At 67.6% G+C, this 45,878-nt stretch carries 44 protein-coding genes; 22 read left to right on the plus strand and 22 right to left on the minus strand.

The genetic code is table 11. The annotated features are described in order from the left end of the window. Positions 1-381: 381 nt before the first annotated feature. Positions 382-804, minus strand: coding sequence for a PPOX class F420-dependent oxidoreductase (locus NBRGI_RS34705; protein ID WP_029901401.1), 423 nt, complete (start codon positions 802-804; stop codon positions 382-384). 59 nt (positions 805-863) lie between these two features. Between NBRGI_RS34705 and NBRGI_RS34710 the strand changes: the two genes are divergently transcribed. Together NBRGI_RS34710 and NBRGI_RS48310 are read left to right on the plus strand one after the other, a co-directional pair. After that, on the plus strand, positions 864-1,703 hold the full coding sequence (locus NBRGI_RS34710; protein ID WP_036561983.1) for a DUF72 domain-containing protein: 840 nt from the start codon (positions 864-866) through the stop codon (positions 1,701-1,703). Positions 1,704-1,836: 133 nt separating this feature from the next. Further along, entirely contained in the window at positions 1,837-1,992 is a 156-nt protein-coding gene (locus NBRGI_RS48310; RefSeq protein ID WP_158439976.1) for a hypothetical protein, read from the plus strand. A 44-nt stretch (positions 1,993-2,036) separates the two neighbouring features. Here the strand turns inward: NBRGI_RS48310 and NBRGI_RS34720 are convergent, their stop codons facing one another. Together NBRGI_RS34720 and NBRGI_RS34725 are read right to left on the minus strand one after the other, a co-directional pair. Next, the gene (locus NBRGI_RS34720) at positions 2,037-2,534 is read right to left on the minus strand and encodes a DUF4254 domain-containing protein (RefSeq protein ID WP_370627898.1); all 498 of its coding nucleotides are present in this window, start codon (positions 2,532-2,534) and stop codon (positions 2,037-2,039) included. Between the two features lie 413 nt (positions 2,535-2,947). After that, entirely contained in the window at positions 2,948-3,901 is a 954-nt protein-coding gene (locus NBRGI_RS34725; RefSeq protein WP_370627899.1) for a glycoside hydrolase, read from the minus strand. Between the two features lie 1,016 nt (positions 3,902-4,917). Between NBRGI_RS34725 and NBRGI_RS45670 the strand changes: the two genes are divergently transcribed. Then, positions 4,918-5,406 carry a hypothetical protein gene (locus NBRGI_RS45670; protein WP_051728254.1) on the plus strand — a complete coding sequence of 163 codons (489 nt, stop codon included), beginning with the start codon at positions 4,918-4,920 and terminating at the stop codon, positions 5,404-5,406. Between the two features lie 81 nt (positions 5,407-5,487). Further along, positions 5,488-6,819, plus strand: coding sequence for a family 1 glycosylhydrolase (locus tag NBRGI_RS34735; protein WP_029901405.1), 1,332 nt, complete (start codon positions 5,488-5,490; stop codon positions 6,817-6,819). A 6-nt stretch (positions 6,820-6,825) separates the two neighbouring features. Here NBRGI_RS34735 and NBRGI_RS34740 read toward each other — a convergent pair whose 3' ends face one another. From NBRGI_RS34740 to NBRGI_RS34750, 3 genes are all read right to left on the minus strand, one after another. Further along, positions 6,826-7,197 (minus strand): DUF1304 domain-containing protein, encoded by a 372-nt coding sequence (locus NBRGI_RS34740; protein WP_029901406.1) that lies wholly within the window; start codon positions 7,195-7,197, stop codon positions 6,826-6,828. 102 nt (positions 7,198-7,299) lie between these two features. Next, positions 7,300-7,818: a L,D-transpeptidase gene (locus tag NBRGI_RS34745; RefSeq protein WP_235211201.1), complete on the minus strand. Its 519-nt coding sequence runs from the start codon at positions 7,816-7,818 to the stop codon at positions 7,300-7,302. A gap of 168 nt (positions 7,819-7,986) precedes the next feature. Beyond that, a complete protein-coding gene (locus NBRGI_RS34750) occupies positions 7,987-9,318 on the minus strand; it encodes an AIM24 family protein (RefSeq protein ID WP_029901408.1) in 1,332 nt (443 codons plus the stop codon). A 146-nt stretch (positions 9,319-9,464) separates the two neighbouring features. Between NBRGI_RS34750 and NBRGI_RS34755 the strand changes: the two genes are divergently transcribed. The 5 genes from NBRGI_RS34755 to NBRGI_RS34775 all read left to right on the plus strand — a co-directional run bounded on the left by NBRGI_RS34755 (position 9,465) and on the right by NBRGI_RS34775 (position 14,678). After that, positions 9,465-11,210 carry an N-acyl-D-amino-acid deacylase family protein gene (locus tag NBRGI_RS34755; protein WP_029901409.1) on the plus strand — a complete coding sequence of 582 codons (1,746 nt, stop codon included), beginning with the start codon at positions 9,465-9,467 and terminating at the stop codon, positions 11,208-11,210. Next, positions 11,207-11,854, plus strand: coding sequence for a TetR/AcrR family transcriptional regulator (locus tag NBRGI_RS34760; protein WP_029901410.1), 648 nt, complete (start codon positions 11,207-11,209; stop codon positions 11,852-11,854). Before NBRGI_RS34755 ends, NBRGI_RS34760 begins: the two co-directional genes overlap by 4 nt. 227 nt (positions 11,855-12,081) lie before the next feature. Then, the gene (locus tag NBRGI_RS34765; RefSeq protein ID WP_158439978.1) at positions 12,082-13,566 is read left to right on the plus strand and encodes a carboxylesterase/lipase family protein; all 1,485 of its coding nucleotides are present in this window, start codon (positions 12,082-12,084) and stop codon (positions 13,564-13,566) included. 9 nt (positions 13,567-13,575) lie between these two features. Next, positions 13,576-13,812 (plus strand): hypothetical protein, encoded by a 237-nt coding sequence (locus NBRGI_RS34770; RefSeq protein ID WP_029901412.1) that lies wholly within the window; start codon positions 13,576-13,578, stop codon positions 13,810-13,812. 83 nt (positions 13,813-13,895) lie between these two features. Beyond that, positions 13,896-14,678, plus strand: a complete 783-nt coding sequence (locus NBRGI_RS34775; protein ID WP_029901413.1) for a crotonase/enoyl-CoA hydratase family protein — start codon at positions 13,896-13,898, stop codon at positions 14,676-14,678. Here NBRGI_RS34775 and NBRGI_RS34780 read toward each other — a convergent pair. The 3 genes from NBRGI_RS34780 to NBRGI_RS45675 form a co-directional block, all read right to left on the minus strand. Further along, positions 14,665-15,630 carry a sensor histidine kinase gene (locus NBRGI_RS34780; RefSeq protein ID WP_029901414.1) on the minus strand — a complete coding sequence of 322 codons (966 nt, stop codon included), beginning with the start codon at positions 15,628-15,630 and terminating at the stop codon, positions 14,665-14,667. The two genes, NBRGI_RS34775 and NBRGI_RS34780, sit on opposite strands and share 14 nt — an antisense overlap. A gap of 104 nt (positions 15,631-15,734) precedes the next feature. Next, complete coding sequence (locus NBRGI_RS34785; protein ID WP_029901415.1) at positions 15,735-16,379, minus strand: TetR/AcrR family transcriptional regulator; 645 nt, start codon at positions 16,377-16,379, stop codon at positions 15,735-15,737. Between the two features lie 52 nt (positions 16,380-16,431). Continuing rightward, entirely contained in the window at positions 16,432-16,905 is a 474-nt protein-coding gene (locus NBRGI_RS45675) for a hypothetical protein (RefSeq protein WP_051728255.1), read from the minus strand. 138 nt (positions 16,906-17,043) lie between these two features. Here NBRGI_RS45675 and NBRGI_RS34795 point away from each other — a divergent pair, with 138 nt between their 5' ends. Next, entirely contained in the window at positions 17,044-18,459 is a 1,416-nt protein-coding gene (locus NBRGI_RS34795) for a cytochrome P450 (protein WP_029901417.1), read from the plus strand. A 2-nt stretch (positions 18,460-18,461) separates the two neighbouring features. Here the strand turns inward: NBRGI_RS34795 and NBRGI_RS34800 are convergent, their stop codons facing one another. After that, positions 18,462-18,755, minus strand: a complete 294-nt coding sequence (locus NBRGI_RS34800) for a transglycosylase SLT domain-containing protein (RefSeq protein ID WP_226887045.1) — start codon at positions 18,753-18,755, stop codon at positions 18,462-18,464. A 442-nt stretch (positions 18,756-19,197) separates the two neighbouring features. On the opposite strand from NBRGI_RS34800, the gene NBRGI_RS34805 reads away from it, so the two are divergent. Further along, the gene (locus NBRGI_RS34805; protein ID WP_148311070.1) at positions 19,198-20,169 is read left to right on the plus strand and encodes a G1 family glutamic endopeptidase; all 972 of its coding nucleotides are present in this window, start codon (positions 19,198-19,200) and stop codon (positions 20,167-20,169) included. A gap of 49 nt (positions 20,170-20,218) precedes the next feature. On the opposite strand, the gene NBRGI_RS34810 is transcribed toward NBRGI_RS34805, so the two are convergent. After that, a complete protein-coding gene (locus NBRGI_RS34810; protein ID WP_029901420.1) occupies positions 20,219-20,692 on the minus strand; it encodes an NUDIX hydrolase in 474 nt (157 codons plus the stop codon). Between the two features lie 236 nt (positions 20,693-20,928). On the opposite strand from NBRGI_RS34810, the gene NBRGI_RS34815 reads away from it, so the two are divergent. The 3 genes from NBRGI_RS34815 to NBRGI_RS34825 all read left to right on the plus strand — a co-directional run bounded on the left by NBRGI_RS34815 (position 20,929) and on the right by NBRGI_RS34825 (position 23,222). Beyond that, positions 20,929-21,468 carry a C40 family peptidase gene (locus NBRGI_RS34815; RefSeq protein WP_051728256.1) on the plus strand — a complete coding sequence of 180 codons (540 nt, stop codon included), beginning with the start codon at positions 20,929-20,931 and terminating at the stop codon, positions 21,466-21,468. 242 nt (positions 21,469-21,710) lie between these two features. Then, a complete protein-coding gene (locus NBRGI_RS34820; RefSeq protein ID WP_029901422.1) occupies positions 21,711-22,268 on the plus strand; it encodes a TerD family protein in 558 nt (185 codons plus the stop codon). A 27-nt stretch (positions 22,269-22,295) separates the two neighbouring features. Further along, the gene (locus tag NBRGI_RS34825) at positions 22,296-23,222 is read left to right on the plus strand and encodes a carbon-nitrogen hydrolase family protein (RefSeq protein ID WP_029901423.1); all 927 of its coding nucleotides are present in this window, start codon (positions 22,296-22,298) and stop codon (positions 23,220-23,222) included. A 27-nt stretch (positions 23,223-23,249) separates the two neighbouring features. Here NBRGI_RS34825 and NBRGI_RS34830 read toward each other — a convergent pair whose 3' ends face one another. The 5 genes from NBRGI_RS34830 to NBRGI_RS34850 form a co-directional block, all read right to left on the minus strand. After that, positions 23,250-24,017, minus strand: a complete 768-nt coding sequence (locus NBRGI_RS34830) for a S1 family peptidase (RefSeq protein WP_148311072.1) — start codon at positions 24,015-24,017, stop codon at positions 23,250-23,252. A gap of 56 nt (positions 24,018-24,073) precedes the next feature. Further along, positions 24,074-24,970 (minus strand): alpha/beta fold hydrolase, encoded by an 897-nt coding sequence (locus tag NBRGI_RS34835; RefSeq protein ID WP_029901425.1) that lies wholly within the window; start codon positions 24,968-24,970, stop codon positions 24,074-24,076. Between the two features lie 70 nt (positions 24,971-25,040). Next, on the minus strand, positions 25,041-25,913 hold the full coding sequence (locus tag NBRGI_RS34840) for a GNAT family N-acetyltransferase (RefSeq protein ID WP_029901426.1): 873 nt from the start codon (positions 25,911-25,913) through the stop codon (positions 25,041-25,043). Positions 25,914-25,965: 52 nt separating this feature from the next. Beyond that, positions 25,966-28,017 carry a M3 family metallopeptidase gene (locus NBRGI_RS34845; RefSeq protein ID WP_029901427.1) on the minus strand — a complete coding sequence of 684 codons (2,052 nt, stop codon included), beginning with the start codon at positions 28,015-28,017 and terminating at the stop codon, positions 25,966-25,968. Positions 28,018-28,043: 26 nt separating this feature from the next. Then, entirely contained in the window at positions 28,044-28,655 is a 612-nt protein-coding gene (locus NBRGI_RS34850; RefSeq protein WP_200882269.1) for a TetR/AcrR family transcriptional regulator, read from the minus strand. An 80-nt stretch (positions 28,656-28,735) separates the two neighbouring features. On the opposite strand from NBRGI_RS34850, the gene NBRGI_RS49390 reads away from it, so the two are divergent. Together NBRGI_RS49390 and NBRGI_RS44550 are read left to right on the plus strand one after the other, a co-directional pair. Beyond that, on the plus strand, positions 28,736-28,891 hold the full coding sequence (locus NBRGI_RS49390; protein ID WP_235211202.1) for a hypothetical protein: 156 nt from the start codon (positions 28,736-28,738) through the stop codon (positions 28,889-28,891). After that, positions 28,884-29,696 carry an alpha/beta fold hydrolase gene (locus tag NBRGI_RS44550; RefSeq protein ID WP_235211203.1) on the plus strand — a complete coding sequence of 271 codons (813 nt, stop codon included), beginning with the start codon at positions 28,884-28,886 and terminating at the stop codon, positions 29,694-29,696. Before NBRGI_RS49390 ends, NBRGI_RS44550 begins: the two co-directional genes overlap by 8 nt. Before the next feature lie 11 nt (positions 29,697-29,707). Here NBRGI_RS44550 and NBRGI_RS34860 read toward each other — a convergent pair whose 3' ends face one another. The 5 genes from NBRGI_RS34860 to NBRGI_RS45960 form a co-directional block, all read right to left on the minus strand. Then, complete coding sequence (locus tag NBRGI_RS34860) at positions 29,708-30,907, minus strand: cation:proton antiporter (RefSeq protein ID WP_029901429.1); 1,200 nt, start codon at positions 30,905-30,907, stop codon at positions 29,708-29,710. Positions 30,908-30,911: 4 nt separating this feature from the next. Then, on the minus strand, positions 30,912-31,394 hold the full coding sequence (locus tag NBRGI_RS34865; RefSeq protein ID WP_029901430.1) for a cation:proton antiporter regulatory subunit: 483 nt from the start codon (positions 31,392-31,394) through the stop codon (positions 30,912-30,914). A gap of 90 nt (positions 31,395-31,484) precedes the next feature. Further along, complete coding sequence (locus NBRGI_RS34870; protein ID WP_051728258.1) at positions 31,485-31,883, minus strand: hypothetical protein; 399 nt, start codon at positions 31,881-31,883, stop codon at positions 31,485-31,487. Between the two features lie 81 nt (positions 31,884-31,964). Next, on the minus strand, positions 31,965-34,130 hold the full coding sequence (locus tag NBRGI_RS34875) for a hypothetical protein (protein ID WP_029901432.1): 2,166 nt from the start codon (positions 34,128-34,130) through the stop codon (positions 31,965-31,967). A 129-nt stretch (positions 34,131-34,259) separates the two neighbouring features. Beyond that, positions 34,260-35,912, minus strand: a complete 1,653-nt coding sequence (locus NBRGI_RS45960) for a lytic transglycosylase domain-containing protein (RefSeq protein WP_063726352.1) — start codon at positions 35,910-35,912, stop codon at positions 34,260-34,262. A gap of 464 nt (positions 35,913-36,376) precedes the next feature. Between NBRGI_RS45960 and NBRGI_RS34885 the strand changes: the two genes are divergently transcribed. From NBRGI_RS34885 to NBRGI_RS34905, 5 genes are all read left to right on the plus strand, one after another. Beyond that, positions 36,377-37,963 carry a beta-N-acetylhexosaminidase gene (locus NBRGI_RS34885; protein WP_029901434.1) on the plus strand — a complete coding sequence of 529 codons (1,587 nt, stop codon included), beginning with the start codon at positions 36,377-36,379 and terminating at the stop codon, positions 37,961-37,963. A 24-nt stretch (positions 37,964-37,987) separates the two neighbouring features. Further along, a complete protein-coding gene (locus NBRGI_RS34890; protein ID WP_029901435.1) occupies positions 37,988-39,133 on the plus strand; it encodes a hypothetical protein in 1,146 nt (381 codons plus the stop codon). Positions 39,134-39,302: 169 nt separating this feature from the next. Beyond that, positions 39,303-39,761, plus strand: a complete 459-nt coding sequence (locus NBRGI_RS34895) for a helix-turn-helix transcriptional regulator (RefSeq protein ID WP_029901436.1) — start codon at positions 39,303-39,305, stop codon at positions 39,759-39,761. A gap of 5 nt (positions 39,762-39,766) precedes the next feature. Then, positions 39,767-40,177, plus strand: a complete 411-nt coding sequence (locus tag NBRGI_RS34900) for a VOC family protein (protein WP_029901437.1) — start codon at positions 39,767-39,769, stop codon at positions 40,175-40,177. A 78-nt stretch (positions 40,178-40,255) separates the two neighbouring features. Then, entirely contained in the window at positions 40,256-42,649 is a 2,394-nt protein-coding gene (locus tag NBRGI_RS34905; protein ID WP_029901438.1) for an ATP-binding cassette domain-containing protein, read from the plus strand. Between the two features lie 112 nt (positions 42,650-42,761). Here NBRGI_RS34905 and NBRGI_RS34910 read toward each other — a convergent pair whose 3' ends face one another. Further along, positions 42,762-43,793 carry an alpha/beta hydrolase gene (locus NBRGI_RS34910; protein ID WP_200882270.1) on the minus strand — a complete coding sequence of 344 codons (1,032 nt, stop codon included), beginning with the start codon at positions 43,791-43,793 and terminating at the stop codon, positions 42,762-42,764. 798 nt (positions 43,794-44,591) lie between these two features. Between NBRGI_RS34910 and NBRGI_RS34915 the strand changes: the two genes are divergently transcribed. Continuing rightward, positions 44,592-45,878 (plus strand): AMP-binding protein (locus NBRGI_RS34915; RefSeq protein ID WP_029901440.1); only part of this gene is annotated, 1,287 nt, incomplete at its 3' end.

Raw genomic sequence — 45,878 nt, forward strand, 5'->3', positions numbered from 1 at the left:
TGCATGACCTGTGCCCACCAGGAAGCCAGTGGGCTCGGATCCGGCCATACGACAGTGGAATCGGTGTCGTCGGCGATATCGACGGATACTTGGTTGGCGCGTGTCGAGTTGTCTTGGCGGAACACGGTCGACGATCTCCTTGGAGTCGGTACGTGCACGGGCGACCCCGCGAACGCGGGGTGCCCGTAACGGCGTTGTCGAAACGCCGGGGGACCCAAGGTTGACGTTCCGTCCGAGCAGCTACCGGACCGCTGAGTGCCCGGGCATCCGCGATCCACTACTCACGACACGAAACCCTCTGCCACACTGCATAATTCGAGGGGTCGGCGAGTTAATTGCCACTATAGCAATATTTTGCCGGTGCGGTGGCGTAAGTGCTCGTCAGGATGCCCAGGGGCCGATACCGCCGACCTTCTCGATGCGGATCCGGGTGAGCAGGCCGGGCGGCGCGTCGGCGGGCGGGAAGTCGACGCCGGGATCGGCCAACGTCGCCGCCAGCTCCTTCAGCAGTTCCGGTGCGCCGCCCTCGACGATCCGGGCGGTGCCGGTGATCGACAGGTAGGGCCGCATCAGCTCGCCGCGTTCGGCGGCCTGAATGGTCACCGCGACGCGGCCGTCGCGGCGGACATTGCGCACCTTCTTGTATTCGCCGAGATGGGCGGTGACCAGTTCGTCGCCGTCCGGAGTCGACTGCAGAGCCACCCAGACGAGACTGACCTGCGGGCTGCCGTCGGGGTTGAGGGTGACCAGGGTGGCATCGGCGCCGGCACCGATGAGCGCGCGAGCGGATTCGTCGAGTTTCATGTGTTGTCCTACCTCGGGGCAGTCTCTTTCATTCCCGGCGCTGTACTACCGTCGCTGGCATGCGGCTTCACGTGGGATGTGCGATGTGGACGCACGCGAATTGGCAGGACTGGCAGCCCGCCTCGGGGGACCGGCTCGCGGCGTACGCGCAGCGATGCAACGCGGTGGAGGGCAATACGACCTTCTATGCCATACCGGCGATGCGCACCGTGGAGTCCTGGGCCAGGCAGACCGCGCCGGATTTCCGGTTCGTGGTGAAGGTGCACAAATCGATCACCCACGAGCGCAGGCTGACCGAGGCCGACGCCGAACTGCGCACCTTCCTCGCGGCGATCGAACCGCTGGGCTCGCGCGTCCACGCGCTGTGGATCCAGTTGCCCGCCTCGTTCGCTCCGACCGACCTCGGCACACTGGCCGGGTTCCTGCGTGAGCTGCCGGGCGGATATCGCCCGGCAGTGGAGGTCCGCCACCGCGCCTTCTTCGAGAACGAGCACGCCGCGACACACCTGGAGCGCGTCCTCGGCCGCTTCGGCGCCGAATGGGTGACCTTCGACACCACGACCCTGTTCGACGGGCAACCGATCGGCCCCACCGAGCAGGAGGCCTGGTCGAAGAAGCCGCGGGTGCCGCGCCGGACCCGCGCGCTCACCGAGCATCCGATCGTCCGGTATCACGGTCGTGCCGCGACCGAACGCACCGTCGAGGGGTGGCAGCCCTGGCTCGGCACGGTGGTGCAGTGGCTGCGCGAAGGTCGTTCACCCACCGTGTTCATCCACACCCCGGACAATGCCGATGCCGTGTCGCTGGCCCGCCGCTTCCACGACGAGGTCGCGGCGCGGGTGCCGGAATTGGCCCCGCTGCCGCAGCCCATACCGGTTGAACCGATGACCCTGTTCTGACGGGCCACCGGCGGAAGACGAATTCCGCACTGATGCCGATGGTTTGCCGGTCGGCGGCAGGTGCACCAGGGGGCCGGCCATATCCAGTGGTGGGGACGTGTTTGTCCGGTCCGTTGCCGGGCATAACCGGCTCATGAAACCGGAGGAAAGCGCGCGCCGCCTACTGGAGGAGATTTTGGCGCGGTACGAGTCTGTCGAAGAATTCATCGGATTACTCCGGGTCGATCCGCTCGTCGACACCGCAGAACTGCCCGCGTTGTCCGAATATTTCTGGACCCTCCCGACCTGATCTGCCGAGACTTCCCCGGCAGCAGCACAATTCGTGGTGCGCACCTATCGGCGTTCGATCGGGCGAGTTCTGCGCACGTCGACCTCGCGAACCAGATCGGTCCACTCGTTCGCCAGCGCGGCCAGCCGCGACCAGGCCACGTGCACGCGCTGCTCGCCGACGTTCTCGGCGGTCATCAGCAGGTGGTCGGCGAGAATTTGGGCGGCGGCCATCCGGTCGACCGCGCCGCCGAGCGAGGCGGGCGCCCGGTCTCGTGGCTGCCGGGGCGCGAGTTGCTTGGCCACCCAACCGTCGATCACCGTGACGATGTCACTGCGGCGACGGTCGACTTCGGCGGTCCGCTCCGGTTGGGCGCGACGGGTGTGGTGCAACTGTGCCAAGGCGCGGGCCAGTTGGGTGACCAGATGGTCGCCCGGCCGGTCGCCGATCTGCAGCCGCAGTGCGGCCGACAGCTCGTGCCAGTCCGGCAGGATCGGGCGGAGTCCGCTGCCCTCGATCGGCAGGAGGCGCGATCGCGGTCCGTCGGCGGTCTGCACGGTCAACGGAGGGGGTCGCGCCGGCGCCGGGCGTGCCGGTGGCAAACGCAACCCGCTCGAGCCTCGCCGCGTAGTGGTTGCCGCGACGAACGGGTGCGGCGGTACATGTCGGGCAGCGCTCGGATGTCCGATGGCGTGGGCAAGGTGGGCCTTCCCTGGCGACGGTCGAGGTGCACCCGACGCCGGCGACCAGCCATGTCCTCGAAGCTCGGCCGGTCGTTCTGCGCGTACCCGAGATAAGGGAGCAGAGCGCCCGGCATCGGATGCGAGTACCAGTTTCGTCCGCCGCGCGGCTCGCCGGAAGTCTGATTCGGGTCAGAATGTACCCGGTTTGGCCGCTTCGGTTATGCCTCCGCAATCGGTCGGGTGGCCGGCATCGAGAGGGGGTCCGCGTCGAAAGACGGTGCGCGGCAGGTTCTTCAGCCGGACTCCGTGCCGTACTCCGGCAGCACCGTGAAATGCCGGACGGTGCCGGACAGGCCCGGCAGCTCCCGGGGCTCGGTCCAGGTGGTGAAGTCGTCGCGGCAGTCGCTGTAGAAGTATTTGCCTTCGTCGTAGGAGTCGAGGAAGATCCGCCAGCCGCCGTCTGGGAGCGGAACCACGCATTGGCCTTCGCGCGGGCTGCCCCAACCGGCCCAATCGCTGGTCTTGGTCAGGGTGTACGGCCCGTGCGGTTCGGTGGCGACGGCCAGTTCGACGTATTTGGTGGTCTCGTTCTTGGTGAACGCGTAATAGCGGTGGTCGCGCCGCACGACGGTGGTGTCGATGTAGCCGTAGAGCGAACAGGGTTTTCCGTCCGGTCCCGGCGTATCGACGGGGGCCGGTTCGTCCGGTGGCGGCAGGACGGACACCGGGGTGAGGTCGGTCCAGGAGCGCAGGGACCGGTCGGTGGCGGTCATCAGGTGCGGGGTGAACGAGCAGCCATCGGACAGCGAGACGAGGACGTGCACCCGCCGCTGCGCATCGATCAGCCATTCCGGCGCCCAAGTGGAGGTTACGCCCGGTATCGGAACAGTGAAGTCGTACAGGTGATTCCAGGTACGCCGATCGGTGCTGCGCGCGAAGCCGATGGTCTGGCCCTCCCACGCGGTGGTGTAGGCGAGGTAGTAGGCGCGGTCGGCGTGCCGGAAGACGGACGGGTCGCGCAGGAGCCCGGTGGGCGGTCGATAGGCGGGTCCGCGCAGCAATTCGAAGTTCAGCGCGTCGGCGGATTCGTAGACATACAAATCGGATTCGCTCGTGTCGGTGAACGCGGTCATCGTGTACCGCACGATCGGTCCGGCCGCTGCGGCTCGATGCGGCGCGCACAGCGCGATCGGTACCGCCGCCGCCAAGGCCAGCGCGGATCTGCGACTCATCGGCACGTCTGCCACCAGAGGAATTATCCAGCGCCGAGTGCGTCGCACGTGCCGACACGCCGCAGGCGGCGCAGTGCACCGGCTCTGCACCGACGTCGCGGAAATCGGTGGAGACCAGCGGATATATGAATTGCACAAGTGACCAGTAATGGCCCGATGCGCATTTCGACGATGGGTTCATACCACAATGCGTGGTCTATTCCGAATGCAATAGTGCGTTTTCCGGCATATGCAGGGTCAGGGGATCATTCCATCCGGAATCGCCCCATAACGTCGAGAATGTGGGTAATCTGGTCGAGTCCCACGCAGTTCGGGACAGCTCCGCAGAGTGAGTCGTGGTCGCCCCTGCGGCTCACTATCGCTGTACACAGTCCGATGAGGCCCGGGTAATCCCCGGGCCTCATTGGTGTGTATTCGGCGGTGGACATTTGCCGTGCGACTCTCGCGCAAGCCGGTGAATTATCTGACCCAGGGCTATTTGCTGCGGAATTCTTCCTATCCGGGTCGCGTCCGGGTTCGAATGCTCGTGGTCTCGGGTGGTCCTGTGTATCGAATTCGCAACAATAGGGCGATTGCTTGTGTTTCGCGGACCGCGGCCGGCTCTCGGGTCGGATCGAACGCGGATCTGCCCGGGGCGCGGCCCCGAGCGGCACGCGGCACGCGGCGTCTTCGTAGCCCAACTACGTTCGGATGGAAAGAATTTCAGTTGGGTGCGAGGTGGCTGACGTGGGTCGATGCGGTCCGTGGCGGTCGGCCGGAGCGATGCGTCCGGCGCGTCGGCTCAGGCGTTTTGTCCCGAGTGGGACTGGTGCGCTAGCCTTTCTTCCGGTCCCTCATGTTGTTCGCGTTCGGCAAATGACATCGATATGTTTCCGTCACATTCAAGACGGAATATCCCTATTTCACGTTGTTTCCTTGCGGCTGGTCCGCAGGTGGCGCTGGTGGCCATCGGCGGACCGGCGTCCGACTGTCGACCGAGGAGGTTCGTTGATGACGGAGTGGTCCGTGGCGCCGGAGCTGGGCGGGTCCCGTTGGTAGGCAAGGTCATTCCACTGCTTTCCGGCAGTGCCGGCGCGACCGCGCTGCTGGAACCGGACATCACCCGTGACCTGCTCGCGCAGGCCAAGGCCCGGGCGGACAGCGCGGCGAACCGGGCCGGCGCCGCGAGCGGGCGGGCGGTGAACCGGGAGAAGGTACTCGAACACGTCGGGTCCGCGCACGGTTCTGCGCGGGCGGTGGCCACGGCGGACAACGCTCGCGACGCCGCCTGGCACGCCTACGTCACGGCGAACCACGCCCTGAAGGTCAGTTGCTACGCAGTGGCCGCTGCCGAGGCCGTGACCAGGGTGCAACTGGCGGCGGCGCGGGCGCTCGAGGCGGCGAAGGCGGCCGCCTTCGCCCCGGACGATGTGGCGATCGCAGATCGGGCCGCGGCCGCCGAGGAAGCCGCGGCGGCGGCCAGCAACGGCGCATACGGCGCCCCGCACATCGTGTCGATCCCACGCATCGATCGCGGCTAGCCGCGCCGCGGGGGCCGCGAACTCGCCGTGCGAAGCGGACCTGCGCCGAGTTCAGCTATCTTCCGGTTATATTCACGGTTTATGCGTACTTGGACTCGGCGGGCGGCGAACGCGGTCGCGGCCTCGCTGGTTGCGCTGCTGGTGCCCGGCGTGGCGGTGGCCGTGCCGCCGGGACCCGCGGCAGGCGTGCCCGCGCTCGGACCGGATTTCCTGTGGGGCGTCGCTGCGTCCGGTTTTCAATCCGAAGGTCATGTACCGACGAGCAACTGGACCAACTACATCGAAGACGAAGGCCTGGATCCGTACGGGAACTCGATCGACTTCTTCGACCGGTACGCCGCTGACATCGATCTCGCGAAATCGCTCGGCGTCACGGTGTTCCGCATCGGCATCGAGTGGGCGCGGCTGCAACCGACCGGCCCGGACCAGTGGGACGCCGACGGTTTCGCGTTCTACGACAAGGTGGTCGCCAAGATCGTCGCGGCGGGCATGCGGCCGATGATCACCCTCGATCACTGGGTGTATCCGGGCTGGGCCTTCGACCAGGGCGGCTGGGACTCCGACGGCATGGTCGAACACTGGCTGGCCAACATGAAGAAGGTGGTAGACCGGTACGACCGGCGAGATCCCCTGTGGGTCACCATCAATGAGCCGGTCGCCTACATCATGCACGAAGTGCACAAGAACGAGACCGACCAGCGAGTGATGGAGGACCGGGTCGTCGAGGCGCACAACGCGATCTACGACTACATCCACCAGAAGCGTCGTACGGCGAAGGTGACCAGCAACTTCGGCTATGTCGCGGGCGAAGACGAGCAGGCCAACGGCCAGATCATCGAAAAGATCCGGGACCGGCTCGATTACGTTGGCGTCGACTACTACTTCGCGCGCGGCGCCGCCCCTTCCAGTGTGTCCGCCCCGGCCCGGGCCATCGCGGACGCGCAGTCCATCGGCATGTGGCAGCTCCCGCTGCGGACCGAGGGCATCTACTATGCGCTGCAACGGTATTCGCGACTGTTCCCGGGTAAGCCGCTCTACGTGGTGGAGAACGGCATGCCCACCGAGGACGGCAACCCTCGGCTGGACGGCTACACCCGCAGCGACCATCTGCGCGACACCATCTACTGGCTGCAACGGGCCAAGGCCGACGGCATGAACCTGATCGGCTACAACTACTGGAGCATCACCGACAACTACGAATGGGGCAGCTACACACCGCGATTCGGGCTCTACCAGGTGGACGTCGCGGTCGATCCCGGCTTGGCCCGCAAGCCGACGGACGCCGTCGCCACCTACACCGCGATAATCGGCGACGGCGGCGTCCCCGCCGACTACCAACCGACCCGCGAGCCCGCCCCCTGCCACGTAGTGGACTGGTACAACGGCTGCACCGACCCTGGCCCCGTCCCGTAGCGGCGACTACCCATCGCTGCCCGCGACGAGCACGGCGACGAGCGCGATCGCGCCCGGCAACGCCTGTACCAGCAGAATTCGGCGACTCGCGGTGGCAGCGCCGTAGATTCCCGCGACGACCACACAGGCGGTGAAGAAGATCATCGCCGCGTGCCCGACCGGGTCCGCGGCGAGCAGTCCCCAGATCAAACCGGCAGCGAGAAAACCGTTGTACAGGCCCTGGTTCGCCGCGAGCACCTTTGTCTGCTCGGCGAATTCGGCGGAACTGCCGAACGCCGCCCGCACCCGTGGCGTGGTCCACAGGAACATTTCCATCACCAGGATGTAGACGTGCAGGGCCGCGACCAGCCCGACCAGGATCTCCGCTGCTACGCGCACGATCGACTCGCTTCCTCGATGGGGCCGGGGTCGGCCGGGTCGAAAGAAAACGGGATGTCCTTGTTGGACATCCCGTTTCGGGTCATGAATGGTGCCGGGTGGTTATTCCACGACCTGGACGATGTCGCCCGGCTCGAGGTGACGGTAGGTCGCCTCGGCGGCGTCGGGGTTCATCCGGATACAGCCGTGGGACATCGAATCGAGCGGGCCGATGTGGGTGGCGATGTCACCGTCGAAGAAGACGGCGAATTCCATCGGAGCATTGTGCATCGTGCTCCAGAAGTGTTCCCGCTTGAAATCGACGTCGAAGATGCCGACGTGCGATTCGTAGCCCGGCCTGCCGATCTCGATCGGCTTGGGACCGTAGATGGTCTTGCCGTCCTCCATCAGCCACACTTCCTTGGTGGACAGCCGCATGCACGCGCGCGTCTTCGGCGCGGTGCACGGCGCGTAGACCGGCGGGGGCGGCGGTGGCTGGATGATCGCCGGGGTGCCGATATCGGGGCCGCCGGGCCATAGCGGTTCGGCCTGTGCGGTGGCCGTCATGGCGAATCCGGCCGCCACGACCCCGGCCGCCGCCACGGATCTGACCGCCCAATTCCGAAAACGCTTACTGCTCATCAAATTTCCGACCTCTCTTCGCCTTGCCGCCACACTGCGTGCCGAATGCCAGGGTGATAGGAGTACCTCGTCGCAAACGCTCCAGAAATCCGAGGTGCTGAGATCATCGCGGACGGTGCGCACGTGGTCAATCGCGGCGCGCGAATTGTTAGCCGAACTATGCCGCTATTAGCCGAACAATCCCCCCAATGCGCCGCCGCTCTGCCCGGCCTGCTGACCGCCGCCGGTCCCGCCGAGCAGGCCGCCCGGCGGCAATTCCGAGGGCTGCACGATGACGAAGCCGCGACCCGAGAACGACAGCGTCAAACGCTCGCCGGTGCTGCGGCCGATCAGCCTGCCGAGACCGAACGAGTCGTTGCGCTTGATCCCGGTCTGCAAGCTCGACGACCAGGCGACCGCGGCCTGCGGATCGGCGTAGGTCGGCTGATCGACGTTGAGCACCACCGGCGAGCCGTGTGTGGTGATGGCGATCCGGCCACGGCCGGTGAAAACGCAGTTGAACAGGCCCGCATTGCTGGCGACGCCGGCCGCGCCCTGCACCCGCTGGATGTTGTAGGACAGCGAGGTATCGAACGCGAGCACGTTGGAGCCGTTGATGGTGAGTCCGTCCGAGCCGTCGAGATCGATGAGGTGCACGTCGGCGGCGCTGTCGGCGAGGAACAGATCGCCCCGGCCGGACACGTTCATCAGCGGCACGCCCTCGCCGGTGAGCCGCTGCTGGATGGCGCGGCCGATGCCGCCCGAGCCGAGCGCCTTGAACTGCATCTCGCCCTGGTAGGCGACCATCGAGCCGGCCCGCGCCATGACCTCGCCGTTGACGGCGACCTTGATCATCTTGCTGCCCTGCTTCTGGATACCGACGCCGTTGACCTCGGCGTGGCTGGGGTTGAACAGATCGCTCTGCATCGGCAGTGCTCCTTGCTGAGGTACGGGCGCGGCGGGCGGCGGGTAGGCGGGCGCCGCAGGGTACTGGGGTGCGGCCGGATGCGGTGGCGGCGCGGGCTCGTCGTCGATGTTCACGCCGAACGCGGTCGCGATACCGGCCAAACCGTTGTCGTAGCCCTGGCCGACCGCGCGCACCTTCCAGGCCTCGCCGCGCCGGTAGATCTCCACGCAGACCACGGCCGTCTCGGTGGTGAGTCCGTCCATCGGGAAAGTCAGTGCCCCGGAATCGGATCCGATGGTGGAGAGCAGCGTGCCCGCGCCCGCGAAGGTGGCCGGTCCGCTGCCGTCCAGGCTGGCGGTGACGACGACCGTGTCCACATCGGCGGGCAGGGCGCTGGTCTGTACGTCGACCATGTCGCCGCGGCCGCTGCCGTGCCGGTAGGTGACGCCGGGGCCGACCGGCTGGTTGAAGAACACGAAGTCGGCATCGGAACGGACCCGCCCATCCTTACCGAGCAGCAGCGCCGACACGTCCACCCCGGCGGCGCAGGCGACGGTGACCGTCATCCGGTCGGCGGGCGCGGGCCGGTTCTCCCCGCGAGCCAGGGCCGTCATCGCGACCCGCCCGGGTCGAATGCCATCCGATTCACGGCATCAAGTGTGTCCCGAGTTCGGCCCGTGCGCCACCACCCGCGCCGGGAGCGCCGAGCGCGGTACGTCCGGCCATTGACAGTTAGTGACCGATCGGTTGCAATGTTGGAGTGAGCTACGACACCATCATCAAGAGCGGCCGCTGGTTCGACGGGGCAGGCTCCGCCTCCGCTGTGCGCCATCTCGGACTCCGCGGCGACCGCGTGGTCGCCGTCTCGGCCGACCCGCTCGACGAGACCGGCTGCGCGCAGGTCGTCGACGCCGCGGGCAAGTGGGTGGTGCCCGGGATGATCGACATCCACACGCACTACGACGTGGAGGTGCTGAAGACGCCCGCGCTGTCGGAATCGGTGCGCCACGGCATCACCACGGTGCTGCTCGGGTCGTGCTCGCTGTCCACCGTGCACGTCGGCGCCACCGACGCGGGCGACCTGTTCGGCCGCGTCGAAGCCATTCCGCGCCGGCACGTCATCGAGGCGGTCGAGCAGACCAAGACCTGGCACTCGGCGCGCGAATACATCGCCGCGCTGGAGGATCTGCCGCTCGGCCCCAATATCGCCGCGATGCTCGGACATTCCGATATCCGCACCGCATTGCTGGGGCTGGACCGGGCCACCCGCAAAGACGTGCGCCCGACCGAGGCCGAACTCGCCGCGATGGAAGCGGCCTTGACCGAAGCGCTCGATGCCGGGTTCGTCGGAATGTCGGCCCAGCAACTGCTGTTCGACAAGCTCGACGGTGACACCTGCCGGTCCCGCACGCTGCCCTCGACCTATGCCAAGGCGCGAGAACGCCGTCGGCTCAACGCGATTCTGCGCAAACGCGGGCGAATCCTGCAGGCGGGCCCCGATATCGCCTCGGTGCGCAGCATCGCCGCGATGACGCTGAGCACGCTGGGCATCTTCCGTGAGCAGTTGAAGACCACGCTGCTCTCGGCCGCGGACATCAAGGCGAACCCGGCCCTGGTGCACATCATGGGACCGCTCGCGCGCGCGTTGAACGCGCTCGGCGGCGATTTCCGCTGGCAGCACCTGCCGGTGCCGTTCGAGGTCTATGCCGACGGCATCGATCTGGTGATTTTCGAGGAATTCGGTTCCGGCGCAGCGGCATTGCACCTCGCCGATCAGGTCGAGCGCAACGCGCTGCTGCAGGACGAGACTTACCGGCGGCAGTTCCGCAAGGACTACGACGCGAAATTCGGCATGCGGGTTTGGCATCGCGACTTCTTCGACGCCGAAATCGTCGCCTGTCCGGACGATTCGGTGATCGGCAAGACCTTCGGGCAGGTGGGGGTCGATCGTGGTGGCCTGCATCCGGTAGACGCGTTCCTCGACCTGGTGCTCGAGCACGGCACGAAAGTGCGCTGGCGGACCACCATTTCCAACCATCGGCCGGAGTTCCTGGCCAAGCTGGGTGCGGACCCCGGTGTGCAGCTGGGCTTCTCGGATGCGGGCGCGCACCTGCGGAACATGGCGTTCTACAACTTCGGGCTGCGCTTCCTGCGCCGGGTGCACGAGGCGGAGCGGGCGGGCCGACCGTTCCTCTCGCTCGAGCGTGCGGTGTACCGGATGACCGGTGAACTCGCGGACTGGTACGGCATCGACGCGGGCCATCTGCGCGAGGGGGATCGCGCCGATCTGGTGGTGATCGACCCGGCGCACCTGGACGCCACGCTGGACGACTACGCGGAAAGCCCGGTCGCGCAGTATGACAACCTGTCCCGCATGGTGAATCGCAATGACGGGGCGGTCTCGGCCGTCTTCATCGGCGGCGAGTACGTCTTCGGCGACGGCACGGCCGCGCCTGTTCTCGGCGCCAAGCGCACGGGTCGTTTCCTCAGGTCACTGGCCCGGTGAGCGAACAGCAGCGACGACCACCGGCGCTGCGCCGGACCCAGGCCGAACGGCGCGCCTCGACGATCGCCAAGCTGGTCGAGGCGACCATCGAGACCATCGCCGAAATCGGTTACCACAACGCCTCGCTCGGCGAGATCAGCCGGCGCGCGGGTGTTTCCAAGGGCGGTATCTTCCGGCACTTCGACTCGCGTATCGACCTGGTCGTGGCGGCCGCGGAGGAGGTCGGTCGCCGGCACATGCGCGCGTTCGACAACATCCGGGCCCGTGAAAACGCCGATCGCCCACTGGATGTGACCCACGTGCTGCACCGGGTGCGCAATCAGATCCGGCAGGAGACCAACACGGTCTGGTTCGAACTGCTGGTGGCCGCGCGCACCGAACCGGAACTGCGCGCCCGCCTCGCACCGGTGACCAAGGCGCTGATCGATGATGTCGAGCGCGTCGCGGTCGCCGCCCTGACGCCCGCGGTGCCCGCGGATATCGCCCGCATGCTGGTCACCTCGATCGTGCACATGTTCGACGGCGAAGCGATTCTGCGCGCCGCCTATCCGCGGCCGGAACTCGAAGACGCGCGCATCGAATACTTCTCCGGCGTTTTCCAGTATCTGATCGCCGAGCACGGGTGCATCGAACCGCGTTCCTGAGCAACCGCTTCCTCGACCAAAGTATGAAGCACGCGCGACTCGCGGACGATGCCGTGTGGTCCGGCGGCTTCGCATAATCGGTTCCGATATCGGAGGGCGAAAGCTCTCGTGTGATCGGGACAGGGGTGAGGGTGTCGAGCAGAGGTACGTGTCTGGCCGCAATTTTGCTGGCGCTGAGTGCTTTATGTGTGGGCTGCGGTTCGGATCCGGCACCCGCGGATCCGGTCGTGACGACCGAGAGCGGCACGGTCCGTGGGGTGGTCGATGGAAATTTCCATACCTATGACGGCATTCCGTTCGCCGCGCCGCCGGTGGGCGAACGACGGTGGGCGCCACCGCAACCGGTCCCGGCCTGGACCAGCGTACGGCCCGCGGACAAGCCGGGCCCGGCATGTCTGCAGCCACCGGAGGGTGCGACGGCGATCGAAACGAGCGAGGACTGCCTGTATCTCAACGTCCGGACGCCCAGTGCACCGCGGGCGCAGCCACGCCCGGTCATGGTGTGGCTGCACGGCGGCGGCTTCTATCTCGGACAGGGCAGTGAGTACGACTCGCGCAGGCTGGTCGAGAACGGAGACGTCGTCGTGGTGACGGTGAACTATCGGCTCGGCGCGTTCGGGTTGTTGCACCACCCCCAACTCGGCACGCAGGGTGGCGATTTCGCGATCCAGGACCAGCAGGCCGCACTGCGCTGGGTGCGGTCCAACATCGCCGGTTTCGGCGGTGACGCCCACAACGTCACGGTGTTCGGCGAATCGGCGGGTGCGATGAGCACCTGCACCCATCTGGTGGCGCCGGCCAGCGCGGGTCTGTTCGACAAGGCGATTATCTCCAGCGGTTCGTGCACGACGAGCTGGCCGAAGAACTCGCTCCTGCCCGGTATGCCCGAGACCGCACCGTGGCTGCCCGCCGCCGAAGCACAGGCCGCCGGTGTGTCTTTCGCGACGAGACATCAGTGCGCCGATCAAGCGGGAGCGCTCGCCTGCCTGCGCGCATTGCCCCCGGATGCGTTGATGGACGGCTTCACCGACTTCACCCGTGTCTCTTACGGCACGGCGACCGTGCCCGAAGAACCGGCACAAGCGCTGCGCGACGGGAAGTTTGCGCCAGTACCGATTCTTCAGGGCAACACCAGGGACGAGCACAGCAGTTGGGCTGCGTCGCAGGAGGCCGAGACGCCGATCGACGCGGTGCGGTACCGGCAACTGCTGACGGCGATGTTCGACGAGCGGGCGGTCCGGATCGAGGCGCGATATCCGGCCGATGCGTACATCTCACCCGCGGCCGCGCTGTCGGCGGTGCTCTCCGATCGCACGTGGTCGTGCCCGACCGTGGCGGCGAACCAAGAGTTGGCGGAGCACACAACGGTTTTCGGCTACGAGTTCGCCGATCGCACCGCCCCGCCGATCGCCCCGTTCCCGCCCTCGGTCCCGCCGGGCGCTTCGCATGGTTCGGATCTGGCGTATCTGTTCGACGTCCGCTTCGCCGCCGCCCTCGACCCGGCCCAGCGCGCGCTGTCCGATCGCATGATTGGCTACTGGACCCGTTTCGCCGCGTCCGGCGACCCGAACGGCGCGGACCTGCCGGCCTGGCCACCGTTCCGCGACGCGGACGGCCCACCGTATGTGCAGTCGTTCGACCCGGCCCGAATAGGTCCGGTGGATCTCGCCACTGAGCACCACTGCGATCTCTGGTTCGAACTGGGGCGCTGACAGGCGTTTGTGAAGCCGAGCGCACTCGCCGCCGCCTTCGACGCGGTGCGCAGGATGTTTCCGGCCGGTCGCGCGCGGCTCGCGGTCGACGGTTCGCCGGTCGCCCTGGTCGACGTGCTGCCCGCCCCCGCGGCGATGAAGGTGTTCGACGGCGCGGTTTATGCCGTGCCGCACGACACGGGTGTGGACAGCATCGCGCCCTGTGTGAGTTGCATGTGGTGCGCGAGGGTGAGCGCGCCGATGTGACGTTGCTGCTCCATGCGGCGTCGACTTTCGAGCGTTCGATAGGGACTATGGACTACACCATAATTCTGCGGTTGACTGGGCCCATGGCCGACACAGTCACCGTCGAACGCGACGGACACGTCCTGCTCATCGGGCTCGATCGCCCGGACAAGCGCAACGCCTTCACGCTGGAGATGCTCGCCGAGCTGTCCCGGGCCTACGCCCTGCTCGAACGCGACGACGACCTGCGCGCCGGTGTCCTGTTCGCGCACGGCGACCATTTCACCGCGGGGCTCGACCTGGTCGACGTCGCGCCGGCGCTCGCCTCCGGTGCGATCACCTATCCCGAGGACGGTCTCGACCCGTGGCGACTGGACTATCGCTGGACCAAGCCGGTGGTCGCGGTCGCACAGGGGCGATGCCTGACGCTGGGCATCGAACTGCTGTTGGCCGCCGATATCCGGATCGCCGCCGCGGACGCCCGGTTCAGTCAGTTGGAGGTGCGTCGCGGCATCTATCCGTTCGGTGGTGCGACGCTGCGGTTCTGGCGGGAGGCGGGTTGGGGCAACGCGATGCGCTGGGTGCTGACCGGAGCCGAATTCGACGCCGCGGAAGCGCTGCGCATCGGGCTGGTGCAGCAGGTCGCGCCCGACGCGGCCGCGGCGCTCGCCGCCGCGCGGGCGCTGGCCACCGAGATCGCCGAGGAGTCGGCGCCGTTGGGTGTGCGCGCCATCCTCGCCTCCGCGCATCGCGCGCGAGCAGAAGGCGATGCCGCGGCCGCCGAACATCTCCTCGGCGATGTCACCGCGCTGTTCGCCACCGCGGACGGCGCGGAAGGGATTCAGTCGTTCGTCGAGCGGCGCAAGGCCAACTTCATCGGCCGTTGACCGGGTCGTCGAGCCGCAGATCCACCTGCAACGTGGTGCCGTGCTCGCCGGTGTGCATGCGGACCAGGTCGGCGAGCTGGTTCACCAGCAGCAGTCCGCGCCCGCCGAATTGGAACGGCTGCGGCGGCACGCGGCCGGCGAGCGGGTTGCTGATGTGTCCCGCGTCGCGGATCTGACAGCGCATCTGCCTGCCATCCACCCACAGGGCGAGGGTGCCGCGGCCACCGCCGTGCACCACCGAATTGGTGGTGGTTTCGCCGATCAGCAGCTCGAGATCCACGAGGCGGTCCTCGGTCATGCCCATGCGGCGGGCGAACTCGACCGCGCGGTGCCGGGTGCCGGTGAGCGACGCGGCGTCGAAGGCGATGACGGGCACGGCCGCGGGGGGAGCGGGCAGCGGTTCGTTGTACCGGCTGACGATGTGGTCGGGATCGTAGGCGGCACTGGCGCGTTCGCCGTCGCCGTCGATCAGCGTGGGATGCGTCGCGGTGGCGTCGGCGAGCACCGTCGCCTCGAGGGCGGCCGTGTCGTACGGGCACAGGATGCTGACCTCGCGCCCCGCGAACGCGGCATTGATCAACGCCTCGTGCTGCGCACACGCCGGGTACTCCCACGCGGAGCGGCCCGCCCAGATGGGTTCGCCGATGATCCGCACCCGTCCGGTCGGGTAGCGATCGGCGAAGGCACGCAATACGCCGGGAATGATGCGGCCGGGGTTGCGGCCTTCGATGGTCATGTCCATGAGTTGAACCGCGGCCGCGTCCGGGCCGAGCGCGTCACGGATCAGCGCGAGGTTGGGGCCCGGGACCGAGACAGCCACCGGCTCGTCCGCAGCCAGCCCGGCACGAACGAACCCGATGGTGCCCGCCAGATACTCCTCGGCATCGCGATAGAACAGCGCCGGATGGACGAACTGCCCGGTGTTCGGCGGCCCGGCTACTGTGCTGGTCATCGGTGGGTCTACCTCGATCTCGGGCAGGGGGGGCCGACGCGGCTCATCAGACTCTGCCAGTCCAGTGTCCAGGGTGCGGGGCTCGTTGTCAGCCCCGGGCCGGCTCAGGACTCCGGCAGCAGCGCAGGGGCCGTGCACAGCGCCCGCAGGCGCGACAGGACCGCGGCGCGTGACTGCGCGAACGCGGACTCGAAATCCAGCAGGCGCGAGCGCGGGACCGCGCCCGAGCCGAGGGCGTCGAGCTCGAAGGCGAGCACGCCGGGGTCGGTCTCCGGCCGGAGTTCGCCGGATTCGATCGCGTCGCGAATGATCGACCGCACGAACACATCCCATGCGCGGGCCAGTTCGGCCAAGCGATCGTGCACCGGTCCGGGCCGGTCGTCGAACTCGGCTTGGCTGGCTACGAAGAAGCAGCCGCGGGGCAGCTTCTTGTCGGTATAGAACTGCAGCCGGGCTTCGTGTAGCGCCCACAATTGCCGCACGCCGGCCGGCGCGCGCGAGGCCGGCGCCACGACCAGCTCCGCCCACTGCTGCCGGGCGCGCTCGATGGCTGCCAGTTGTAGTTCTTCTTTGTCTCGCCAGAGGGAGAACAGCCCGGATTTGCTCACGCCCGCGGTGGCGGCGAGGTGGCCCATGCTCAATCCGGCCAATCCCTCGACGGAGGCCAGTTCGACGACGGTGTCCAACACGACGGTCCGTGCGCGATCGCCGCGGGCCCGGCGTCGGTCGCCCGAAGTGCTCTGCGCCATCGGTTCAGTTTATCGCAATACGTCCGACCGATCGGTCGGTGTCGCGACGGGCTCAGCTGGGCAGGGGAATTGTGGTGGCGCACACCGTGTCCCGCAGCTGACGCGGCCCTGAGTTCACCGGAATGTCGTACCAGAGATCCATTTCCAGGCGATTGCCCGCGCCGAGGGTGAGCTCGGTGGGCTGTCGTTTGATCGCCATGGCGTCCACGCTCGGCGGATGGGCCGCGTCCACGGTGTCGTCGAGCTGGTAGTCGGCCGGTCGTGTGGTGTGAAAAGTGTTGTCGGTGTTGACGATAGCCACTCTGACGCGGATGAACTGCCCCTTGGGCAGCCATTCGGCGTGCGTGCCGAGGATGTAGCCGATGCCCGGCTCGACGGTCGACGCGGTGACGGTCAGCTTCGCGCAGTCCTGCGGGGTACGGACGTATGCGGTGGGTGCGGGCGGTGGAGGTGGCGGCGCGGCGGTCGGCGCCTCGGTACCGCAAGCGGTGGGCAGGAGAAGTAAGAGCAGGAGCAGCCGACGCACGCCTCGAGCGTAGAAGCAAAAGCCCCGCGGCCATTGACATTCGGCCTGACCGGTCACAAACTGGTGGCAGGTGCGGACAATGGTGTCACCCGACACCAATTGGTAGAGAGCCTCGGTCCGCGCGACTCAGGAGACCTGATGGCTACCACCACGTCCGCTCCGCGGCCGAAGACCTCGGCCCGCACCGGCACGCTCACCGCGACGATCGAGGCGCTGACCATCGGCCTGGACTACGAAGGCGGGATGATCGGCCGGACGAAGGGCCACGACATCCTTCGATTCCGCGCGGGCACAAGGCGTTTCGTCGCCTTCACGCACCCCGACTACGTGGACCACGTGCTGCACGCCGGCCGGTTGAAATACCACAAGTCCTTCGAATACGAAATCCTCCGGGCGCTGCTCGGGGTCAGCCTGTTCACCGACGAGGACGAGTCCTGGCAGCGCCACCGGACGATGCTCACGCCGATGTTCGCCAAACGACACCTGCACGGGCTCATCGACCTGATGCTCGAGCCGATCGAGGCGAGCGTCGCCCGGCTCGACGCGCAGTCTGGCCGGGTCGAGGTCGACATGGTCGGCGAAATGGTCGAACTCACCCTCAACGTCGTCGGCAACGCGCTGTTCGGCCAGCAGTTCGGCCGGATCGCGGTGGGCATGTCACCGCTGGTCACCGACGGTCTGCGGTTCGCCGAACGGTTGGAGCGGCTGTTCATCGTGGCGGCGCCGCCCAAGCAGGCTTGGCGCGCGCTCGCCTGGGTGGCGCTGACGCCGATTCCGCTGCCGCCGCCGTTGCGTCGCATCCAGCGGATCGCGCGGACGCTGGACCGGGAGGTCTGGCAGGTCGTCGACGACCGTCGCGCGCATCCCACCGACAGCCCGGATCTGCTCGATCACCTGCTGCACGCCGCCGATGAACAGGGCAGCCTGCCGGTGCGCCGGGTCCGTGACGAAGCGCTCACCTTCATGCTGGCCGGACACGAGACCACGGCGAACGCACTGTCCTGGATGTGGTATCTGCTCGCGCTGAACCCCACGGCCAGAACGCGTTTGCTCGACGAGGTCGATTCGGTGCTGGGCGGGCGCCGTCCGACGGCTGCTGATCTGCCCCGATTGCCTTGGACGGCAGCCTGTTTCCAGGAGGCGATGCGCTATTTCTCACCGGCATGGGCCATTCCGCGGGTGGCGATCGCGGACGACGTGATCGACGGTCATCACATTCGCAAGGGCACCACCGTGGTGATCCCCACCCATCACATCCACCACGACGCGCGGTGGTGGCCGAATCCCGAGGAGTTCGATCCGGCGCGCTTCCTGCCCGGCGCGGGCCGGGAGCGGGCGCGCTCGGCCTACCTGCCCTTCGGCGGCGGCAAGCGCATCTGCATCGGTTCGAGTTTCGCCGTGATGGAGTCGGTGTTGATCACCGCGGCGATGAGTCAGCGCTTCGTCTTCGATCTGGTGCCCGGCCATCCCGTCACGCCGGAGGCCACGTTGACGCTGCGGCCGCGGCACGGTCTGCGAATGATCGCCCGGCGCAGGGATATTCCGGTCGGCTGAGCTCAGTACCAGTGATTCGCCTGCCAGAAGTCCCAGGCGGCGATCGGGCTGCCGTAGCGCTTGTTCATGTAGTCGTAGGTCCAGCGGATCTGGGTGACCGGGTTGAACTGCCAATCCGGGCCGTGGGTCCCCATCTTTTCCGGCGGCAACGCCTGTCCGAGACCATAGGCGCCGCTTTCCGGATTCACCGCGAAAACGTTCCAGCCGCTTTCGCGGGTGATGATGTTGTCGAATGCCCAGAAATGGTGCGGCGGCACCATGGTCATCGCCAAGGCTTTCACCGCGGCGCGCGGCATCGAGAGAACCGAACCGGCGGGGTGTAATTGTCCGCCTTTCGAGGGAGTCGCACAGATCGCCGGCGCGTCGGCGGCAGCGCAGTCGGTGGCCACGGCATGTGCCGGGGCCATACCTGGGAAGAGCGCACATACGGCTGCTGCGAGGGTGGGAATGACGTACCGCATCGTCGGTCCTTTCGCCTTCAATGGTTGAAGCTCGAAGCCCGTGCTGCGAATTCAGCAAATCACTGGTGATCGACGCAGTGGCGCAGCCACTCCGGAGGGAATGGGAAATTTCGGGCGCGTCGCCCGTCGTCGACGCGCGGACGACACGCCGGTCCGCGTGATCGCCGGGGAACCAGGTCAGCTCCGTTCGGGTTCTCGTGAAACCCGCCGCGACCTGCCAAAACACTGCCGCGCGGCGACACGCGGCAGTGATACCTATGGGCTATTGTCCCTGTTCATGATGAGTAGCCCGGGTCGGACGCGAATTCGAAGCCGTCTCACCGCCTCGGTGGTGGGGGCGATCGTCGCGGCGTTGCTCTCGCCGCCGGTGGCCTCGGCAGACCGGGCGCCGGCGCCTTCCTCTCCGACCTCGGTGCCCGCCGCACCGGACCAGCCGCCGGGCGGCTCGCCACCGCGCATTCGTGGCACGAACTGGGCCGGCTACGTGGTGACGGGCAGCTTCAAGAGCGTCTCCGCCGAATGGGTCGAGCCGGAGGTGTCGTGCACCGACACCGGTGTCATCCAGCGGGTGGTGCCGTGGGTGGGCTTGAACGGGACCGTGGTCGACGGCAAGCAGGCCCTGCCGCTCATGCAGACCGGTGCCGAAGCCATCTGCGTCAGCGTGGCGGGAGCGATCGCCTCGCTGCCCGGCTTGGCCATCGTGAACCTGGCCAGCGCGACCATCGCGAACAATCCCACCTGGTTCCGCAACGCGGTCCGGGCCGCCGAAGGGGTGAACACCCAGCTCGGGCAGGCGGCGGTGGGCGCGTGCCAGACCGTGGGCAGCGGTTCGGCGCCGGGCGCGGCGGTCTGTGCACAGCAGACGTATCGCATGGCCCTGTGGGAGGCGTATCCGGCGAACCCGGTGATCTATCCCGATGTGACCATGGCCCCCGGCGACAAGATGCAGGCCTCGGTGACCTTCGACGGTTCGGCCTACACGATGACCGTCGCGAACGTGACCCAGAATTGGTCGCGGACCACCGTCGCGCATTCCACCGCCCCCGCGCAGACCGCGGAAATCATTGTCGAAGGCCAGCTCAACAGCGCCCTGCCGGATTTCAGCCCGATCAATTTCACCAACGTGAAGATCGACGGCAAGCCGCTCTCTGCGTTCGAACCGGTGAGTTATTCCATCGGTGCGACCAACGGTGAGCTCAGCCCCGGCCCGATTGCCGAGAACGGCACGGCGTTCACCATCGCGCGTTAGCGCGGCACGGATTTCGCCCCGCCCCCGGCTCGCCCGGGGGCGGGGTTTTTCACGGTGCCGGTTCGAACCAGGCCGGGCCGTCGGACAGCGCGTGCGCGAGGCGCAGCGATTCGTGCTCGGGCATTTCCGGTAGCGCGGCGAGCTCGAACCAGCCGACCTCGAGTGATTCGTCGTCGTTGACCTGTGCGGTGCCGCCGACCGCCCGGCAGCGCATCGTGATGTCCATGAACTGGCAGATATCGCCGTTGGGGTAGGTGTGCGGCGGCATCGCACGCACCGCGACCAAGCGCTCGGCGACGCAGTGCACGGCCGTCTCCTCGTAGACCTCGCGGACCGCGCACGCGGCCGGATCTTCGCCGGGCTCGGGCATGCCCGCGATGATCGCCCATCGTCCGCTGTCGGCGCGTCGCCCCAGCAGTACCCGGCCCTGGTCGTCGAACACCACCGCGCTCACCCCGGGCAACCAGAGCAGCTGGGTGCCCGCGTCGGCACGGATGGTTCGGATGAAGTCAGGAGTCGCCATGGCACGACAGTAGGGCAGGTCAGACGGGAGATTGCGATGAGATTTTCCTGTTATTGCACGGAGATCTGCTCAGTGATTGATTCGTTATAGGTCGCGTGTCGGGCTTGGAGTTTTATCCGAAGAAGCGGAGTATGGCATTCGGATCCGATGGAATCACAACACCAGGGTGTTCTCGAAATCCATTCAGGGCCGGTGGTTCTCCCGCCGGTCGCCGACGGAGATCGGAGGAACGCACGATGAAATCCATCGATATCGCGCGAGTCGACCGGGGTGGACGCCGCCTCGTGGTGGCCGTGCTGATCGCTACCGCCGCCGTGGGTTCGCTGTTCGGCGCCGCCGCGCCGGCGCAGGCCAGGCCGCAGTCCGGCGCGGCCGGTGCGGTCGAGGAGCCGGCCGAGAACAAGCCCGCGGCGGGACATGGGATCGCGCCGAGCGCGATCGCGGAACGAGCTTTCGCCGCCGCATGGACCAAACTCGGTTCACCCTACCGCTGGGGCGCAACCGGGCCCGACGCCTTCGATTGCTCCGGCCTGGTGGTGTGGGCCTACCGTCTGGCCGGCCGCGAAGTGCCGCGCACCAGCGGCGATCAACTCGCCGCGGGCACCCCGGTCGCGCAGGCCGACCTGCGCCTCGGTGATCTCGTATCCTTCAACGGCGGTGGACATTCCGGGCTCTACGCGGGCGACGGCAACGTCATTCACGCCGGCACCGAGAGCACCGGAGTCACGATCGCGCCGATGTCCGCCATGCCCTTCGCCGGAGCGCGGCGCTTCTGATTCGAGACTGGTCGTTCGGTGATTGAAGGCGGCAGACCGGGGTATGTCGCCGTTGGCGGGCCGCTTCGGCGGTCGGACAGGTCGGTTCCTGACCTCGTCAACGGCGACGAGCCGCTCAACGGCGAGTGGGTGGGTCGGGAACGCACCGGGCCGGACGACGCGGGCTCGCTGGGTAGATATCGAGATAGATCGGCGTTGCGGTAGTTGGTTGCCGTGGTCGCCCCTGCGAAAAGGGACACCCGGTGTCCATAGCTCTGGTCGACTCCGCGGGCCTGCCGCTGGAGCACGTCGGCGTCTCGCTGGGGTGGGATCCCGCCGAGGTCTGGGTCGATGTCGACGGCTCGGTGACCGCGGACAACAGGATCGACGTGAATTCGGCCGCACTGGTGTTCAGCGCAGATGCGTTGGTGGACACCGTTTATCACGAGCAGCTGGCCTCGCGCGACGGCGCGATCGCGCACAGCGGGGACGATCCGACGGGGGCCGGCGCGGGCGACAACGAGGTGATCACCGTGGACCTGACGCTGGTCGCGCCGCAGGTGACCACGGTGCTGTTCGTCGCGACGTCTTACTCGGGACAGAGTTTCGCCCGTATCGAGAACGCGTATTGCCGTGTGCTGGACACCACCTCGGGGGTCGAGATCACCCGCTACCTGTTGAGCGGTGGTCAGCACACCGGCTTGGTGATCGGCAAACTCGTTCGGACCCAACAGTGTTGGTACTACGTCGGAATCGGCGCGGGCATCTACGCGAACCATGTCGTCGATGCGGTACCGCAGGTCGTCGCGTACCTGCGCTAGCCCCGCGCGCCATTTACCATCGGAGACATGCGGATTGCTGCGGCGCAGGCCCGCCCGGCCTGGCTCGACCCGACGGCGGGCACGAAGATCGTGGTGGACTGGCTGACCAAGGCCGCGGCGGCGGGTGCGGAGCTGGTGGCGTTTCCGGAGACGTTCCTGTCCGGCTATCCGATCTGGCTGGCCCGGACCGGCGGCGCCCGCTTCGACAATCCAGCCCAAAAGGCTGCTTACGCCTACTATTTGGATGCTGCCGTCACCCTGGACGGCCCGCAGCTGAGCACGGTGCGGGCGGCCGCCGGTGATCTGGGCGTGTTCTGCTACCTCGGCATCACCGAGCGCGTCCGGGGCACCGTGTACTGCACGCTGGTCGCGATCGACCCGGCCCGCGGCATCGTGGGCGCGCACCGCAAACTGATGCCTACGCACGAGGAGCGGATGGTCTGGGGGATCGGCGACGGAAATGGTCTGCGCGCACACGACTTCGGGGGCTTCCGGGTCAGCGGCCTGTCCTGCTGGGAGAACTGGATGCCGCAGGCGCGGCACGCGCTCTACGCCGACGGCACGACGCTGCACGTCTCCACCTGGCCCGGCTCGATTCGCAACACCAAGGACATCACCCGCTTCATCGCGCTGGAGGGGCGGGTGTACTCCTTGGCGGTCGGCGCGGTCCTCGACTACGCCGACGTGCCCACCGATTTTCCCCTGTACGAAGAACTTTCGGCACTGGACAAACCGGCGGGCTACGACGGCGGCTCAGCCGTCGCCGGCCCAGACGGTACCTGGCTGGTCGAGCCGGTCGTCGGTGTCGAACACCTGATCCTCGCCGACCTGGACCCTGCCGAAGTGGCGAAGGAACGCCAAAACTTCGATCCCTCCGGTCACTACGCCCGACCCGACGTTTTCACCGTCACCGTGGACCGTCGCCGCCGCACCCCCGCCACCTTCGTCGACTAGCGCGGCGCGGGTCGGCAGGGGCGCCGCTCAGACCGGCCGATACCCGGCACCGACGTCGTTGCGCGCGTTCAGGTCGGCCATGATGGCGCTGATCGTGGTGCCGACCTCGGGGCCGAAGCAGCCGACGGCGAAATAGGCGTTGACCATGCCGACGAGGGTGCTGCCGAGGACGACGGGGGCACCGGAATCGCCACGCAGGACACACATTTGGGTCCAGGTTTCGGTGCTCTTCGCCCGCAGGTCGCCCCAGGTGACGCCGCAGCTGGTGCCGCTGGTGGAACCGCGTTTGCACACGATCGCCGGGAACTGCGCGGGTGCGCCGAGTTCGGTGATGGCGGTGCCGCCGATGCGGTTCACCGGGTTGACGCGTTGCGGATCGAATTCGATGACCGCGTAATCGAGGGCCGGGTCGGAGTGGACGAACCGGCCGACCACACCGGAGCCGGGGTCGGCTTCGGCCACGACGGTCGCGCCGACCTTCCCGCAATGTCCGGCGGTCAGTCCGACCAGCCGGTCCGCGCTGTCGTGTCCGATGGTCGTCAACGTGCACACCGCGCGTCCGTCGACCACGATGCCGGAGCCGCCGCCGATCGCCGGGCCGGAGTTCGCGCCGGCGGTCGAATCGGCCGGAGCGAACGCCGAATCAGGGTGCGCGACCGGGGGCGCGGCCTGGGCGGCAACGGGCACCGTACCGAGTACGGCTGCGGTGGCGGCGAGAGCGAGGGCGGTTCGGGTCACGAGCAGGACTCCTCTTGGTCGGACTTCCGGCACCGTATCACCGGGTGTTCGCGGCATTCCCGGGCCGACCGATTCCAAACAGAGTATGGCGCAGCCGAATTCGCCGCCTGCGCTCAGGGGCGGATGATCGGGTGCTCGCGGCTGATGTCGATGCCGAGCAGTCGGCGCGCCGCGGTGGCATACGCTTCGGGGTCCTCGAGCTGCGGATAGTGGCCCAGGCCAGGCAATTCGATCACCGGCGCGGAGGGGCGCAGGGTGCGTAACCCTTTGAGGACCGCGACCGTGGCGACCGGATCCGCAGTGCCCCAGAGCAAGCCGATCGGTTTGCCCCAGTCGCGGATCGCGCCGTGCCAGCGCTCGGCGTGCGTCACTCTTTCGTCGAGGTAGGCGATGAGCAGGTGGGCGATCCGGTGGCCGTCGGCGTGCGCGAGCAGTTCCCACTGCGCGGCGGCCTCGCGTTCGGTCAGCGGGTGCGCCTTCGAGAACACCGCGCCGAACTCGCGGGTGAACATCATCCGATTCGCCAGGCGTGCCGCGATCGGCCCGAGCCTGCCGCGCAGGATCTTCTGAATCGGCCGCAGCGTCGCCTTTTCCAGAATGATGCTGCCGTTGCCGAGCACCGCCCGCTCCAGCGGGAAGGGGAGCGTGTCGTCGATGTCCCTGGCGATCAGCTCGGTGGCGACGGAGGTGCCCATGTCGTGCGCGAGCAGCACGACCGGGCCGGGGTCGAGCGCGGCGACCACGTCTTCGACGGTATCGGCGTGCTCGAACAGGCTGTAGCGGTGCGGCCGGGGTTTCTCCGAGAGCCCGAAGCCGAGGAAATCGAGGGCCAGCCAGCCACGCCCGCCGAGCCGGTCGACCACGCCGCGGAAGTCGAACGAACTGGACGGGTATCCGTGCAGCAGAAGGACGGTCGGTCCGTCACCGGGCGCGGATCGGACGAACACCGAGCCCGCTCGGGTACGCACCTGTTGCCCGCCATCGCGCCATATGTGGACCAGATTCGGCATCACAAATGCGACATTACGGCCTATCCGCCCATTGCGGGGCCACTCCGGTACCGAGACGTACCGCGAGCACTCAGAGGAACGCGCCGTTGATCAGATAGGGCCTCGGCTCGGTCATCCCCCGTAACGCCAGATACCCCTCCTGGAACAGGTCGAGGCGGGCCGCGAGCCCGACATCGATCGCCCACTCGTTGGCCGTGGTGATCGAGTTGATCATCATCGCGCCCGGTGCCGTGGCGAGCGCCTCCCACAACAGCTTTCGCGCGACGTCCGGATGCGCGGCGGCCAGTAGTTTCGTATTGCCCTGTGCGTCGAGGTAGACGTAGCCGGGTTCGGCGCGCGAGACGACGAGCCGGTTGGCGCCCAGCAGGTAGCCGTGATCGGGGCCGTGCCCTACGCCGCGCAGCTGCTGGTCGAGTCGATCCATCCAGTCGAAGTCTGCGGCGGTGCCCTCTGCCAGACCGGTGACGGCGGGTAGCGCCGAACGATCGACCGTGCCGACCATGCGCATCTGCGGATGCAGCGAGAATCCGGCCAGCCGATAGCGACGGGTCGCGCCCGGGTGCCCGGATGCCGAGATCATCCCCGCACGATCGCCCGCGTGCGCGAGCACCGCGTCCATCAGCCGTTTGCCGATGCCGGTGCCCTGCTGGTCCGGCAGCACCGCGTAAGACGCCAGATACCAGAGCTGTTCCCGATTCTGTGACACCGCGAGGCCGACCACCTCGTCGTCGCGCGTGGCCACCCAGCAGCCCGCCGGATCCGCGGTCAGGAAATAGCGCAGCCGATCCGACCACTGCTTTGCGTCGGCCTCGGATCGTGGTTCCGGTTCCGGCTCGTTGACCCGTCGATAGTGCCGGTCCACTTCGAGAAATCCGAGGGCGGAAGCCCGTTCCGCCCCCGGCACGTCCGTCGAGCGCATGAGTCTGACCGCAACGGAGTCCATGTCGGCCACGCTACCGATCGGCGGAAAACGGGGACACCGAATTTCCGCGGGCTCAGCCGGTGAGCCCGCGCCGGACCAGCAGCGGCTCGATCTCGGGCGCCCGACCGCGGAACGCCGCGAAGGCGGCCAGCGGATCGACCGAGCCGCCGCGCGCGAGCAATTCGCGGCGGAACACCTCGCCCTTGTCTCGGATGGTGGCCGCGCCGTCGGTGAACCACTCGACCGTGTCCGCGTCCAGTACCTCGCTCCAGATGTAGGAGTAGTAGCCCGCCGCGTAGCCGCCGGAGAAGATGTGCGCGAAATACGCTGTGCGGTACCGCGGCGGAATCGTCGCCATGGCCAGGCCCGCCCGTTCCAAGGCCGCCGTTTCGAACGCTTCGGCGTCGGCGCCCGCCAGCGCATCGGCGTCCGGCACCCGATGCCACGCCCAATCCAGCAGCGCCGCACCGAGATACTCCACGGTGCGGAAGCCGGTGCCGAAACGCTCGGCCGCCGCCATCCGCTCGATCAGGGCCGCGGGCATCGGCTCGCCGGTCTCGATGTGACGCGCGTAGTTCGCCAGTATTTCCGGCCTGGCCATCCACATCTCGTTGACTTGAGACGGGAATTCCACGAAATCCCGGGGCACCTCGGTGCCGGCGAAGAACGGAAAGCGCACGTCGGAGAACAGGCCGTGCAGCGCGTGCCCGAACTCGTGGAACAGCGTCCGGACGTTGTCCCAGGTCAGCAGCGCGGGCTCGCCGCTGGGCGGTTTCGCGATATTGAGGTTGTTGACCACCACCGGGCGTTGATCGAGCAGGTGCGACTGGCTGACCAACTCGTTCATCCAGGCCCCGCCGCGCTTCGAGGGCCTGGCGAAGAAGTCGCCGAGGAACAACCCGAGCGGTGTGCCGTCAGCTTCGAAGACCTCGAAGACCCGCACTTCCGGGTGGTATCCGACGAGGTCCTCGCGTTCGGAAAGGGTTATCCCGTAGGCCTTTTCGGCGGCGAAGAAGACGCCGTCGCGCAGCACCCGGTTCAGTTCGAAGTACGGGCGCAGCGCCTCGCCGTCGACCGAGAACTGTTCGGCCCGGACCTTCTCCGACCAGAACTGCCAATCCCACGAGCGGAGTTCGTCGTTCGGCGTACCGTTCGCCGCGCGCATCGTCGCCGCCAGCTCGGCGGCCTCGCGTTCGGCGTTGGCGACCGCGGGCGGCACCAGCTTGGCGAGCATCTCTTCAACCGCCGCAACGGTTTTCGCGGTCTGATCGGCCACCGCGTACGCGGCGTGATCCGGGTAGCCGAGCAGCGCTGCCCGCTCGGCGCGCAGGGCGGCGATCCGGACGGCGAGCGCGTGATTCGGCTCGTCCGCACCGAATCCGCGGCCCAGCGAGGCCGTCATCACGCGCTGCCGGACTTCGCGGTTCTCCAGTTCGGCGAGTACGGGCTGATTGGAGACGTTCTGCAGGCGCAGCGCCCATGCGCCGGCGTGGCCGAGCGCCCGGGCGTTCTCGGCGGCGCCGGTGACGGCCGCAGGGGTGAGCCCGGCCAGTTCCTCGCTGCGGTCGAGCACCAGCGCGGCGGCGTTCGTCGAGGCGAGGATGTTCTGCCCGAATTCGGTTGCGGCGGTGGCCAGCTCGCTGTTCAACTCACGCAGCCGCGCTTGCTCGGCAGGGTCGAGGCGAGCGCCTGCCCGGACGAACCTGGTGTGGTACTCGGTCAGCAGCCGGGATTCCTCGGCGGTCAATTCGAGTTCGGCCACGCGCTCGTGCAGCGATTCGACGCGCGCGAAAAGGGCCGGATCGAGATAGATGGCGTCCCGGTGCGCGGCCAGGCGCGGCGAGATCTCGGCTTCGATCGCGTCGGTGCCGGGGGTGGAATCCGAGGAGGTGATGTTGAAGAAGACGTTGGCCACCCGGGTCAGCAGGCTGCCGGAACGCTCCAGCGCCACAACGGTGTCGGCGAAGGTGGGCACCGTGTCGAGGGCGGTGATGGCGGCGATCTCCGCGAGCTGCTCGGCCATGCCGCGGTCGAACGCGGGCAGGTAGTGCTCCTCGCGGATCAGGGCGAACGGAGGCAACTGGTAGGGCAGCGTGCTGCGCTCGAAGAACGGGTTGCTCGTCATGGGGAAACTCTATGCCGCCGCGCGCATTACCCGGCTTCGTCGGCGGTGGGCCCGCGGGCGGCGACGCCGCCGAGAAACGTGCGGATGGCATTGTCGGCGATCACGTGCTTGGGCACATTCGCCTGCTGGGCCGTGGTGGCCGCGACGTAGAGGTGCGCGTTGAAGATGCCTTCGACCCATTCGGTGGGCAGGTCCGAATCGAGTGCGCCGTCGGCTTGCGCGGCGGCGATGAGGGCGCGCAGCGACGCGTCGCTGGTATCGCCCCAGTGCGGGTTGCCGGTGAAGCGGCCCGGATCGGTGAAGAGGAAGACCACGTGGTCGGCGACTTCGACGAAGGAGCGCAGCAGATAGATGAGGTGGTCCAGGGGCGAGCGGGTGCCGTCGTTCGCGGCGCGGGCGATCGTGTCGATGGTCTGCAACGAGTCGAGCAGCACGGCGTCGACGAGATCCTGCCGCTCGGGGAAGTAGCGGTGCAGCGTGCTGCGGGATACCTCGGCGCGCTCGGCGATATCGCTCAGCGCGGCGGTGAAATCACGCGCCCAGACCGTGAGGGCCGCGGTCATGATGGCGGTACGGGTGCGGGTGCGCGGGCCGCTCGACGCTATCGATCGCGCGTCTGCTGTCCCGCTCCTGACCATGGCGGAACAGTAGCATCCGGATCGGCGTGATGGGACATAAGGTGTTGTTAATGAGACATCGATGTCCTATTTTGATAGTCATGCGACGTAAAAGACTGCTGATGTTCGCGGGTGCGACGGTCTCGCTCGGCCTACTGGCCTGGCTCGCGCTGCGCGACACCTCCCCGGTCGGCCATTTTCACCTCGGCCGCGGGCCGGGATCAGTTCTTCACCGCGTACGACCGGGCGATGCGTGACCTGCCCACGCCGAACGCCACCCTGGACCTGCGCACCGAGTTCGGCGTGGTCCGGATGTACCGTTTCGACGGGGCGAACCCGTCCGAGCCGCCGCTCGTGCTGCTGCCCGGCCGTTCCGCGTCCTCGCCGATGTGGGCCGCCAATCTGCCCTCGCTGCGCAAGCTGCGCACGGTCTACACCCTCGACCTGCTCGGCGAGCCGGGCGCGAGCATCCAGGACCGGCCGATCGAAAGTCATCGCGACCAAGCCCGCTGGCTGCATCAGGCCTTGGCGGGACTGCCCGAGCCGAAGGTGTACCTGTTCGGTGCCTCGATCGGCGGGTGGACCGCGACGAATCTCGCGATCCACCAGCCGGAGAAGATCGCCGGGGTGATCGCGCTGGATCCGGCGATGACCTTCGCGCCCATGCCGATCGAGACGATCCTGCGTTCGATTCCCGCGTCCGTGCGCTGGTTTCCGAAGAGCTGGCGCGACTCTTTCAACAGCTGGACCGCAGGCGGCGCGCCGGTCGAGGATGTCGCGGTCGCCGACCTCATCGAGTCGGGTATGCGGCACTACGCCATGAAACTGCCGGCGCCCGACCAGTTCCCCGACGATCAGTTGCGCAGTCTGAAGATGCCGTTCCTGGTCATCCTCGCGGGCCGGTCGGTCATCCACGACGCCGCCGCCGCGGCCCGGCAGGCCGAGGCCACGCTGAGCGACGCGACGGTGCGTCGCTACGACCAGGCCAGCCACGCGATCAACGGCGAATACCCGGACGAGATCGCCGCCGACACCGCCGCATTCCTCGACGCGCACCGGTGATCCGGCGCGGCCTACTCGGTCGCGAGATCGGCCCGCGGTCGTGGCGGCCGGATGATCAAGCGCCGCACCACCGGTTCGACGATGCGCGCGCCGATGGGTCCGAGAATTGCCATCAGCAGCACGTACGTGGTGGCCAGCGCGGCGAATTCGGCGGGCAGCGCCCCGGCGGCCACCGCCAGCCCGGCGATGACGATGGAGAACTCACCGCGGGCGACCAGTGCGGTTCCTGCGCGGGCGCGGCCGAGGGTGGTGGCACCGGCCCGTTTGGCGGCCCACCAGCCGGTGGCGATCTTCGTCGCGGTCGTCACCACCGCGAGCAACACCGCCCAGCCGAGCACCGGCGGGATGCTCGCCGGATCGGTGGACAGGCCGAAGAGTACGAAGAACATCGCGGCGAACAGGTCGCGCAGGGGTTCGAGAATCTTGGTCGCGCTGTGCGCGGTGGAATCCGAGATCGCGATGCCGAGCAGGAACGCGCCGACCGCCGCGGACACCTGCACCGCCGAGGCGATGCCCGCGACCAGTAGCGCCGCGCCGAGCAGCTTGAGCAGGAACACTTCCCGGTCGTCGCTGGCGACCACGGCGGAGACGTACTTCCCGTAGCGCAGCGCGATGACGAGCACGATGGTGACCGCGACGAGCGCGATGCCGAGCGTCTTCAGGCCCGCGAGCAAGCCGACACCCGCCAGCACCGCGGTGAGCACCGGCAGATACGCGGCCATCGCGAGATCTTCGAACACCAGGATCGACAGGATGACCGGTGTCTCTCGGTTACCGAGACGGCCGAGGTCGTTCAATACCTTCGCGACGATGCCCGAGGACGAGATATAGGTGACCCCGGCCATCGCGATCGCTCCGGTCACGCCCAGGCCGAGGCCGAGCGCGACGATCACCCCGGGGGTGGCGTTGAGCGCGATATCGAGCAGTCCGGCCGGCCAGGATCTTCGCATCCCGGTCACCAGCTCGGCGGCTGTGTACTCCAACCCCAGCAGGAGCAACAGCAGCACCACGCCGATCTCGCTGGCGAGATGGATGAATTCGTCCACCTGGTGCAACTCGACCAGACCGCCGGTGCCGAACATCAGTCCGCCGAGCAGGTACAGCGGAATCGGCGAGAGGCCGATCCGGGCCGCGATGCGGCCGAGCACGCCCAGCCCGAAGAAGACTGCGCCCAGCTGGATGAGCGCCATTGCGGTTCCCTCGATCACCATCGGCTCACCCGTCCGTCAGGATCTCGGCGGCGGCGTCGAGGCCCTCGTCGGTGCCGACGACGACGAGCAGATCGCCCGCGGTGAACGTGAAATCCGGCCCGGGGGAGGGCTGCACCTGACCGGCCCGCAGCACGGCGACGGTGGAAGCCGTTGTCCGGCTGCGCATCTCGGTCTCGCCGAGGGTGCGTCCGGCGTAGGGCGAGCCGTCGATGATCGGCATCGTCCTGGTCTGCACCCCGGCCATACCGCGGTGTTCTCTCAGGAGCTGTGACACCAGCTGCGGGGCGCCGAGCAGGTTGGCGAGGACGCCCGCTTCCCCGGCGGTCAGCGGTATCTGGACGGTGGTGTCCGGGGCGCCGAGTTTGGTGTAGATCAGGTCGATGGTGCCGTCACGATGTTCGACGACGCCGATGCGACGGCCCGATTTCGTCAGCGGAAAGTCTTTTCGCACACCGATTCCCGGCAGCGGTGTCACCTCTATGTTCACTGCAAACCCCATCCGATCCTGACCGGTACCTTACCTTTTCTTTACCTTTGGTACCAAATGGGACGACCGGCGCGGACCGATTCCGCGGATTCACTCGGCGGCGGGCACCGCGGTCTCGTGCACCGAGCGCCACAGATAGCCGTGGTCGGCGACGAACAGGATGGCGGTGACCAAACGGCGGGTGCGCAGTTCGGCCAAGCTGTTCTCCGCGACGAAGCGGACGGTGACGATCTTGCCGCTGTGCGCGAGCTCCTCGAGGTCGGTGACCTCGATTGCCAGGCCGGGCTGGCTGTTCTTCGCCGACCACACACCGGCGAGCAGGGTGTCCCGGTCGACCACCTGGCCGACCGTGGTCACCGCGGAGAACTTGTCGTGCAGTGCGTTGGCGAACCGGTCGAATACCTTGGGCGGTGCGTTCGAGCTCATCCATTCGGCGAGATCGAAGTGCAGAGCGGCGACCACGTCGGCCAGGTAAGGATGTGCGGACATCAGCGGCGGATCTCGATCTCGGTAGCGCGGTCGGGTTCGCTCCGGAGATCATATCCAGCGCGCTCGGTACCAGGACCTGTCTCAGGCGTCCGCGCCGACCAGTGCGGAGGCCGGCTCCTGCGCCGGCGCCTCCGGCGGGGTGTCCAGGTCGCGGCGACGCGAGCGGTAGTACTGGAGCACGCCGATCCCGGCGAGGCCGAGCAAGGCTGTCCCGATGCTGATCTGCCACCCGGGCGGGCGCCAGGTGATGGTCAGTTCGGCGTTGCGGGTGCCCGCCGGGAGGTCCGCGGCGAGGAAGGTCTTCGCGACGGCGGCGGTCGGAATCTCCTGGCCGTTCAGGGTGATTCGATACCCGGGCCAGGCGAGCCGGGCGAACACGACCCGGCCGCCGTTCGCGGAGCTCACCGTGGCCCGGCTGGTGTAGTCACCGTCGGAGATCGAGGTGGCGCTCACGCCGGCCGCGGTGGCGGCGATCGCGCCGTTGCGGGCGGGCTGTGCACCGGGCACGCGTTCCAGGACCGAGATGTAGCGCTCGTGGCCCGGGTAGTCCACCCACTGCCAGCCGTTGGGCGCGGGCGAGTTTCGCGCGTCCGGATATTGGGCCCGGTGCAGCACAACGCGATCGACCTGCATCAGGTCGACAATCGTGGTGCCGGTGCTGGGTTCGGTCTCGAAGGCGCGCCGGAACGCGTCCGGGCAGGTGCTGCCGTCCCATGCCATGCACAGCACCCCGGCGAACGGCGCGTGGCCGATCGGGGTGTACCCGTTGACGTAGCGGGACTGCAGATTCTTCGCGTAGTTGCCGATCGCGAGCGAACCGTACGCACCGGCGAGCGAGCGGTCCTGCGGTCCGAGCACCGCGCGGTCGGCGAGTTGCAGTGTGAGACCGTCGAAATCGGGGAAGGCCGCGGTCATGTCGGACCGCCGCTCGGGGAAGTTGTAGGACATCGGCGTCTCGGGTGCGCTGCGCACCTGAGCATAGGCGATCGGGAACATCACGAAGATGGCCAGCGCGCACGCCAGTGCCGGTCCGCGGTTGCGCAGCAGCCATAGTGTCGCGGCGCCGACCGCGAGCACCACGGCGGCCGCGAGCAGATGCCGCAGCACCAGCGCGGGCGCCGCCGAGAACGAGCGCACGAACAGCAGCGCGACCAGCACTGCGGCCGCCACGCCGCGCCGCCGCCAGGACGTGAAAGTGCCGTGGCGGCTGAGCAATACGCAGACCAGCACGAGCAGCGCGATGGCGAGCATGGGCAGTACGCGGGCGGGCCACCGCAGCGGGCCGACCGCACCGGGCCCGGCCGTCCACATCAGCATGGCCGCGGCGAAGATCGCGATTCCGCTGAACTCGCGCGCGGAACGCGCCGCGGCATGCCAGCTGATGAAGGCCAGCGCGGGAATCAGGAACCATGCGATGTAGACCATCGGCAACGGCTGCACGTGCCCCCACCACGCGGTGAACGCGGGCGTCGTGCTCGGCAGGCTCGCGTTCAACGACTCCGACCAGGGCACCGTCAGGAACGGATCGTTGTGGATCTTGGCGTTGCCCCGCCAGGTCACCTGGGAGGAGAGGATGCCGGGCAGGTTGGCCGCCATGGCGGCCAGCGCGGCGCACCCCGCCGCCGCCATCAGCCGCAGCGACGGTCCCCACCGGCGCTGGTGGATGACCTCGCCGACCACGACGGCGGCGATCATCAAGCCGGCTTCGACTGCGGGAAAGGCGTATTGAACGGTCAGGGTCAGGTACAGGAAGACGAAGACCGGGATCGGACCGCTGCGTCCGCGCGCGTAGTACACCGCCGAGGCCCACGCGTGCACGAGCCACGCGGTGGCGGTGTGCGAGGTCATCCAGCTGGCCTGATCGAAGAACAGGAACCAACCACTCAGTGGGAAGGCGACGCCGGCCAGCGCCGCCCACGGAGCGTGCGCACCATAGGCCCGGCAGATCCGGAACACGCCGAGCGCGGCGATGATCGAGAAGATCAACTTCACCACCGTGGCGTACACGGCCAAGTTGTCCATCGAGGGCGCGAGCAGGTGCACGAGCAACTGGGGCGGGTTGTAGAGGCCGGCTTCCTCCAGGGAGTAGTTGCCCGCCATCCACTCCCACGGCACCAGCGCGGGGAAACGTCCCTCACGCAGATGCGTGCCGAGGGCCACCCACATCGGCGCGTACTGCGCCTCGGTGTCGTCGGTGTAGTAGTGCCGAGCGTCGGCCAGCAGGACCGCCGCATACCCGGCGATCACTCCGACTACGGTTACCGCTCCCCAGATTCGCGTGTCTTTCCGCGACGCGTCCACCGCAGTTGCTCCCACGAGCGCCAGATCGTATTCGCACGGAGTGAACGGGGCAAGAATCCGGACAAAAGCGGCCGTTTATCGGGAGGGGGGCGGCGTGGTGGTGGGTACCGGTTTGGCCGGAGTCGGTGCGGGTTTCGGCGGCGTCGGCTTCGGTTCGGCGGTGGTCGGGGCGGGTGCGGGCGCCGCGGGCTGCTTGGTCGCGGGTGGCGCCGCAGGGGGCTGCACGGCCTGCGGCTGCTGCGCCGGTTGCGATTGCGCGGCCGGTGGCTGCTGCGGTGCGGGCGCGGACTGCTGCGCCGGCGGTGGCGCTACGGCCGGCGGCGGCGTCGCGGTCGAGGTCGGCGCGGGCCGCGCCGAGCTCGAACCCGGTGCCGCGGACGGTGTTCGCTGTGATTTCGGCTCGACGATGCTCGGCGCGGTGGTGGTTGGCGCGGTGGTGGTGGGGGAGGTGGTCGGCGTGGTCGTGCGCGGCGTCGTCACCGGCGGCGGTGTGCTGGTGGTCGGCGTCGGGGTGGTGGTCGTCGTGGCCGGGGCGGAGGTCTTCGGGGGCACCGGCACCGTCGTGGTCGGCCGCTTGTTGTCCGGCAAGCCGGGGATCGTCAGCGGCATCGTGGGCGGCGGTCCGGGCAGGCGCAACGGGCCGGGTTTGGGCGCCGGTGTGCCGGGCGCCGGGGGCGTGCAGAAGATCCCGCACGGGATCTGGCCGCGGCCGGGGACATTGATCAGGACATGGATCTGCAGCGTCAACGTGCCGTTGGGCGTCGCGGTACCAGTGGGCTCCACCGTGGTCGTCGGCGCGGGCGTGGTGGACGACGTCTCGGTCGTCGTGGGCGCCGCCGGATCGGCCGGCGGATCAGCGGGCGGGTCGGCGGGCGGGGCGAGCGCGGCCGGATCGTCGACCACCATGCTCGAGCCGGTGCCCTCGGGCATGCTGCCGTCGGGCATGCTGTCGGGCACCGTGTCCGAGATCTCCACCGGCGTCGCACCGCCGGTCTTGTAGGCGTTGGCCCAACTCAGCACGAGCGTCGCGTAGTCGCGGGAATTGTTGTACCGCAACACCGCTCGCATCTCCTGCTGCGGATCGCGCAGATCCAGCCCACCCGAGCAGAGGTACTTGCCCGCGGCCAGCGTGGCATCGAAGACGTTGTTCGGGTCGGTGCTGCCGTCACCGTCGCCGTCGGCGGCGTAGATCGCCCAGGTCCCCGGCAGGAACTGCATCGGGCCGACAGCGCGCACGAAACTGCCGTCGCTGGCTTTGATGATCTCGTTGCCGGGCAGGGTGCCGTCCAGTGCGGGGCCGAAGATGGTGCCCTTCGTGGTGCCCTTCTCGTCGATCCGCCCGTTGGCCGCGTGATTGGACTCCACCTTGCCGATACCGGCCAGCAGATACCAGGGCAGGCCGCACTTGGGCATCGATGATTCCGCGGACAGTTCGGCGTTGCGGTAGGCGGCGAGCAGTGGCTCCGGGATGCCGCGGGTGCCGTCCTGCGGCACCTCGACGTCCTGTAGGTCCAACGGGCCGTTGATCAGCGAATCACCCTCGGACAGCGGCGTTTCCGTCGACGAATCACCGAGCTGTTCGGTGCCGGTGGGCGTGACGCTCAGCGACTGGTCGGTGACGGGGTAGGTCTGGTCGGTGGATGTGGTCGCGGCCGCGAGCGTGCTGTCGGGGGCGTGCGCGGGCGGCGCGGTGTGCGCGGCCGAGCCGGTCATCAGCAACCCGGTCATTGCCAGCGCGGATACGGTAAATGGACCGGACATTCGCATCGGCACACCAATCTCTCGTACGTCTACAGCGCGGGCGGCGACTTGCGCGGCACCACCACGATTTCCGAAAGTTCGTCATCGACGCAAAGCACGCACGCGAATATCTACCGAGACATCCGCATTTCGCTGACCACCACAATTCACCCCGAAGGTGTCGACGGGTGTAATCGAGAAGTGTTGTACGAGTGGATGTCTCAGTAGGCGCCGGTACTCCTGTCGTGCGGTTGGCGAACAAGCGGCGCAATCATGACACGAAATGCGCTGGATCGGATTCCCCAGTCCCACCGGGGAGGACGCCGAACACCTTCCGGCGCCCCGAATTACGGTCCGACCGGCAGGTATCCCCAGTTCTGCGGTCCCCAGTCGGAACTCGGGCGCTGACCCATACTGCTGTGTGCACCCTGCTGTTCATTCGGAGGTCCGCAATGCGGAAGTTGTTTTTCCCCTACGTTTTCGGCGCGGTAATCGCGCTCATCGCCCTTGTGCTACCCGGCCTGACCGCTACCGCCGCGGCGGATAAGCCGCCGGCTACCGAACGCGGCGTGACCGATATCGTTCCCGTGCCCGTTCAGGCTCGGCCGGACACCAAGGCGAATTTCAAGCTCGCCGCCGACAGCGTTATTCGCGCCGAACACCAGGCCAAGCCGGTCGCCGAATATCTGGCCGCATTGTTGCGGCCCGCCACCGGTTTTCGGTTGCCGGTGGTCGAGCGGCACGATCTGGCCAAGTCCGGGATCACCCTGCAACTCGGCGATGCCGGCCCGCGCGTGGGCGATCAGGGCTATCAGCTCTCGGTGACCAAACGCGGTGTCACGCTGCGGGCGAACACCACCGCGGGGCTGTTCGGCGGCGTGCAGTCGCTGCGCCAGCTGTTCCCCGCCTCGATCAACAAAACCACTGTGCAGAAACAGGATTGGATTGTTTCCGGTGGTGAAGTAGTCGACTACCCCCGGTTCGCGCACCGCGCGGCGATGCTCGATGTGGCCCGGCACTTCTTCAAGCCCGACCAGGTCAAGCGCTACATCGACCAGATCGCCCAGTACAAGATCAACACGCTGCACCTGCACCTGACCGATGATCAGGGCTGGCGGATCGAGATCAAGAGCTGGCCCAAGCTCGCCGAGATCGGCGGCCAGACCGCGGTGGGCGGTGACCCGGGTGGTTACTACACCCAGGAGCAGTACCGCGACATCGTCGCCTACGCCGCGTCCCGGCACATCACGGTGATTCCCGAGGTCGACATGCCCGGCCACACCAACGCCGCGCAGGCCTCCTACGGCGAATTGAACTGTGACGGAAAGCCGGTGCCGCCGCGCACCGATATCGAGGTCGGCTACAGCTCGCTGTGCATCGGCAAGCCGATCACCTACAAGTTCGTCGAGGACGTCATCCGCGAGCTCGCCGCCATGACCCCCGGCCCGTACCTGCACATCGGCGGCGACGAGGCGCACTCCACCTCGCCCGCGGACTACCAGACCTTCTACGACAAGGTCTCGCCCATGCTGGCCACCTACGACAAGAAGGCCATCGGCTGGCACAACATCGTCGTCACCAACCCGCCGACCTCGACCATCGCGCAGTACTGGGATCCGGCCACCACCAACGCCGATGTCGCCGCCGCGGCGGCCCGTGGCAACAAGGTCCTGATGTCGCCGGCCAACAAGTCCTACCTGGACATGAAGTACAACCCCAACACCCCGCTCGGCCTGCACTGGGCCGGTTATGTCGAGGTGAAGGACGCCTACAACTGGGATCCGGCCACCTTCCTGCAGGGCGTCTCGGAGAAGCAGGTCATCGGCATCGAGGCCCCGCTGTGGTCGGAGACCCTGCGGACCAGCGCCGACATCGAGTTCATGGCCTTCCCGCGCTTGGCGGGCGCGGCCGAGATCGGCTGGTCCCCGGCCGCGACGCACAACTGGGACAGCTACCGCGCGCGACTGGCCAAGCAAGGGCTGATCTGGGCTGCGCAGGGCATCAACTTCTACCGCTCGCCGCAGGTGGATTGGAAATAGCCGGATACCCGAAAGGAGTTCGAAGTGTCGCTTTACAGATCAGCTCTCGTTGCTTGCTTCGCCCTACTGTCCGCCTTGGGCACGGTCACCGTCCCGACCGCGCTCGCCGAGTCACAGGCGCAGGCGCCCGCCGTGGACAGCGACGGTGACGGGCTCAGCGACGAATGGGAGACGAAGGGGTACGACGCCAACGGCGACGGGAAGATCGATGTGGATCTTCCTGCCATGGGCGCGGATCCGAAGCACAAGGATCTCTTCGTCGAGATGGACTACATGAACGGTCGCCTGCCGACCACCGCCGCGCTCGATCGGGTCGTCGCGGTGTTCGCCACCTCGCCGGTGACCAACCCCGACGGGCGCAACGGCATCAAGATCCACCTGGACGCCGGTAATGCCCGGGGCGCCGCCTACAACCTCGGCGGCGGCAACCAGGTGCCCTACGACAACAACCTGTCGCCGGTGGACAGCCAGGTGGCGGCCATCAAGCGAACCAACTTCGCCGCCAACCGGTCGCGCATCTTCCACTACATGATCTGGGCCGACTCGTACGACAACGGGTGCAGCAGCGGTATCTCGCTGGGCATCCCGGCGGACACCTTCATCGTGGCACTCGGCCCGAAGTGCAACTGGACGCCGGACGACAACGAGAACGTGGGCACGTTCATCCACGAACTGGGCCACAACCTGGGGCTCAAGCACGGCGGTGTGGACCACACCAACTACAAGCCGAACTACCTCAGCGTGATGAACTACAGCTTCCAGTTCGGCGGTGTGCCGAAGACCGACGGCACGTCGTATTTCGGCTACTCCAGCGTGAATCCGCCTGCGCTGGACGAAACCGCGCTGCAAGAGCGGCAAGGGATGGGCCCGGTGTCCGCGGGTTGGCGCACGGTCTACTTCTGCCCCGACGGCTCCCGTAAGCGGACCGGCGCGGCCGATCAGCCGATCGACTGGAACTGCAACGGCTCCATCGCCTCCGGTTCGGTGCGCAGCAGCATCAACAACGACGGTAGCTACAACACCCTGCGGGCCCAGAACAATTGGGCGTCAGTGGTATTCGACGGCGGCAGCATCGGCACAGTCGGCCCCGAGTCGCGCAGGCTGCCCGAGCGTTCCCCCGACGAGATGACCAAGGAGCAGTACGACCAGATGAAGAACATTCGCGACTGACCCGCGCAGCCGTCCCGAATGGATTCCCGGTGACGGGGCCCGCGCCGGCCCCACACCGGGAATCGCCCTGTGCGCCGACCGGCGCATGGCCGAAAGACGCCATGGCAATGATTTGCTACGGCGCTACCCGCGCGGGTCGGTCCGCGGTCGCCTGTCGCGCCGATGTGCGATGATCACGCAGGTGAGCAGTACATCCGAGGCGGACCGCCTGCGTGATCTCGCCCGGTTGCGGCGAGTCCGCGATCGCATCGACCGGGAGTACGCATCCCCGCTCGACGTCGAGGCGCTCGCCCGTGACGCCCACATGTCGGCCGGGCATCTCAGTCGCCAGTTCCGGATCGCCTACGGCGAGTCGCCGTACTCCTACCTGATGACGCGCCGGATCGAGCGCGCGATGGCGCTGCTGCGCCGGGGCGACCTCAGCGTCACCGAGATCTGCTTCGCGGTCGGCTGTTCTTCGCTGGGCACCTTCAGCACGCGCTTCACCGAGTTGGTCGGCATGTCGCCGAGCGCCTACCGAAAGGCGATCGCCGACCAGACCACGGAGATGCCGACCTTCATCACCAAGCAGGTCACCAGACCGATCAGGAATCGAGAAGCGTCGACCCGGCAGCCGGATCTAGCGTGATTGCCATGGACATCAGCATTCTTTCCAGCTTTCTCCCGCAAGACGACCCGGAGGCCGCGATCGCGTTCTACCGCGACACGCTCGGCTTCGAGGTGCGCAAGGACGTCGGGTTCAACGGCATGCGGTGGATCACCGTCGGCCCGCCCGACCAGCCCGGCACCTCCATCGTGCTGCACCCGCCCGCCGCGGACCCCGGCATCACCGACGAGGAGCGCCGCGTCGTCACCGAGATGATGGCCAAGGGCACCTACGGCGCGCTGCTGCTGGCGACCAAGAACGTCGACGCCACCTTCGAGAAGGTGCAGGCCGGCGACGCCGAGGTGGTGCAGGAGCCGACCGACCAGCCCTACGGCGTGCGCGACTGTGCCTTCCGCGATCCCGCGGGCAACTTGATTCGTATTCAGGAAGTGCGCTGAGCGATTCGGCGATCGGGGTCGCGCCGGGCACACCGGCACCGTGCCCACGCGACCCCGCCTAACCAAGATGGAGACAGGATGAGCAGCGCCACCAGGGCGAACTCGAAGCAGGCCGCACGTCACGCCGCGGACAGTCACGACGCGATCCGGGTGGTCGGAGCGCGCGTGAACAACCTGAAGGACGTCAGCATCGAGCTACCGAAGCGCAGGCTGACGGTGTTCACCGGTGTTTCCGGCTCGGGCAAGAGCTCCCTGGTGTTCAGCACCATCGCCGCGGAATCGCAGCGGCTGATCAACGAGACCTACAGCAGTTTCGTGCAGGGTTTCATGCCGACGCTGGCCCGGCCCGAGGTCGACGTGCTCGACGGGCTGACCACCGTGATCACCGTCGACCAGCAGCGGATGGGCTCGGACCCGCGCTCCACGGTCGGCACCGCCACCGATGCCAACGCCATGCTGCGCATCCTGTTCAGCAGGCTCGGCAAGCCGCATATCGGCTCGCCGCAGGCGTACTCGTTCAACGTCGCCTCGATCAGCGGCGCGGGCGCGGTCAACATCGAGCGGGCCGGGCGCACCATCCGGGAACGGCGCAGCTTCAGCATCACCGGCGGCATGTGCCCGCGCTGCGAAGGCCGCGGGTCGGTGTCCGATATCGATCTCACCCAGCTCTACGACGACTCCAAGTCGCTGGCCGAGGGCGCGTTCACCATCCCCGGCTGGAAGTCGGACAGCTTCTGGACCGTCCGCGTCTACGCCGAGTCGGGATTCGTCGATCCGAACAAGCCGATCCGCAAGTACACCAAGCGGGAACTCAACGATTTCCTCTACAAAGAACCGGTCAAGGTCAAGGTCGACGGCGTCAATCTCACCTACGAGGGGCTGATCCCCAAGATCCAGAAATCGTTCCTGTCCAAGGACAAGGAGTCGATGCAGCCGCATATCCGCGCGTTCGTCGAGCGCGCGGTCACCTTCACCACCTGTCCCGACTGCGCGGGCACCCGGCTCAGCGAAGAGGCAAGGTCCTCGAAGATCAAGCGCAAGAACATCGCCGACCTGTGCGCGATGGAGATCCGCGATCTGGCCGAGTGGGTGCGCGCACTGAAAGAGCCGTCGGTCCAGCCGCTGCTCGATTCGCTGGTGGCCACCCTCGACTCGTTCGTCGAGATCGGGCTCGGCTATCTCTCACTGGAGCGGCCGTCGGGCACCTTGTCTGGCGGAGAAGCGCAGCGGGTCAAGATGATTCGGCACCTCGGCTCGGCGCTCACCGACGTCACCTACGTTTTCGACGAGCCGACCATCGGCCTGCATCCGCACGATATCCAGCGGATGAACGACCTGCTGCGGCAATTGCGGGACAAGGGCAACACGGTGCTCGTGGTGGAGCACAAGCCGGAGACGATCGTGATCGCCGACCACGTCGTAGATCTCGGTCCCGGCGCGGGTTCCGGTGGCGGCACCATCTGTTACGAGGGCTCGGTCGAGGGTCTGCGGGCCAGCGGCACGATCACCGGCCGGCATTTCGACGACCGGGCGGCGTTGAAGGAGTCGGTGCGTAAACCTACTGGCGCACTGGAGATCCGGAATGCCACGCGACACAACCTCCGGGGAGTCGACGTCGACATTCCGCTCGGCGTGCTGTGTGTCGTCACCGGTGTCGCGGGATCCGGCAAGAGCTCGCTCGTGCACGGCTCGATTCCGGCGTCCGAAGGCGTGGTCGCCGTGGACCAGACGCCGATCCGCGGCTCGCGGCGCAGCAACCCGGCCACCTACACCGGGCTGCTCGAACCGATCCGCAAGGCGTTCGCGAAGGCCAACGATGTCAAACCCGCACTGTTCAGCGCGAATTCGGAAGGCGCGTGCCCGAACTGCAACGGCGCGGGCGTGATCTACACCGACCTGGGGATGATGGCGGGCACCGCGAGCACCTGTGATGTGTGCGAGGGCAAGCGGTTCGACGCCTCGGTGCTGGACTACCACCTCGGCGGCCGCGATATCAGCGAGGTGCTCGCCATGTCGGTGCGCGAGGCCGAGGAGTTCTTCGGCTCGGGCGAAGCGCGCATCCCCGCCGCGCACGCCATCCTGGAACGGCTGGTCGATGTCGGGCTCGGTTACCTCACCATCGGCCAGCCGCTCACCACGCTGTCCGGCGGCGAGCGGCAACGGCTCAAGCTGGCCACGCACATGGCCGACAAGGGCGGGGTCTACGTCCTGGACGAGCCGACCACCGGTCTGCACCTCGCCGATGTGGAGAACCTGCTCAACCTGCTCGACCGCCTGGTCGAGTCCGGTAAATCGGTCATCGTCATCGAGCACCACCAGGCGGTGATGGCGCACGCCGACTGGATCATCGATCTGGGTCCGGGCGCGGGCCACGACGGCGGCAAGATCGTCTTCGAAGGCACGCCCGCCGAACTCGTCGCGGCGCGGTCCACGCTCACCGGGGAACATCTCGCCGATTACGTCGGCGCCTGAGCGAGGCGCGTACCGCAGGCAAAGACCGAGGCCGTACGGCCCCCGAGGGTTGGGCCGTACGGCCTCGGTCGTCAATCGTGCTGAATTCCCCTGTGCCGCTTGCTCGCAGCGATCAGCGCGGCAGACCCATGCCCTCGGCCAGCAGTGGCCAGGAATTGTGCAGGGCCTCTTCCCAATACGGCCAGTAGTGCGTGCCGACCGGATTGAACTGGTAGGTGGCCGGAATCTGCAGCGAGTCCAGGCGGTTCTTCAGGTTTGCCGTGCAGCCGTTGACGGCGGCCTCGATGATCACCCCGAGGCCGAGGTTCACCGCGCCCGTCGGGCCCGGTGCGTTGCCCAGGTAATAGTCGACGTCCTCCAGCACCGGGACGCCGCTGCCGCTGGAGATGTAAAGCAGTGTGCCGCGCAGCTTTTCGGCATTGAGCACCGGATCGTTCGCGGCCCACAGCGGGCTGTCGGCGGGGCCGTACATGTTGTCGGTGCTACCGCCGGACCACGTCTCGACCGCGAATTTCACGAACTGCCTGCCCGCGGGATCGGCCATCTGTGCGCATCCGCTGTAGGCGGCGACCGTTTTCCAGAGACCCGGTTTGGCCTCGGCCAGTTGCAACACCGAGGTGCCGGAGGTCGACAGGCCGGTCAACGCGTTGCGGCCGGTGGACTGCAAGGCCTTGTCCAGCAGCGGCGGGAGTTCCTCGGTGAAGAACGTCCGCCACTTGTTGAGTCCGAGCACCGGATCGCGCTGCCGCCAGTCGGTGTAGTAACTCGCGCGGCCGCCGATCGGCTGGATCACGTTGACCGGCTTGTCGGCCAGCCACTCGAGTGCCTTGGTCTGGGCCTGCCAGCTGGCCGTGCCCTCGCCGCCGTCCAGGCCGTTGAGCATGTAGAGGTTCGGCGCGGGTACCGACTCGTCCGCCGGACGTTGCACATCGATCGCGACCTCGGTGTCCATCGCCGCCGAGTACACCTTCAGGTGCCACAACCGCCCCTCTTTCGTGAGGGTGGTGATGGCCGACGCCCGCTGCGGTTCGGCCGAGGCGGTCCCACCGAGCACGCTCGCCGACAGCATCGCCGCGAGTGCCACGACGGTGATACGCACCGCGACCCCGGCCCGCGACGATCGTCTCTTCAGTCGAACATGCATCTGTTTGCGTACTCCCTCTGCTTGCGGTGCGCCGAGCGGACCCACGGTTGTCCGACCGGTTATGTCTGTCCCCCCGGGAAAACTGTTACACGGCAGCGTCGTTCGGCTACGCGGGCATCCGGCTGCCGGTGCTCGATCCGACACCGGTCTGCGGTGGGTGGCATCGCCGAATAAACACTATTTATGCCGGCTACATCGAATGAAGCTGCTGCTTATTATTTCGAGTAAAGAGTTGGGATGCTCGTCTCGACCATGCGGTCGGAGGCAGTTCCAACTTGTCTTGCAATAAATCTCATGAACTCCTAACAATGCCCCTATCGCATATGTGGCATGGGTCACCGATCGGCGTGAGTTCGCTTGTGCCGCAAACGGCAAGCAATGGGCGATCGGACTACTTGTTCAGATTGTCGATTATTGTTCACCGCCGGTATACGGTGCAAGCCCCATGGTGTCCGCGATGCAATCCTTCGATACCGACCGCGCGGTAGCCTTGGATTAGAGCTACTTGGCAGCAACTTTCATGTGAAAACCTCGATCGGGAGTGGGAGGGTGCGGTTCATGATAAAAATCCGGCGAGCGATCGTCGGCCATGCTGTCGACGTCGGGAAATCTGACATGTCGCGAACTGGTCAAGCGACCAATCGTGACAGCAGCCGCTGAGCAAGCTGCTGGACAAAGAAATGTGCAGGGGAGATCGAAGTGCGGGATAGCGCGTCCGTAGCGGCTGGGCCGACGCGGGAACCGGGTCGTGCGCGACGGGCGCGGGCGCCGCGGTCCGGGGGTGCCACGCTGCCGCGATTGCTGGCGGTTGCGGTGGAAGCCGATCCGGACGGGACCGCGGTCGCGTTCCGGGGCACCGCGTTGCGCTACCGCGAGCTGGACGATCTGTCGTCGCGCTTGGCGCGCCTGCTGATCGGGCGGGGGATCGGCGCCGGGGATATGGTCGCGGTCGCGATCGAATCCTCGGTCGAGGCGGTGCTCGTGATGTGGGCGGTGGCGAAGACCGGCGCGGGCTTTCTCGTGCTCGACCCGCACGAGTCCGAGCGGTTGGTGACGGCCGCGAGGCCGGTGATCGGCTGTACGGCGGCGCAGACCTTCGTGAATACGCCTTCCGGGCTCGAATGGCTGGTGGTCGATGACCCCGGTGTACGGCGCGAACTCGCCCAGTTGTCCAGTGAGCCGGTGACTTACGCGGATCGGCTGCGCCCCGTGAAAGGTGCGGACATCGCCTATCTGTCCGGATCGTGCACTGCGGGCAGCGAAGTCGTGCCCGTGACGCAGGCCGAGGTGGCGGCGATCGGACCGCTCCTCGAGCGCGGACAGATGCCGGGCCAACTCGGCGTCTTCTTCGGTACCGTCTTCCCGCGCACGGCCTATCCGAGCCCGGACAAAACGTTGGCCACCTTGTTCGACGAGGTGGTCCGGGCGTCCCCGGACGCCACCGCGGTGACCTGCGGTCCCGTGGCACTGACCTATCGCGAGCTCGACGTCCGGTCGAACAGGTTGGCGCGCAGGCTGATCGCGCGCGGGATCGGCCCGGAGCAGGTGGTGGCGGTGGCACTGCCGCGCTCGGCGGATCTGGTGGTCGCACTCCTGGCGATCATCAAGGCGGGCGGCGGCTATCTGCCGATCGATCCGGCCTATCCGGCCGAGCGGATCGCCTATCTGCTGGCCGACGCCGCACCGGCGTGCGTGCTCACCCGGGCCGGAATCACGCTGCCCGGCACGACACCCACGATCGATGTGGGCCGGGTGGTCGACCTCAACGGAGCACCGATCGATGACGACGAGCGGGTGCTGGCCTTGCGCCCGGAGAACCTCGCGTATGTGATCTACACCTCCGGATCCACGGGGCGGCCCAAAGGCGTGCAGGTCCCGCATCGCAACGTGCTCGCGTTGTTCGCGAACACCAGGGCGCAGTTCGGCTTCGACCAGCGGGACGTGTGGACGATGTTCCACTCGTACGCCTTCGACTTCGCGGTCTGGGAGCTGTGGGGGCCGTTGCTGCACGGCGGCAGGTTGGTGGTCGTGGACTACGAAACCTCCCGCGCCCCTGGCCAATTCCTGGAAATGCTGCGTTCGGAG

It is taken from the genome of Nocardia brasiliensis IFM 10847 (assembly GCF_000710915.1).
In the GTDB taxonomy this organism is placed as follows: Bacteria; Actinomycetota; Actinomycetes; order Mycobacteriales; family Mycobacteriaceae; genus Nocardia; species Nocardia brasiliensis_A.

Excerpts from the sequence above, each read along its gene's own strand:
- NBRGI_RS34705 (WP_029901401.1), bottom strand. The coding sequence starts at position 804 with ATGAAACTCGACGAATCCGCTCGCGCGCTCATCGGTGCCGGCGCCGAT.
- NBRGI_RS34710 (WP_036561983.1), top strand. The coding sequence starts at position 864 with ATGCGGCTTCACGTGGGATGTGCGATGTGGACGCACGCGAATTGGCAG.
- NBRGI_RS48310 (WP_158439976.1), top strand. The coding sequence starts at position 1,837 with ATGAAACCGGAGGAAAGCGCGCGCCGCCTACTGGAGGAGATTTTGGCG.
- NBRGI_RS34735 (WP_029901405.1), top strand. The coding sequence starts at position 5,488 with ATGCGTACTTGGACTCGGCGGGCGGCGAACGCGGTCGCGGCCTCGCTG.
- NBRGI_RS34745 (WP_235211201.1), bottom strand. The coding sequence starts at position 7,818 with ATGAGCAGTAAGCGTTTTCGGAATTGGGCGGTCAGATCCGTGGCGGCG.
- NBRGI_RS34750 (WP_029901408.1), bottom strand. The coding sequence starts at position 9,318 with ATGACGGCCCTGGCTCGCGGGGAGAACCGGCCCGCGCCCGCCGACCGG.
- NBRGI_RS34775 (WP_029901413.1), top strand. The coding sequence starts at position 13,896 with ATGGCCGACACAGTCACCGTCGAACGCGACGGACACGTCCTGCTCATC.
- NBRGI_RS34780 (WP_029901414.1), bottom strand. The coding sequence starts at position 15,630 with ATGACCAGCACAGTAGCCGGGCCGCCGAACACCGGGCAGTTCGTCCAT.
- NBRGI_RS34785 (WP_029901415.1), bottom strand. The coding sequence starts at position 16,379 with ATGGCGCAGAGCACTTCGGGCGACCGACGCCGGGCCCGCGGCGATCGC.
- NBRGI_RS34795 (WP_029901417.1), top strand. The coding sequence starts at position 17,044 with ATGGCTACCACCACGTCCGCTCCGCGGCCGAAGACCTCGGCCCGCACC.
- NBRGI_RS34800 (WP_226887045.1), bottom strand. The coding sequence starts at position 18,755 with ATGCCGCGCGCCGCGGTGAAAGCCTTGGCGATGACCATGGTGCCGCCG.
- NBRGI_RS34805 (WP_148311070.1), top strand. The coding sequence starts at position 19,198 with ATGATGAGTAGCCCGGGTCGGACGCGAATTCGAAGCCGTCTCACCGCC.
- NBRGI_RS34810 (WP_029901420.1), bottom strand. The coding sequence starts at position 20,692 with ATGGCGACTCCTGACTTCATCCGAACCATCCGTGCCGACGCGGGCACC.
- NBRGI_RS34815 (WP_051728256.1), top strand. The coding sequence starts at position 20,929 with ATGAAATCCATCGATATCGCGCGAGTCGACCGGGGTGGACGCCGCCTC.
- NBRGI_RS34825 (WP_029901423.1), top strand. The coding sequence starts at position 22,296 with ATGCGGATTGCTGCGGCGCAGGCCCGCCCGGCCTGGCTCGACCCGACG.
- NBRGI_RS34830 (WP_148311072.1), bottom strand. The coding sequence starts at position 24,017 with ATGCCGCGAACACCCGGTGATACGGTGCCGGAAGTCCGACCAAGAGGA.
- NBRGI_RS34835 (WP_029901425.1), bottom strand. The coding sequence starts at position 24,970 with ATGCCGAATCTGGTCCACATATGGCGCGATGGCGGGCAACAGGTGCGT.
- NBRGI_RS34840 (WP_029901426.1), bottom strand. The coding sequence starts at position 25,913 with ATGGACTCCGTTGCGGTCAGACTCATGCGCTCGACGGACGTGCCGGGG.
- NBRGI_RS34845 (WP_029901427.1), bottom strand. The coding sequence starts at position 28,017 with ATGACGAGCAACCCGTTCTTCGAGCGCAGCACGCTGCCCTACCAGTTG.
- NBRGI_RS34850 (WP_200882269.1), bottom strand. The coding sequence starts at position 28,655 with ATGGTCAGGAGCGGGACAGCAGACGCGCGATCGATAGCGTCGAGCGGC.
- NBRGI_RS49390 (WP_235211202.1), top strand. The coding sequence starts at position 28,736 with ATGCGACGTAAAAGACTGCTGATGTTCGCGGGTGCGACGGTCTCGCTC.
- NBRGI_RS44550 (WP_235211203.1), top strand. The coding sequence starts at position 28,884 with ATGCGTGACCTGCCCACGCCGAACGCCACCCTGGACCTGCGCACCGAG.
- NBRGI_RS34860 (WP_029901429.1), bottom strand. The coding sequence starts at position 30,907 with ATGGTGATCGAGGGAACCGCAATGGCGCTCATCCAGCTGGGCGCAGTC.
- NBRGI_RS34870 (WP_051728258.1), bottom strand. The coding sequence starts at position 31,883 with ATGTCCGCACATCCTTACCTGGCCGACGTGGTCGCCGCTCTGCACTTC.
- NBRGI_RS45960 (WP_063726352.1), bottom strand. The coding sequence starts at position 35,912 with ATGACCGGGTTGCTGATGACCGGCTCGGCCGCGCACACCGCGCCGCCC.
- NBRGI_RS34885 (WP_029901434.1), top strand. The coding sequence starts at position 36,377 with ATGCGGAAGTTGTTTTTCCCCTACGTTTTCGGCGCGGTAATCGCGCTC.
- NBRGI_RS34895 (WP_029901436.1), top strand. The coding sequence starts at position 39,303 with ATGATCACGCAGGTGAGCAGTACATCCGAGGCGGACCGCCTGCGTGAT.
- NBRGI_RS34900 (WP_029901437.1), top strand. The coding sequence starts at position 39,767 with ATGGACATCAGCATTCTTTCCAGCTTTCTCCCGCAAGACGACCCGGAG.
- NBRGI_RS34905 (WP_029901438.1), top strand. The coding sequence starts at position 40,256 with ATGAGCAGCGCCACCAGGGCGAACTCGAAGCAGGCCGCACGTCACGCC.
- NBRGI_RS34910 (WP_200882270.1), bottom strand. The coding sequence starts at position 43,793 with ATGCATGTTCGACTGAAGAGACGATCGTCGCGGGCCGGGGTCGCGGTG.